This window comes from Nocardia sp. NPDC046763, assembly GCF_040645495.1.
Taxonomy (GTDB): Bacteria; Actinomycetota; Actinomycetes; order Mycobacteriales; family Mycobacteriaceae; genus Nocardia.
Genome location: NZ_JBEYYI010000029.1, coordinates 57,099 through 113,104, shown reverse-complemented (window position 1 = coordinate 113,104; position 56,006 = coordinate 57,099). Strand labels below are relative to the sequence as shown.

Sequence of the window (56,006 nt, the reverse complement as noted above, 5' to 3'; positions counted from 1 at the left end):
GGATCGGGTGCGGATCCTGGCCGAGGCAGAGGCCGATCGCACGCGCATCCAGGCCGAGGCGGCGGCGTCGAACAACCGGATCGCGCTGGATCAGCTGCTGATCGAGCAGTTGCCCGAGATCGTCAAGCAGGCTTCGGTGGGCTTGTCGAAGGCGAACCTGACCGTGCTCAATGGCCCCGATGGGGTCTCGGAGATCGTGAACGGCATGGTGGGCCAGGGGCTGACGGTCTTCAATTCGTTGCAAAAGGCACTTTCTTCCAACAACGATCGGCCCGCGGACTAGAGTGACCGCCAGAGGGACGCGGCGACGAGGAGCGGGTGTTTAGGTGTCCATCGGGAAATTGGTGTCGTTCGACAGTTCTCGGGGTTTCGGATTCATCCGTCCGGAAGACGGTGGTCCGGATGTGTTCGTGCACGTCAACGACATCGGGCTGGACGAGGACGAGTTGCGCCAGGGGCGGGTGTTCGAATTCGATGTGACCGAGGGCGATCGGGGCCCCAAGGCGATCAACCTGGCGGTGGTGCCGGGGCAGTCGGCCCCGGTGCGGCACACCAAGGGCAAGGATCATCGCGGGTCGGGGCAGTTGAGTGCGGCCGAGCATCGCCGGCTGATCACCGAGTTGCTGCTGGATGCCTCGCCGCAGCTGACCGCGGCGGAGATCATCACCATCCGGGACCGGCTCACCGCCTTCGCCGATCAGCACGGGTGGATCGAAAACTGAGCGGTTCGCATTACGATCGGTCTCGGGTCCACAGCGAACCGAGGAGGTCGTGTGCAACTGCCCGTCATGCCACCGGTCAAACCGATGCTGGCCAAATCGGTCTCGGAGCTTCCCCGTGACGCCGGGTTGCTGTTCGAGCCGAAATGGGACGGCTTCCGCTGCATCGTGTTCCGCGACGGCGACGAGATCGAACTCGGTTCCCGCAACGACCGGCCCCTGACCCGGTACTTCCCCGAACTGGTGGAACTACTGGGTCGGGCGCTGCCGGACAAGTGCGTGGTGGACGGGGAGATCGTGGTCGTCACCGAGAACGGCCTGGATTTCGACACGCTGCAGAACCGGCTGCATCCGGCGGCGTCGCGGGTGAACAAGCTGGCGGTGGAGACACCGGCCAGCTTCGTCGGCTTCGACCTGCTGGCGCTGGGTGAACAGGATCTGACCGATCGGCCCTTCGCCGAGCGGCGGCGGATGCTGGAGACCGTGCTCGACGGGCAGGCCCCGGGCACGCATCTGACGCCGATGACCGAGGACCCGCAGGTGGCGGCGGACTGGTTCACCCGGTTCGAGGGCGCGGGGTTCGACGGGGTGATGGCCAAGGCGGCGGATCTGCCGTACCTGCAGGACAAGCGGGTGATGCTCAAGATCAAGCATGAGCGGACCGCCGACTGCGTGGTGGCCGGGTTCCGCTGGCACAAGGACGGGCAGGGGGTGGGGTCGCTGCTGCTGGGGCTGTTCGACGACGAGGGGAACCTGCATCATGTCGGGGTGGCGTCGAGTTTCACCGCGGCGCGCCGCAAGGAGCTGGTCGGTGAGCTGGAACCGTTGCGCGAGAACGCGCTCGAGCAGCATCCGTGGCGGTCGTGGGCCGATGCGGCGGCGCAGGCCAAGGCGGACGGGAAGATGCCGGGCGGGGTGAGCCGCTGGACCGGCGGCAAGGATCTGTCGTGGGAGGCGCTGCGCCCGGAGCTGGTGGCCGAGGTGCGCTACGAGCACGTGATGGCGGGCCGGCTGCGGCACGGTGGACGGCTGGTGCGGTTCCGCACCGACCGCACCCCCGAATCGTGCACCTACGCCCAGCTCGACGAGGTGGCTCCCGCCGAGCTGGCCGATATCTTCGCCGACGCCAGGAACGCGAAAGGGACTGCGCGGTGAGCGATTCGGTGGAGCTGGAGGTGGCCAGGCATACGGTCGGCGTCTCCAATCCGGGGAAGGTGTACTTCTCCAAACGTGGGGAAACCAAGCTGGATCTGGTGAATTACTATCTGGCCGTTGCCGATCCGATCATGCGGACCATCGGTGGGCGACCGGTGCTGCTGGAACGCTATCCGGACGGAGCGTCCGGTAAGTCCTGGTTCCAGAAGCGGGTACCGAAGTCGGTGCCGGACTGGCTGCAGACCACGGTGGTGTCGACTCCGAACGGGACCACCAGCGACGCGCTGGTCGCTGTCGATATGGCGCACATCGTGTGGGCGGTGAATTTGGGCTGCTTGGGTTTCCACGTCTGGCCGACCCATGCCGGCGCCGAGGCCGCCTCCACGTTTCCGCCGGTCATGGACGCGGCCGGCACCGTCCTGCCGCCGACCGGTGTCACCGATGAGTTGCGCATCGATCTGGACCCCTCCCCCGGCATCGGTTTCGACGATCTGCGTGCGGCCGCTTTCGCCACTCGCGAGCTGTGCACCGAGCTGGGTATCGATGTGCGCGTGAAGACGTCCGGCTCGCGCGGCCTACATCTGTACGCGCTGCTGCAACCGAAGTGGGACGGCTATCAGGTTCGTGCCGCCGCGGTCGCGCTGGCCCGCGAGCTCGAACGCCGCCACCCCGACCGCATCACGGCCGCCTGGTGGAAGGAAGAGCGCGGTTCGCGGGTGTTCGTCGATTTCAACCAGAATGCCCCGCACAAAACGGTTTTCGGCGCCTGGTGTGTCCGCCCGAAGGTCGGCGCGCAGGTGTCCACCCCGATTTCGTGGGATGCGCTGGAGGCGATCGTCCCCGACGAGCTGACCATCGCGACGGTCCCGGCCCGAGTCGCCGAACTCGGTGACCCGTGGGCCGATCGTGCCCCCCAGTCGCTGGAACCGCTGCTGGAGATGTCGGAGAAGGACATGGCCGCGGGCCTGATGGACGCGCCCTGGCCGCCGGTCTACCCGAAGATGCCCAACGAGCCGCCGCGCGTGCAGCCGAGCAAGGCCCGCAAGGACACCGCCGAATAGCGGTGTGCTGGTAGAGCTCTCACCGCACAGCCCCCCGGCGAGCCGGGACAGCCCCCCCGCGAGCCGGACTCGCCGGGGGTTGTCCCGTTGTGCGATGTCTCTTGGTAGCGGACGACGGGTTGTGGAGTTACGGTCATCGGCGACACGGTCGGCGACTCGCGCTATATCTGGAATGTCGTGCTGTCCGAACAGTTTCCGACAAAACAGTGTCCGACACATCATCGACAGGCAGGGACATGCGATGGACAGCAGTATCGAGCGCGTGGCGTGGGACCGCCCGGCGGCCGCCGCGTATGTGAGTGCGGCAGGTGATGCCGCAGCCCTGCTGGGCACGGCCGAGGATCACGCGCACACCGTCGCCGGTATCGACCTGTCCGGGCTGGGGACCCTCGGCAACGGGTTCGCCGCGGCCTGGGCGGCGGCCTGGACCACCCACGGCGCCCACCTGCGGACCGCGTCGGCGCTCACCGGCGCCTACGGCCGGGCCATCGCCGGGTGGGGGAACACGCTCGGCGGGGTGGACACCGAGTCCGCGGCCGGGATCGCGGGCGCGGTCCCGGGCATCGACGAGATCCAGGCGTAGGCCCGCCCGAGGATCAGGGGGACAACCGAGATGCAGACCGGCATTCGGGGCGGAGACCTCACCGACCTCACCGCGGTGGAGGAACCCGCTCTGGTCACGGCCTTGGTCGCGCCGCTGGTGAAGCTGCGCGCGGCCCTGGGGGACGGGACCAGCCCCGACGGGACGGCCCTGGCGGCGCTGGCGGCGCTGGCGGGCACCGTGCGCGCTGCCGAGGACGCCCACCGCGGCGGGATCACGCAGCTGGCGTCCACCGAGACCGCCGCGGCGGCGGTGCCCGTCCTGAAGCGCACGGGCGATGAGGTCTGCGCCCTGGCCGACGTAGCGGAAACCCTTGCGCCGCTGTTGACCTCGGCCTACGCCACCCGCGACAAGGCCGCCGCCGACCTGGACGCCCTCATCTCCGATTTCCGGGCCCAGGCCACGCCGCTGGTGAAAGCCGCACGCTCGCAGGCGGATCTGGACTCGGTGGTGCGCCTGGCCGCGGACTACGTGCGCGACGGGGTGAGCGTGGCCAGGGTCGCCGACGGCCACCTGGACACCCTCACGACCCAGATCACCACCCTCGATCAGTCCGGGGTCACCGTGCCCATCGGCCTGCAGATCGACAACGACATCAGCACACAGCGTGACGGACAGGCGGGCACGACCTCATGAATTTGTTCGGCGACCTGCCCGGCTTCGCGGGCGGACCGATCGTCCCCCTGCCCGATACCCCGGACTCGGCGCCCACATCCGGCCCCGACCTCGACCCGGCGCCGCCCGAGACCGAGGAATTCGAGGTCACCGGCGATATCCGCGATCACAGCTGGGACGACCTGCCGACCGCGCGGCCCGGCCATCGGACCACACTGTGGGGCGATCCCGAGCAGGCCGAGGCCCTGCAGGGCCCACTGGCGGCCACCGATCCCGTGCTCGGGGCCGACACCACCACCGAGGCCGGCACCGCGGGCACCGACGAGCACACCACCTACCACGAGATCGAAAAGCATTCCGCCGCCGAGTATTCGGTGACTCTCACGATCCAGATCAAGGCCCACCCATGACCGACCCTGACGTTCCGGTGTTCACCACCACCAGCAGCAACCGCACCATCACCGTGACCGCCACCGACGCCGGCCAGATCATCGAACTCCGTTTCGAGGCCGGCGAATACGCCCACGGCGCCGCCGCCCTGGCCGCCGAGATCGTGCGCCTGGCCCGACGCTGCACCCTGCTGGCCCGCGCCCGCCGCCGCGCAGCCCTGGCCGACGTGGGCCTGGCCGACGTACTCCTGAACCGCCTCGGCCTGCCCGATCCCGAGACCGTCGCCGCCGAACTCGCCCGCCTGGACGCCCCCACCGCCGACACCGCCCCGCACAGCTGGGTCCGTGCCCTGTGAGCGCCGACATGCAGGCCCTCATCGCCCAGGTCGGCGACCAACTCGAAGCCCTCACCCTCGCCGCCGACGGCCTGACCCGCGTGACCGGCCACGCCACCGGCCTGGACGGCGCCGTCACCGCCCAGGTGGCCGGCGACGGCACCCTGACCGCCCTGACACTGGCCGAGTCCATCACCGCCCACCCACCCGACCAGGCCGCCGCCGCCATCCTGGCCACCATCACCGCAGCCACCACCGCCGCCGCCCGCCAGCGCGCCGAACTCCTGGCCCACCTCAGCGACACCCTCACCTAGCCGTCCTGGCTGCCGTCCCCGAACAGCGCGAGCTGACGCGACGAAACGACCGATCCCCCGATCTTGCGCAGACACCGGGCGCAGGTGACTGCCGCCCGGGTCGGTTCCAGCGCAGTCGGGGACCACCCGGCAACACCGGTGTGGCACAACAGTTCCGGAGCTTCCTCGCCTTGGACCCAGTGGCCGAGGCTGACCGCGTGCACGGTCCGCCCGGATCGTACGACGGCGTGCACACCCGGGTCGCCGAACACCGCGCGGGCGGCGGAGGCCAGAGGAGCGATGTCGGTCATACGCCCACACGATAGAGCCGGTCACCGACAAGCAGACGCCCGGCCAAGACTCGAACAAGCGACATCCCGGAGTCGGGTGACCGGCGAGTACTGCTGCAGCAGTGGCAGTTTCATGGCCCTAACCCCATCCCTCGGCCATCGTCCACCAGCCACCGCCCACGCCGTGGCCGCGATCCTCGAATCCGCCGATGGTGGTGTGTCGTAGTACTTTTCGCGTCGCGGCCGAGGACTTTTCGCGTCGCGGCCGACTCAGGCGGCGCCGGCGGTGGTGCGCTGCCGGATGTCGAGAGCGGGGTCGCGGGCTGCGCGCAGGATCAGGTGGAGCAGGGCCACGACGAGGGTTTGGTCGAGGGGGCTCCAGGTCAGGGACATGCGGTTGTGGACGAAGCCGACGGAGATGCCGGAGCGGGGGTCGGTCCAGCCGGTGGAGCCGAACGCGCCGACGTGGCCGTAGCCGCGGGGTGCGCGCGCGGCGGGCAGGCTGTGATAGCCCAGGTGCCAGAACGGGACCAGCAGGCTGTGGTCGATGCGGTAGGTGCGGATGCGTTCGAGTTCGCGGACGGTCGGAGTGGACAGGTAGGGGCGGCCGTCGACATACCCGTCGCAGGCCAGGGCGCTGTACATCTTCGCCAGGGCCGCGGCGGTGCAGACGGCGTTGCCGGCGGGCAGGGCGGTGTCGAGGATGGCGGGGTCGTCACCGCGGAAGATGGATTCCAGGCCGGGGACGTAGATCGACGACAGCGGGGCGCGCAGCAGGCGGGGCAGGCGCGGGACGGCGGCGGCGACGGGGGCCGGGATGCTGCGTTCGGCAAGGGTTTTCAGGGAGCCGACGAGGTGGGCGGGCCGGGTGCGGGACCCGGCGGGCGGGCGGCCCAGGTGGATGCCGTCGACGCCGAGGGGGTCGGCGACCTCGCTGCGGTAGAGCCGGGTCATGTCGCGGCCGGTGAGGGCGCGGGCCAGCCCGCTCATGAGCCAGCCGATGGTGAGGGCGTGGTAGATCGGCGCGCCCAGCAGGTCATCGGGTTTCGCGGCGGCCAGGCGCGCTTCCATGAGTTCGTGGTCGAGGACCTCGCCGGGGGTGGCGGCGGGCAGCGCTGACAGGCCGGCGCGGTGACTGAGCAGTTCGGTGACGGTGATGCGGGCCTTGCCGTTGGCGGCGAACTCGGGCCAGTATTCGGCGACGGGCGCGGAGTAGTCGAGCAGGCCGCGGTCGGCCAGCCGCGCCAGCACGGTCGCGGAGACACCCTTGGAGGCGGAGAAGACCATCGCGCCCGTGTCGGCGGTCCAGGGGGTGCCGTGCGCGTCGGCGGCGCCGGCCCAGACATCGACGACCGGTTCTCCGTGCCGATACACCGCCAATGCGCCGCCGTTGCCGCGGCGGCCGGCGAAGACGCGGGCGAAAGTCTTGATGGCGGAGTCGAATCGGGGATCGGCGGTGCCGTGCACCCCGGCGGGCAGTCCGGCAGCGGCGGCGGAGCTGGAGGTCGTCATCGATCCACGGTAGCGGCGCGGCGACCACCCCGACAAGGTGTGTCTGGGACAATTTTCCGGCGTGGTGCAGAGTTCGGATGTCGGTACCGTCTGCCACAGTGACGGTCATGGATCCGGTGACCTTCCCCGACGCCGCCGCCTTCGACGCCTGGCTCGAAGCCAATCACACACGCCCGGAAGGGGTTTGGATCCGCATGGCCAAGAAGGGCTCGGGTATCGCCACGCTCACCGAGGACGAGGCGGTCGATGTCGGGCTGTGCTGGGGCTGGATCTCCGGGCAGCGCAAGGCCTTCGACGCCGACTACTACCTGCAGAAGTATGTGCCACGTCGCCCGCGCAGCCACTGGTCGCAGGTCAATGTCGACAAGGTCGCGCAACTCACCGCCGCCGGGCGCATGCGCGCGCCGGGGCTCGCCGAGGTCGAGGCGGCCCGCGCGGACGGGCGGTGGGCCGCGGCCTATCCGTCGCAGGCGAACTTCACGGTGCCGCCGGATCTGGCTGCCGCGCTGGCCGATCGGCCCCGCGCCCGCAAAGCCTTCGACGCCTTGGATCGAACCCGCCAGTACACGATCGTGCTGGAGTTGCTGCGATCGAGAACCGCGAAAACCCGCGCTGCCCGCCTCGGCAAGGCGCTCGACGGCCTCGAATCACACTGAAACCGGCCGATTCCGGGTGCCCGGACCATATGGACACCCGGAATCGGTTCGTACCGGGGTCAGTTCAGTCGTTCGGCCAGCAGCGGCGCGAGGGTGCGCAGCACCTCCAGGTAATCCCCGCCGACGACCTGCGGCGCGACATGGTTCGCGCCGGCCTGCACGTGTTCGGCCAGCCGGTCGGCGACCTGGGCGGCGCTGCCGTGCGCGACGACCGCGTCCACGAACCGGTCGCTGCCGGGCTGGATCAGGTCGGTCTCGTCGAAACCGAAGCGGCGCAGGTTGTTCACGTAGTTGACCAGGCCCAGATAGAACCCGGCCTTCTCGCGGCCGCTGACCCGGGCCCGCGCGGCGTCCTCGTCGAGGACCACCTTGTGCTCGGCGACCAGCAGCTTGTCGGGGCCGAGGATGCCGCGCAGCTCGGCGGTGTGCTCGGGCACGGTCAGATACGGCAGGGCGCCGGCACTGCGGTCGCGCGCGAGTTTCGCCACCCGCGGGCCCAGCGCGGCCAGGGCGCGGCCCTGCTGCGGGACGCCGCGCGCGTCGAGGACGTCGAGGTAGTTCACCAGGGCGTCATAGGGTTTGGTGTAGGCGCCGGTGTGCTCGGGGTGGCCGACGCCGATGCCGAGCAGGAACCGGCCGGGGAACTTCTCCTCGAGCCGCAGGTAGGTGTCCGCGGCCGCCTCGGCGGTGGAGCCCCACACGTTGACGATGCTGGTGGCCACGACGATCGATTCGGATCCGGCGAGCAGTTCCTCGTAACCGTCCCAGTCGGCGGGCGGCGATCCGCCCAGCCAGACCGCGCCGTAGCCGAGGTCTTCGAGTTCACGCACCGCTTCGGGGGTGAACTGGGTGTAGAACTGCCACGCACCGAACTTGCCAAGGTGGTCGAATGCCATATCAGCGGCCAACACATCATGATCATGGTGCATTCCCGGCGGCGCTGCCGAATTCGGCGAGCACCTCGTCTACCAGCGAAGACAGGCATTACATCACGAAGTGATGCGGGAGCTGGGTCCGGTACTATGCATCGGTCGAGACTGTGACCGCACCCGAGCTGCAAGCTAGAGGAGGCCACCCATGACTACTTCACAACAGTTCGAATTTCCCCCGCACGACGGTTTCGTGGTCACCCATTTCCTCGTCGTCTCTGACCAGGACAGATCGCGCGACTACTACCGGACCGTGTTCGGCGCCCAGATTGTGCGCGACCGTGACCCCGTCATCCTGCAGTTGGCCAACACCTGGCTGATCCTCAACGACGGCGGCGGTCCGACAGCGGACAAACCGACCGTCACCCTCACCACGCCGCAAGACCCCGACACCGTCAGCGCCTTCCTCAACCTCCGCGTCGCCGACATATACCGGTCGCAACGCGAATGGGCCGCCCGAGGTGCGGATTTTCTGACCGAACCGGTCGACCACCCTCACGAAATCCGCGCCTACATCCGTGATCCCGACGGCCACCTCATTGAAGTCGGCCAATCGAAGGCGCCCTGACCTGATCACCCGGCTCATAGTCCGGCAGGATGCTCGTCTCGATCATGTCCGCGATCTGCTGGTGTTCCGCGCCTGAAATCTGACGCCGGTGAGGAACTTCTCGAACTCGGTGGCGCGGTGGCGGCGGTGCAGTTCGCGTCGCCGCCCGCGCACCCTTCACCAGGTCCTGCCGATGCGCCTCGGTCACCGTCGGCTCGGCCTTCTTCGGCCGACCCGACTCCCGAATCCTACAATTACACAACGGATTCCAGGTGCGGAACGCTAGGCGGCGTCGAGTCCGCCCTGGGCACGGAATTGTCCCGGCGCTACCCCGAATTCGCGTTTGAATGCTTTGGCGAACGCGTATTCGGAGGTGTAGCCGGACTTTTCCGCGACCACCCGCAGCAGTGCGTCGGACTCGCGCAGCAGCCGCGCCGCGCAGGTCATGCGCCACCAGGTCAGGTAGGTCAGGGGTCCGGTGCCGAGGGTGGCGGTGAAGCGTTGCGCGAACACCGAGCGCGACACCCCGGCGCGGGCCGCGAGGGATTGCACCGTCCACGGCGCACCCGGCTCGGCGTGAATGGCCTGCAGGGCGGTGTGCACGGCCGGATCACGCAGCGCCGCAACCCATCCGGTGCCGGTGGGGTGGGCGTCGTGCCAGGCGCGCAGCATGAACAGCAGCAGCACCTCCAGCAGCGGCGCGATGGCGCCGGACCCGTCCCGGGTGTCGAGTTCGTGGCCGAGCAGATCGATGGCGGCCCGCAACGGGCTGTGCTGGCCGACGCGGGCGGGCAGATGGATCACATCGGGCAGTTCCGCCAGCGCGGGGTGGGCGCGCGAATCGTCGAGATAGTAAGCGCCACACAGCAACACGGTCTGCGCGCCGATGTCGGTCGCCGTGCGTTCCCCGCCGGGGTGGTCGGTGATGGCGTGGCCGTGGCTGCGCGGCATGAACGCCACGTCCCCGACCTGCAGGTGCACCGGTTCCCCGCCGTCGGGCACCAGCCAGCACGAACCCTGCAGCACCACATGGAATCCGGCACTGTTGCCCTGCGCCGGGAAATGCGTGCGCCAGGGCGCGTGCTTGACGGTCCGGTTGGAGTGCGGGGTGCCCAGCCGCATCGCGGCGACCGCGTCGCTGAGAATGTCCACCACCCCACCGTACCGGCAGCGCCGGCCGTTCCGGACGATCGGATATCAGGGCCGGAGTTTCGAGCATGGATCGTCCGGACCGGACTCCATAGCGTGAATCGCGAGCCGATTCCCGGTTCGTGTCCCCTCACTCGATGGAGTTGTCTCCCATGCGTATTGCCGTGCACGGCGCCAGCGGTTTCACCGGTTCCCTCGTCGTGGCCGAGCTCGTCCGCCGCGACCTCACCCCGGTCCTGGTCGGCCGTGACCCGGACCGCCTGCGCCGCATCGCCGACCAGGCTGCCATTCCCGACGCCGAGATCCACCTCGCCCACCTCGACGACACCGCGGCCCTCACCGCCGCGTTCGCCGGAACCGACGCCGTGATCAATGCCGCCGGACCCTTCACGCTCTGGGGCGAACCGGTAGTGCGGGCCGCCATCGCCGCGCGCCGCCCCTACCTCGACACCACCGGTGAACCCGCCTACCTGCACAAGATCCTGAGCACCTACGACGAACCCGCGAAACAGGCCGGGATCGCGGTCGTTCCGGCCGTCACCGACGACGGCGTGCCCGGAGACCTCATCGCCGCACTGACCGCCGCCCGCCTCACGCGCCCGGTCAGCGAGGTCGTCATCGCCGACCTGCGCCGCCCGGGCGCCGCGTCCCGGGGCACCGCACGCTCGATGGCCGCCATCATGGTCGACGAGCAGATCGAATACCGCTCCGGCAGCTGGCAATCGGTGCAGGAACCGTCGTCGACGATGCTCGAGCCCGGCGAGACCGCACCGGTGCCCATGAGCCCCATCGCCCTGCCCGGCGTCTACACGATCCCCCGCCACGTCCAGACCCCACACGTGCGCGGCGTGATCCGCGGCGAGGTCGGGGACCTGTTCGCGGCCCTGAATTCCGAAGTCGCCGAAACCCTTCCGGAAGTCCCCGACCCGGCCGCGCTCGACGCCGCCCGCTGGTTCATGCTCGCCGAGGCCACCAGCGCGGACGGCCGCCGCGCCCGCGGCTGGGTGACCGGGTTCAACGCCTACGCCTCCACCGCGGTCATCGCCGTGGAGGCCGCGCGCCGGCTCGTCGCCGACGGCGCCCCGGCCGGAACCCTCGCGCCGGCACAGGCCTTCGACGCCGCGAGCTTCCTCGACCACCTCGCCACCACCGGGGTGACCTGGCAGGTCGAGGAGCTCGCCGCCGTCTGAACTCCGTGCCCCACACGGGGATCAGTGCCCGGCGTCGACCTTCGGGAAGGTATCGCTGACCAGCGTGAGCAGCGCATCCGCGAGCAGGTGGTGCACCTGCTCGCGGGTCAGGCTGCCGCGCACGATCCACTCGCGCCCGGCCGCCTTGACCAGCCCGCCGTAACAGCGCACCAGCGCCCGCAATTCGGCCGAGTGCAGCGACTCGCTCAGCCCCATCATCTGGACCATGCGGTCGGCCGCGGCATAATCGGCCTCGTCGAGGATGCGCTGCACCTCAGGGTCGTCGCCGACGCCCTCGTGCCCGGTCACCTTGACCCACGTGCTGCCGTGCTCGCCGATGGTGTCCAGCAGCCACGAGACGCTGGCGTCCACCCGGTCCCGGGTAGTCCCGGCGGGCACGCTCATCTTCTCCGGCCGCGGCAGCGTCACCATCCGCCGCACCACCGCGAGATACAGGTCCCGCTTGTTGCCGAAGTAGTGATTGATCAGCCCGCGCGCCACCCCGGCCCGCTGGGCCAGCTCGGCGGTGGACACGGCCGCGTACGGGCGTTCGCCGAACATGTCGATGGCGCAGGACAGGATCTGCGCCCGGCGTTCGTCGGGTTCGAGCCGGCGACGGCGCGACGGCGCATCTCCCGCGTCCTCGGACGCGGGCGGCTCGATGGTGGTGTCGATATCAGAGTGAGCGGGCAATGAGATCCTTCATCACCTCGTTGGCTCCCGCGAGGATTCGCAGGACCCGAGCGCCGGTGTACAGCTGGGAAATCGGGTATTCGGTCATGTATCCATAGCCGCCGAAGAACTGCAGGCAGCGATCCACCACATTACCGAGTTGGTCGGTCAACCAGTATTTCGACATGGCCGCGGTGGGGATATCCAGCTCACCACGCAGATGCTTGGCGATGCAGTCGTCGAGGAACACGCGCCCGACCTTGGCGATGGTCGCGCACTCCGCCAGCTCGAAACGGGTATTCTGCATGGCGAACAGCGGCTTGCCGAACGCCTCGCGGCCCTTGGTGTAGTCGACGGTCAGCTCGACCGCCTTCTCCGTCATCGCCACCGCCATGATCGCGGTGACCAGGCGTTCCTGGGCCAGCATCTGCATCATCTGATAGAAACCCTGGCCCTCGGCGCCGCCCAGCAGATTCGAGGCCGGCACGCGCAGGCCGTCGAAGAACAGCTCGGCGGTGTCCTGCGCCTTGCCGCCGATCTTGCTCAGGATGCGGCCGCGGGTGAAACCCGGAGTGCCGTCGCCCACTTCGGCGAAGATCAGCGAGACACCGGCCGCGCCCAGGGCGGGGTCGGTCTTGCAGGCGATGATGATGCCGTCGCACAGCCACCCGTTGGAGATGAAGATCTTCGAGCCGGTGATGACGTACTCGTCGCCCTCACGCACCGCGCGGGTCTTGATGTTCTGCAGATCCGAGCCGGTCCCCGGTTCGGTCATGCCGATCGAGAGCACCATCTCACCGCTGGCCGCCTTCGGCAGCACCCGCGTCTTGAGCTCCTCGGACCCGAACTCGTGGATATAGGGCGCGATGATCGAGGAGTGCACCGGCATGCCCAGTGAGCCGTCGCCGCAGTGCGTCTGGGCCTCGATGATCGCCGCCTCGTGGGCGAAAGTGCCACCGCCACCACCGTATTCGGACGGGATGGCCGCGCACAGCAGGCCCAGTTCACCGGCGCGGTTGTAGAGCGCGCGGTCGGGATGCCCCTGGGCGATGAACTTCTCCTCGTGCGGAATCACCTCCTTCTCGAAGAAGGTGGTCGCCAATCCTCGTACCGCCTCGACCTCGTCGTCGCTCCATGCGGGGCGTGCCATCGTCCGTTCCTCGCTTGCCTGAAAGGGTGCGCCTCAGCGCCTCGCCCCTCAGGGTGCACGGCTATTGGCGGTGTGTCAACAATGTGTCAACAATCGCCCGACCGGGACTGATTCACCTCGGCGAAGGTCGAGAAGATCGCCCTGTCCGCATCCGCCTCGATCCCCTGCCGCCGCAGAAACCCATCGATCAGCCCCCACACCAGCTCCGTCGCCCGATCCACGAACTCCGCGGTCTGCTCATCGGACGGCGCATCCGAATCCGACAACCACAGATCCGTCATCGACACCACCGCCCCCACCAGCGCCCGCGACAGATAATCCATCCCCGCGGTCTCCAAGGGCACCGCCTCGGCCACCGACCGCGCCAGCTTCTCCAACCGCCGCGCCGCATCGCGGCCCAGATCCAGCTGCAGCACACCGGCTCCCGACTGCTGCAACACCGGCGCCTGCCCCAGATATCGGAACACATTGGGATGCTCCAGAATCCCCCGCGCATACTCGGTGACGATGCGCCGCAACGCCACCCGCGGCGGCTGCAGCATCAACGTCATATCCGCACCCGCCGCCGAGAACGCCTGCCGCGACATGCGCGCCGCGATCTCGGTGAACAGATCCCCCTTGTCGGCGAACTGCCGATACAGCCGCGGCTTCGTGATCCGCGCTTCCCGCGCGATGTCATCCATACTCGGGCGCGGACCCGCCCGATCGATCACCCGGATCGCCGCATCCACGATGTCCGCACGGGTCACCAACCGGGTCCCGGCACTGCTACGAGCCACGGACGAAGTGTACACGTACCGCCGGTACGGGACCGGGTCAGTCACGCCTATCTAACAATCCGCCGTTCATCGGCCAGTCGCGTGACGCAAGCCACAACCAAGGTCGACAATCCCGCATTGATTTCACACAAACCGTACTGCCAGTATCGAACACCGTACCGGCAGTACGCACGACGGAAAGACGCCGATGTCCAACGCAGCACGCCAACTCAGCCACACCTTGCGGGCACCCCTGCCCGACGCCTTCGACCAGCTCACCGACACCGACCTGGCCGAACTCCACCGCTACCTCCAGGCCACCATGGCCCGCCGCCGCGAAACCCTCGACGCCGCCATCGGCTCCTCCCTCGACTTCGTCCCGCGCCTCATGCGCCCAGCCATCAAGAAGGCCCTCGGACTATGAGTGAACACCTCGTCGCCGTCGCCGAGATCACCAAACTCGCACGCCTGCTCGGAATCACCGACCCCACCGAACTCGACTTCCTCACCGACCTACCGCCCGCCGCCATTCGCGAATACCGCGAACGCGTCACCGACCGACTCTTCGATCGGGATGCCAAGCGCCTCAAAGGAATCGCCACCGCCAGCAAGATCGTCCCCGTCGGCATCAGCTCCAAAATCGCCGAACGCGCCTTCGGACCGCTACTCTGCGCCGCCGTCGCCAGCGCCGTCGAACCCCAGCGCGCCGTCGACATCGCCAAAGCACTCGGCTCCACATTCCTCGCCGAATGCGCCGTCCAACTCGACCCCCGCCGCACCGCCGCCATCATCGCCGCCGTGCCACCCAAAATGGTCACCGACGTTGCGCGCGAACTGCTTTCACACGGCGACCACATCACCATGGGCCGCTTCGTCCACGTCATCACCGAACCCGCCCTGCGCGCCGCCGCCCCCGCCATGAGCGATACCGACCTGCTGCGCATCGCGTTCTTCCTCGAGGACAAGACCGCCATCGACAACGTCCTGCACGTCGTCGCCGACCGCGTCCCCGGCGTCATCCGCGCCGCCCACGACCACCAGATGTGGGCCGAAGGCATCGACCTGCTCGACTCCATCGCACCCCACAACCACGCCTGGATCGGCGACATCATCGCCGCACTCGGCGGCGACGCCCTCGACGCCCTCATCACCGCCGTCGCCGAACTCGACACCTGGTCCACCCTGCTCCCCATCACCGGCGCCATGAGCCACGACAGCCTGCGACTGTTCGCCGAACGACCCACCATCCACACCGACACCGTCCTCGCCGCCATCATCACCGCCACCGCCGACAACGACCTCTGGTCCCAGGCACTACCACTCGTCGACGCCCTCCCCGACACCACCAAACCCACCCTCGCCGCCCGCTTCGGCGACCTCACCCGCGAGCAACTCCTCGCCGCCATCCTCACCGCCTCCCGCGGCGACAACATCCACACCCTCGTCGACCTCGCTCTCGCCGCGGACCAAGCGGGCCGCACCCGGGTCCTGGCCCTCATCGACGACATGGACGGCATCGAGGAATTCCTCACCGCCCTCACCGCTGACACCCCGGACACCGTGTGGCAGGCCCTCATTCAGGTCCGCGACGACATCCCCGCCCGCCTGCAAACACTGCTCGCCGAACGCGCCCTCGAACTCGGCCGCGACGACGACGCCGGCGAACTCGCACCCCTGGGCACCACAGCCAACTGACCGCACCCCACCCCGCCCGCCCGGCCCTGCAATGGCCGGGCGCCTCCCATATCCGGCCCTTTGAGAGAATGGCTCGTCCAACACCCCGCGCACGAAGGATCACCACAGCTTCCGATGGCCGAGCAGACCACCCCGGTACCACAGTCCGACGCACCGGCCATCGACCCCGGCGACCTGGCCATCTGCCTGCGCGTCCTCGAACAGGCCGGACAGCTCGACAAGGAGCACCCGGACTCCGTCACCGTGCAGCGGGCCGTCGCGCACATGTTCAAGAAGTTCAAGCAGAACAAGCGCATCGCCGCCCGCGACGCCGTCTCCGAAGCCGACCGCGAAGTCGTGGCCGCCACCGCCACCGGCTCACCCAACCGTATCGACGACGAAACCGCCGGCATCCCGATCAGCTCCACCACCACCGGAGCCAGTGCCGGAACCCTGCTACGACCGCGCCCCTGCTACATATGCAAACAGCGCTATACCCGCGTGGACGCCTTCTACCACCAGCTCTGCCCCGACTGCGCCACCAAGAGCCACGCCAAACGCGACGCACGCACCGACCTCACCGGCAAACGCGCCCTGCTCACCGGCGGCCGCGCCAAGATCGGCATGTACATCGCTCTGCGCCTGCTCCGCGACGGCGCACACACCACCATCACAACCCGCTTCCCCAACGACGCCATCCGCCGCTTCGCCGCTCAGCCCGACAGCGCCGACTGGCTGCACCGGCTCCGCATCGTCGGCATCGACCTCCGCGACCCCGCACAGGTCGTCGCACTCGCCGATGACATTGCCGCACAGGGCCCGCTCGACATCCTCATCAACAATGCGGCACAGACCGTGCGCCGCACCGCCGGCGCCTACAGCGCCCTGGTCGAAGCCGAGAACGGACCCCTGCCCGCAGGCGAACTGCCCGACGTGATCAGCTTCGGCAAGACCATGCAGGCGCACCCCACCGCACTCACCGCCTCCCTCACACCCGACCTCACCGCAGCCGACATCACCGACCTCGCCCTGGTCGCCGGTTCGGCCACGCCGGAACGCATTTCGCAGGGCGTCGCCATCGACGCGGGCGGACTCGTCCCCGACCTCGCCCACACCAACAGCTGGGTCCAGACCGTCGGCGAAGTCGACGCCACCGAACTGCTCGAAGTGCAGCTGTGCAACTCGGTCGCGCCGTTCATCCTCATCTCCCGGCTGCGCCCGTCCATGGCCGCGGCGGCGGCCCGGCGCAAGTACGTCGTGAATGTGTCCGCCATGGAGGGCGTTTTCGCCCGCGGCTACAAGGGCGCCGGCCACCCGCACACGAACATGGCCAAGGCCGCACTCAATATGCTGACCCGCACCAGCGCGCGCGAGATGTTCGAGGGCGACAAGATCCTGATGACCGCGGTCGACACCGGCTGGATCACTGACGAGCGGCCGCACTACACCAAGATCCGCCTGGCCGAGGAAGGTTTCCACGCACCCCTCGACCTGGTCGACGGCGCGGCCCGCGTGTACGACCCGATCGTCCGCGGCGAGGCCGGCGACGACCTCTACGGGTGCTTCCTCAAGGACTACGAACCCTCGAATTGGTAACTCACCCCGCCTCGGCCTGACCGGCCCCTCCGCTCCTGGCTGTTTTTGGGAGTGTTGGGGCTGGTACAGGACTCATTTGTCGAGGAGGTGATACATGTTTAGATGCGCATATGTCCGTAACAATATGTTTCATTTCCGATTCATCGTCTCCACGCCGATTCAGGCTTCCTTTCCGGCTGCAGGACACTCTCGATCGGTGCTCGGACCCCTTCGTACAGCACCCTGCCCTACCCCAACGTCCCAGCGCAGGACCATAATCGACGCACTCCCCCACTAGGAGAACGGACGATCTCATGAGTGGAAAATCCTTGACTACCACGCTGCGGGAACGACTGCCGTTCCTGCGCTGGTCGGTGATTCGATTCGCTTTGGGCGGGCCGACTTTCATGCGGACCGGGCAGGTGGGCGATGGTCGAGAGGCTGCCGCCCGGGACTACGTACTCACCCACTCCACTGCGGACGATCCGGACAGCGTGCTCGCGGCTTACGATGGCTTCGCCCGCATCCAGAGCATGCTGGTGAACGTCGGGGACGAGAAGGGGTTGATCCTCGACGCCGCGGTGCAGCGGGCCGCACCGAAACTGGCGCTCGAGCTGGGCGGTTACTGCGGGTACAGCGCGGTCCGGATCGGCCGGGCGCTCGCCCCGGGGGCGCGCCTGGTCTCGGTCGAGCTCAATCCCGACAATGCCGAGATCGCCCGGACCCTGCTCGCGCATGCCGGGCTCGCGGATCGAGTGAGCGTGGTGGTGGGCACGATCGGCGACGGCGGGGAGACGGTCGAGCGGCTCGCGAGCGAGCACGGATTCGGTTTCGGCGCACTCGATTTCGTCTTCATCGACCATGACAAGAGCGCGTACCTGTCCGATCTGAAGACCATCCTGGCGGCCGGCTGGCTGCATCCGGGGAGCATTGCGGTCGCCGACAATGTGCGTATCCCCGGTGCCCCGGAGTACCGCCGATACCTGCACAAGGCCGAGGGTACGAGCTGGCGGACCATCGAGCACAACACCCACGTCGAATACCAGTCGCTGCTCAAAGATCTTGTCCTGGAATCGGAGTACCTGGGCTGATCACTTCTATCCTGGGGTCATGGGTTACCGGCTGCTGGCCGATGCGACCGCGATCGTGCACTTCCTGTTCGTGGCCTATGTCGTGGTGGGCGGTTTCATCGCCTGGCGCTGGCCGCGCACCATCTGGCTGCACCTGCTCGCCTTCGGCTGGGGTTTCAGCACGGTGCTTTTCACCATCGAGTGCCCGCTGACGAATCTGGAGAACTGGGCGCGGCATCGGGCGGGCGAGGCAGGCCTGCCGTCGAGCGGGTTCATCGATCACTACATCACCGGCGTGCTCTATCCCCGTAGCGCCCTGGAGGAGGTGCGGGTGCTCGTGGTGATCTGTGTCGTCGTGTCGTGGGTGGGTCTGTATCTGCTTTCACGCCGCCGCGGCGCGAGAACCGCCGCGGCGAAATGACACGTTTACGCAGCTAGAGACATCATTCGGTCCCACTGGGGACTGAGGGCGCCAGCCCGATGGCCGGGTGATCCGGAGTTCCGGATCACCGCCGCAGGCCGCGTATTCGATATGCGGAGGCGTCACGGATCGGCGGCACACCGAAGGCGTTCCGTCCGTCCTGTACCGTCCAGTTCGGCCTGTTCAGCGCTGTCTTGGCAACTTCTTGGCAAGATGGAAACCGCATCTGAACTGGCCGAACAGAGACTCCATGGCGAGTCCGCTCGTCTGCCCCCACCACCGAATGGATGGGTCGAATCTGTCCAAGACCGACAGCCCACGGTCGGCAAGCCGAGCCGAGTGCCAAGCGAGCAGCACCGGGCGAGGAGCCGACGGTGGGGCACGTGGCGCCGCATCACATCCGAGTGGCCGGGGTAGGAGCCGAGCGAGGGCTGTTCGGGAGTTTCCGGTCTTCTGCCAGGAGCACCGAATCGTCATGCACGGCAACAACCTCATGGCCGGCGAGCAGGCGGATTCATCAGTCGCTCCCGGCCCGACCGACTATGGCGAGCCCGCACCAGTTTGTTCCCGCGCGGCCAACTTAGCCACTAGCCTCTGGTCCACACCTTCTGCGCCCAGATCCGGCAGGACCATCTCAGCAAACTCTGCCTGCCCTTCCTGACCAAACTCCAAGCCTGAGTCCCATTCACAGCGTGCCTGCAGGCGTGGCGCGCACTCCGAAGGCACAATACGGAGCCCGACTGGGAAGCAATCACGCCTGGGCGTCGACTTCCCGCCTGCTCCGCACGTGTTCAAGTCCCGCCTCGCGCACAAGATCGTGGCATGGGTGACACATCCCCGACGTGCGTGTTCGAGTGCGCTCGCACACGCGGAGGATGACCATGACGAATCCCTCTGACCTGCAGCGATATCTGGCAGGTGTGCCCCGAATCCCTACTGCCGGTGCGGCGCTCGCGTGCCTGCGCCCGGCCGGGGTCGCGCGATGATCCCGCTGCTGGTGCCGCCGCAGGCGCCGTTGCAGGAGCTGCTGCACGGCCCGATGATCGCCCCGCCGCCTCCCCCGCTTCGTCCGTCGGATCTGGCGGTGGGGCTCTCGACGGTCGGTCACGGGGGCCGGATTGTTGACCGGCAGCTGTTCGAGGGCTTGGGCTGGGCCGAAGGCGACCGCCTGAGCCTGCGCACTGAGGGCGCGGTACTGGTCGCCGAGCCCACGACGGACATACCGCCGGGCGCGGCGATGGTCGTCCGGGCCGGTTTCGTCCGGGTGCCGTATCGCTGGCGGCGGCGGGTGAATCTGTTCCTCGGTGACCGGGTTCTGTTGCTCGCCAACTCATCCCGCAACCGATTAGCTATCTGCACGCCGACGGCGATCGCCGAGGCGTTCGGTCCTCTCCTGGACGGACTGTCCCGATGAGCGCGCCCGGCACCGCCACGACGTCGGCAGGTGCGTCGGCGGAGACGGTGGCGGCGGCGCGGCTGTTGCTCTCGCAGATCGGCATCGCGCCCGCCGATCTGGTTGCGGAGTCTTCCGCGCCGACCTTCGCCGAGGTCGTGCCGAAGGTCCGCACGACACTGACTCCGGGCACGCTACGCACCTACGACACGCACCTGTCCTGGCTCAAAAAGCACTGGCACGATCGCCGACTCGACGAGATCTCCAAGCTCGACCTCGAACAGCGGGCGCGGGAGGTGCAGGCCGGCGCTCGTGCGAGCCGCGCGTCACGGGGCGGGGGTAGCGCGGTCGAGCATTTCGTCGGCGCGGTGCGGTGCGTGTACCGCTACGCCGAGGACAGCGGGTGGGTCCGGCGGGCGGACAATCCGGCCCGGCAGGTACCAAAACCTGCTCGTCAGCCCTCGCATCGGTACGCGATCCCGCCGCAACGGCTCGCTGAGATCTGCACGGCGGCGGCGACTTCCGGTGACGATCCGGAACTCGACTCGCTCGTGCTGCGGCTGCATATCGAGACTGCCTGCCGCCGTGGCGGCGCGCTGGCGCTGCGGCCCCATGATCTGGACGAGGACCAATGCCTGGTCCTGCTGCGCGAGAAGGGGCAGACCGAGCGCTGGCAGCCGGTCTCGCCGACCTTGATGCGTCATCTGCTCGCTCATGCCCGAGAGCGTGGTGCTCCACGATCAGGCCAGCTGCTGCGGTATCGCAACGGCAAGCCGATCGGTTCCCGTCGATACGACTACATCTGGACCCGGGTCGGGGAACTCCTGCCGTGGGTGGCGATCCAGGGCATCAGCATGCACTGGCTGCGGCACACCACCTTGACGTGGGTGGAACGCACCTTCGGTTTCGCCGTGGCCCGGGCCTACGCCGGACACGACGGCAAAACCGGCGGCACGACAGTGACGTACGTGAAGTCCGATGTTCTCGAAGTCGCCGCAGCCCTCTCCATCCTCACCGCAGAACCGCACCCGCTGGTGTCGAACGTGAACAAGCGCATTCGAGCCATCCACTCGATGTGAGCGAACGACCCGACACACGCAGAGATCCGATCCTGTCGTGATTGCCTCGGCCGAGTCGTTCCGGCTGAGGCAGCACCGCAGCGCCGAACACACGACTCGGCCGCGACGACGGCCGGTGAGAGGGGCTGTGTGACACAGCAACTCGCTGCACCGCGCACAGGCACACCCACTCCACCCCAGTAGGAAGGCCCGACAATGACTTCCGATCCCTCGACGACGAATCCCTCTCGACAAGCAGCGTTTCGCGGTGTTCGATGGGTCCAACCATCGCATCACCGGGAACCAGCACAGGCGCTGTTGCGCGGCCACCGTCCACGTCGCGGCGCAGCCGCACCAGGACGGGACGCCACCGTGGGAATCGACATCAACTGCCCCAGCTGTCGGCACGACGATCGAGTGCAGCGAGTTCCGGCTGTCCGAGCGGGCGGCACGACTACGGTCTACGGGCAGAACTACCACTCCGGCGTCGCCGTCAGCTCTGCAGGATTGATCCCCGTCGTCGGCTCGAGCCTGACCGAGCGGACCTACACGACCAGCCTGTCCAACTCACTGGCATTGGCACCCCTCAAACGTGGTTCGGGCAAGCTGGTCTTCTTCGGGCTGATCCTCGCGATTCCCGTCCCCATTTTTGTCTTGATCGCGATCGTCAATTTCTCGGATCCTAAAGCGACAACGCCGTTGGCAGTGTTTCTCATCGCCAACTTTCTCGTGATCTCCGCGATGGCTACCCCATCGCTGCTCTTATTCTGGATCGCGTCGTACAGAAGTCGCCGGAACAGCAGAATTTCCCGCGGAATTGCCGTGAGCAAACATATCTGGAGCGCTGGCTACTACTGCCATCGATGCGGCTACTGCTACTGGCCACATCCGATCGCACCCGGAATACCTGCACGCCAAGCCGTCACCCCGGAAAATTATCGCCGGATCGTATGGGGCGCGGGCGGCTACGCCAACCTATGAGGGGCTCGCAGTGGCCCGACTAGTCCGGCTCTCGCAAACGAACGCCTAGAGTCCCGGTGACGACCCAATGAGGTGGATGCCGACTCGTTCAGTTTTGCCTGATGCCATCGTCTCATCAGTACGAGGATCTTTACAACCGCGCTCAAGACCCCGCAGGGCACACATCGATTATCGACGCCGCCCTACTGAGCGCTGACCGCGTCGAATATCCGCGAGCCATCAGTAGTTCGCGCCCATAATCTCCTAATCCAAAGCCGCGACAGGAATCTCCTGTCGCGGCTTTCGTATTTTCGATCCGCTGGAAGGCGACTCCGATGCCTGTCCCTGCCTCTACCTCTGCTCATTCATGCGCGGTCTGCCAGCCCACTACTTCTCCACAGCAGACACGAACGCCTGGAAACGAACCAGCCGCCCCTTCGGCCTCAAGTGGTGCGGCACGGTGTAGTCGCTGCGGCGAACCCAGCCAGCATCTGGCCACGACCCTGGAATTCGGTCGAGTCTGCCGCACGTGTGCGCCCGGGTGGTCGGAATGCGCACGCTGCCGGTACACCACACCGACCACGTGGCGAACCGATACCGGCGACCGGGTCTGCCCCGCGTGTATCAACAGGTTTTTCGATCACTGCGGCGTATGCAGCCTCTACACGTCCGACAGCCGCTATGTATCAGGCGGTCTGCGTGTATGTTCCGGCTGCGCGCAGAACTACAACTCGTGTGGGCAGTGCGGCGCTTTACTGCTCGATCACAGCGATTGTGACAGCTGCGGATCGCGGGGCCGCGTCTGGAGCTACAACTACAAGCCCGATCCGCGGTTCTTCGGCCAGGGTCCCGTGTTCCTCGGGCTCGAGCTGGAAATCATTGTGCCCCGGCACAAGTACGAGGTGTGCGCGTCGACCGTCGGGGAGTCCATCGGGGATCTGGCGTATCTGAAGCATGATTCGTCGATCGAGCCGTCCGGGTTCGAACTGGTCACCCATCCCATGGAGTACCGGTACGCGATCGATCGGTTCCCGTGGGAATTGCTCGAACAGCTCCAAGAGCTTGACTGCCGCTCCGATCACAGTGTCGGTATCCATGTGCATGTCTCGCGCGACGGCTTCGACTCTGCGGCCCATATCTTCCGGTGGGCGAAATTGATCTACCGCAATGAATCCCAGACCGTCGCGTTGGCGCGACGGCGATCGAATTACGCGGCGTTCTCCCCCATCGCACGAGCACGGGTCAAGCACACTGCCAAGGACGATCTGCCACGGTTCGGGATGGACCGCTATCAGGCGATCAACCCGCACCCGCGCAAGAGCCTCGAGGTCCGGGTGTTCGCCGGATCCCTGGATCCCCAACAGGTTCAAGCGGCGTTGGCCTTCGTCGCGGCCACCGTCGAATACACCCGCGCCCTGACCTGCACCCAGGTCGTGCGACACGGCGGCTGGGAATGGGAGCAATTCACGACCTGGGTCGCTCAGCACGAGGACTACGCACCGTTGCGCGCGGAGATGGAGGCCCTGGAATGTGCTTGCTGACCTACTTTCCTCCCGGCGCCAGCCCGGATCTGAGCGCGTTGAGCAACGGCGCGCGCGTCAACAGAGACGGTCACGGGTTCGCCGTCGTCACCGAGACCAGCGTTCTGGTAGGGCGCGGCATGGACGCCGAACAGGTACTCGACGAGTTCATCGCCGTCCGTGACCGGCATCCCGATCGGCCGGCGCTGTTCCACAGCCGCTACGCCACCCACGGTGCGGTGAGCATCGACAACTGCCATCCCTTCCGGCTCGGCCGTGATCGACGCACCGTGCTCGCGCACAACGGGGTTCTGCCCCGGCGAGTCCGGCCCGCCCCCTACGACCCCCGCTCGGATACCCGCATCGCGGCCGCAACCTACCTCTCGCACATGCCATTCGGGCCGCTCGACACCACCCAGGGCCGCCGCGGGCTGGAGTCCTGGCTGGGCACAAGCAAACTCGTCCTCCTGACCATCGACCCCGGCTTCACCCACAACGCCTACATCTTCAACGAATCGGCAGGAATCTGGGATGCCGGGATCTGGTACTCCAATCCCGGCTACCGCCCCGAACCCGAACCCCCTCTGCTGCGCACACGCACATGGCACTACGTCTGCGAAAACTGCGGTGAACTCGACTTCAGTCGACGCGGCCGCTACTGCGGAGGCTGCGGTTGGTGTTTCCTGTGCGCCAATCCCTTCCCCTACTGCGACTGCGTACAACGCGTCACGCCGGGTGTGTCACTGCGCCGCAACGTTACTCGCTGACGCCTGACCTACCAGCTTGATGAGCTCGGGTCGTGCCGTAGCACGATGTCGTCTCCGCCGAGCAGGCACCGCAGACGAGTCTCGCGACTCCGGCCTTCTTCCACGGCACGCAAATATCAGGCGGAGAACAGGATTCGAGCGCCCTGCGCCTCCTCTACCACTTCTGTCTACCTTCCCTCGATTCACAGAGAGGTTCTGCACCCATGCCCGAAATACTGGACACGCACGTGCTGTGCCGCACATGTTCCGCACCGATCCCCGACGACCCGCTCCTCGATGGTCCGGCTGCCGAATGCCAGGACTGCGATGAGCGTCCCTTCTGCCAGGACTGCGAAGAACGGGTCGACGACATCCACGAAACCGTCGATCACGGTGTTGTCTGCACCACCTGCGCGCGGCGCTGGTCGCAGTGCGAATACTGCGAGCGCTACACCACTGCCGGTGAGGCGACTGTCAGTGGCGACATCGTCTGCGACACCTGCCACGTCGACCACTACTGGCCGTGCTCGGACTGTCGTCTGCTCTCGCGCTATCTGCGCAGCGTCGACACCGGCGACGAGGTGTGCCGCGACTGTGAGAACCAGTACCGGGTCTGCGACGACTGCGACTACCTGACCACCAACGACGACTATTGCACCTCGTGCTCGCGCGACCGCCGCGACGACCACATCCACGACTACTCCTACAAACCCGACCCCTACTTCCACGGCCAGGGCCCGGTCTTTCTCGGGCTGGAACTCGAGATCAAGACCCGCGGCAAGTCGTTGCAAGCCTGTGCCGAGATCGCTGCGGACAATCTCGGCGAGCTGGGCTACCTCAAGGAGGACGGATCGATCGGCTACAACGCCGGATTCGAGATCGTCACCCACCCCATGAGCTACGAGTGGTCCATCGAAGAATTCCCATGGAAGATGTTGCGCGAGTTACGCATTCGTGGCGCGTATGTCGATGACAACGTCGGCATTCACGTCCACGTGTCCCGGAAGGGGTTCGATTCGCCTGCGCACGTGTACAGGTGGATGAAGTTCTTCTATCGCAACGAATCTCATGCTGTACGTCTGGCTCGCCGTCGCAGTGACGATTGGGCGAGCTTCACCCCCGAAACCCGCGCCGGGATAGCCAAATTCGCCAAGGGTGAACGGTTCGGTTACGGCCGTTATCAGGCTATCAACGTCTACCCCGAAGAGACGTTCGAAGTCCGGATCTTCGCTAGTTCCCTTCGTCGCCAACAGGTTCAGGCGGCGTTGGCGTTCATCGCCGCCTCGGTCGAGTACACCCGCACCCTCACCTCCGGTGATGTCACGCGTCGGCGCGGCTGGGAGTGGACCGCGTTCGTCACCTGGGTACGAGCCCACCCGATCTATCTGCCCTTGCTGGCGGAAATGGAGGCGCTTCAGTGTGTATCTTGAGCTTCTATAAGCCCGGCGTCACACCGGATCTCGCCGCACTGCGCGATGGTGCGCTGGCCAATCCGCACGGGCACGGTTACGCGGTTGTGGCCGACGACCGCATCCTCGTCGGGCGCGGCCTGGACGCCGCTGCGGTGATCGAGGAATTCGCTTCCGTGCGTGCTCGTTTCCCGGACACGCCAGCGTTGTTTCACTCCCGCTTCGCCACCCACGGCTACATCAGCGAACAGAACTGCCACCCCTTCACGGTCGGCGGTGATTCCCGAACGGTGCTGGCTCACAACGGGATTCTCCCTGCGATTGTGCATCCCGCGACAGGCGATCCGCGCTCGGACACTCGTGTCGCGGCCGAGGACTTCTTTCCGCTGCGCCCGTTCGGGTCGCTCGATTCGTGGACTGGTCGTGCCGAGCTCGAGGAATGGCTCGACGGCGACAAGATGATCCTGCTGACCGTCGACCCCCACTACAAGCACACCGCGTACCTGTTCAACGAACACCATGGCCATTGGAGCCACGACGGGATCTGGTACTCCAACCACTCCTACATATGGCGCCAACCGGCCGCCAGCACCGACGACAAGGCTGAACACCGCTTCTACGACTACTGCGACTACTGCGGCAACTACGGACCCGAGTCCACCGGCCCGCACTGCCCGGCGTGCGGCTACTGCGACCAATGCTGGCACGAGTTCCCACACTGTCAATGCGAGTTCCTCAGCGGCACAGAACGATACGCCGACTTGACCTTCGTCGACAGCGCCTAGACCGGCAACGACCGGCCAGGGTCTTGGCGGCTGGTGTCATGCCGCTGCGTCGACCATCTCGCCAGCCTCGACTCCTTGAGCGTCATCGCGGCCTTTGACGGCCCTCTGGGCGCGTTTATACCGGCCCGGTGATCGTCCGGGCGGGTCCCACCGGTTCCGGCTGTCACTGGCCGCTATCCGAACCGCTTCGCGGCACTCACCGAAGTTGCCAGCACCGACTAACCAACCACTCACGCACACCGCAGGCCGTCCCGCCGCCGCGGCGACCGAGAAATGGAAGTCACCGATGAACCACAAACGCTCCGTCTCACCCCCGAACAGACCGACGCCGGCCCTGTTGTCCGTCCGATCGGCCGTGTCCCCGTGAATAATGATCCGAGCCGCTATCTCGCCCGCTTGCGCGTTATGCCCGGCTACGAGACTGCTATGCCTGAGCCACCGTCGACCGAAGTGCTGGTCGTCGGCTACCGCGCGTGCTTCGCCGCCGCCCCCGAGCCCGGCACACCCATCTCCCGCTTCGATGCCCTCACGCGACGCTCGGGAGCTCAGACTGCGACGCCGATGGCGTTGGTCTCGGTCGAACACGCCACCCAACGGCTGCGGATCCGCACCGGCGGTGGTACCGAAATCAGCTGGGAAGAGAACTATTTCACCGCTTTCGGCGATTCGGGTTCCCGATGGCATCTGCTGCCCGTGACGACCTCGTCCACCGGCGGATTCATCGTCGCGCACGGTGCCTGGTCGGCCAGTGGATATGAGGCTGTGCTCACCCGCTCCACCCTCACCCAGGCTCCGTTCGCGCCGCCGGTGGTGGCGGTGCACAACGCGGACCCGCACACCGGCGCACACCGGTGGTGATCTCGAGCGCCGCCGCGCTGATGCGGTGGATTGAGGCCGCACTCCCCGAGATCGACTCCACCACCTTCGGCCCCTGGCTCGCCCAACCTCCCGCCCATGATGCGATCACCGCCGTCATCCACGTGCGAGTCGAATCCGTCTCTCGGCCACCGCAATCGATCACCGTCGCCCTCTCCGCGCATCCCACGGCCGACGATCACCCCTCGCGCAAGCCCACTAGTCCAAACACCCCTCTGCCGATAGTCAGGAGTGATCCGTGAATACCGCAGCGCCGTCACCGAATTCATCACGGCCACCGATTCCCGCTCGTCTGCACGACGCGCCGACCGCGCAGGGCTTGGCCATCCCGTTCCTGACGCTGTGCCACCGCGGCCGGACCTCCCCGGTCTGGGGCGCTATCGACCCCGAACGCTACGCCCTGGTGCTGAGCCTGCGCCTGTGTCAGGTCTGTGGTGGGGAACTCGGCAGCGGGCACGGGCCCAGCCAGCAAGTCGTGGTCTTCGTACGCCCACAGGATTGGGTACGTGGTGTCGGCCCGGAAGCCGGGCTTCACCCCGAATGCGCCGCTTACTCCACCCGAGGCTGTCCGATGCTGGCCGGACGCATGCCCACCTACCGATCCAACGGGATCGCCGCCCGCGTCACCCCCTGCGAAGATCCCGAATGTGACTGCCCCCAATGGATTCAGCCCGGTCCGGACTCTGAGGAGGCCGCTAGGGCCGGTCACCCCGCCGAGGCGTGGTACTCGATTCTTCTCGATGCCCGCGACTATCGGATCGTCCCGTTCCAAGACACCGAATCCGATCCTGTCACCTACGGCGTCGAACTGCGTGGACTGCGTATCCGGCGACTCAGGAAAGTGCGAGCCACCCCGGGTAGTGGACCGACGATTCTGGACCGGTTCGCCGCGATGCTCGACCTCGACCGCCTCACACCGTGAACACACGCCTCAACAGCGATAGCCACCGGTGAACGCTGATCCCCACACCGGCACCGAGAAAGGAGGCTTCGGGATGGGGTCACCCCTGCGAGTGCTCTCGCTCGGTGCGGGCGTGCAGTCGACGACGTTGCTGCTGCTCATCGCGCACGGCGAGTTACCGATGATCGATGCAGCGATCTTCGCCGACACCGGCTGGGAACCCGAGGCGGTGTACCGGCATCTCGAAAGGCTAGAGCGCGAGATCGCCGAGCCCGCAGGCATTCCGCTGTATCGGGTCAGCAACGGCGATATCCGGCGTGATGCTCTCGATCCGCAGACCCGCTTCGCGCAGATGCCGCTGTATGTCCTCGGCCACGATGGCGCACACGGGATGTTGCGCCGCCAATGTACTGACGTCTACAAGATCGCCCCTATTCGGCGCGAGCAATGATCAAAACCTGTGGATGACCGGGAGGGAGTACCTTCCCGGATGATCTGAATATCAACGGGTTTCGATCTGCTCAGCGCGCCAACGCCGGGCGGGAAGGTACGTCCCATGCTCAAGGTAATCGACGGTGGCGCCGAGTCCAACCAGGACGGTGTGGCGCGTTCGCCGATCGACGAGATCGTCCGCGAGGGTGCCCGCAAGATGCTGGCGGCGGCGTTGCAGGCGGAGGTGGCCGACTACGTCGCGCGTTTCTCCGATCAGCTCGACGCCGAGGGCCGACGGTTGGTGGTGCGCAACGGATATCACGCCGAGCGGGAGGTATTGACTTCGGCGGGTGCGGTGGCGGTGAAAGCGCCGCGGGTCAACGACAAGCGTGTGGATGCCGAAACTGGTGAGCGGCAACGGTTTTCCTCGGCGATCCTTCCGGCGTGGTGTCGCCGTTCACCCCAGATCAGTGAGGTGTTGCCGCTGCTGTATCTGCACGGACTGTCCACCGGCGACTTCGCGCCCGCACTCGAGCAGTTCCTCGGCACCGGGGCGGGGCTGTCGCCGGCCTCGATCACCCGGCTGACCGGTCAGTGGCAGGACGAGGCGAAGGCCTTCGCTGCCCGTGACCTCGCCGGCGTTGATTACGTGTATCTGTGGGTCGACGGCATCCATCTGAAAGTCCGCCTCGAGCAGGAAAAGCTCTGCCTGCTGGTGATGATCGGGGTCCGCACCGACGGCCGCAAGGAGCTGGTCGCGCTCACCGACGGGTTCCGCGAATCGCACGAGTCGTGGGCCGATCTGCTGCGCGATGCCCGCCGCCGCGGCATGCGGGCACCGGTGCTGGCCGTCGGTGACGGCGCGCTCGGGTTCTGGAAAGCGGTCCGGGAGGTGTTCCCCGAGACCCACGAACAGCGCTGCTGGTTCCATAAACAGGCCAATGTTCTTGCCGCGCTACCGAAGTCGGCGCATCCGGGGGCGATCGCGGCGATGAAGGAGATCTACAACGCCGAGGACATCGACCACGCGCAGGTCGCGATCAAAGCCTTCGGCATCGACTACGGCAAGAAATACCCTAAAGCGGTCGCGAAAATCGTCGACGACGCCGACGTGCTGCTGGAGTTCTACCGCTACCCGGCCGAGCACTGGATCCACCTGCGCACGACGAATCCGATCGAATCCACCTTCGCCACAGTGCGTTTGCGCACCAAGGTCACCAAGGGGCCCGGCTCGCACGCGGCGGGACTGGCGATGGCCTACAAGCTGATCGAGGCCGCGCAAACCCGCTGGCGCGCGGTCAACGCCCCGCACCTGGTCGCGCTCGTCCGCAACGGCGCCTTGTTCCACAAGGGCAAACTGCTCGAACGACCCATCGACATCACCCCGACAAACGAAGAACGTTCAGCTGCAACAGAAGTCGCCTGAAACAACCTCATCCACAGAATTTGACAATATCTCTGAGTTGGAACAGCCTGGCCAAGTGGATGTACGGCCGCATGGCGGTAGCGGCGAGTTCGAGGCGTTCCAGCTCGGCGAAGAAGCCCGGCTCGTCCTTGCGGGCATCGGCAACGTAGTCGCAGAACGTTCGAATGCCGTAGTAGCTGATGTCCCGGCAGCCGAGACCGGTCAGAACATCGGCGACTTCTTCGGCGGTGTGCAGAGTCATCTGCGAGTCGAACATCTGCGTGCGGGTCTGACCCGCGGTCAACGCAGCGTGTGCGGCAGCAGGATCTGCCTGTCGAACAGCGATTCTCAGCGCCTCGGAGTGGCGGTTGACCGCCATCACCGACAGCACCCCGCCCGGCGCCAGCGCGGTCAGCGCCACCTCCAACAGACCACGAACATTGTCGACATACTGCAGCAAGTTATGACAGATCACGACATCGAACGACGCCGCTGCCAGAGTGACGGGCAGGTCAGTGACATCAGCCTCCACACACGTGATCAAGCCGTTGAGGTTGTGCGCTGTGGCACGTTCGGCGGCCGCGGCGAGCATCTCTGCGGAGAAGTCGACGATCGTGACCCGATGGCCCCGTGCGGCCAAGCGCACCGCGTCGCCGCCGTCGCCTCCGCCGAGATCGAGCACCCTCAGTGAGACCTGTTCCGTCCTGTCGAGGTGACGGGCCACGTTGGCCTCTGCGATGGAATAGCGCAGTCGCCCCCACGGTGCTTGCTGCCATTCCTGCCACGTGCTCATCGCGGAGCCGAACCTCTCGGCAGCCTCAGCCATGAGCAGAGACTACCGCCGGACCGATCGAGCAACGTCGGTTTCCGCACCGCTCCGCGCGAGTGTGCGAGATGTCGGTGGGTGCCGGTAAAGTCCGCCGCTATGCGGCCTGCCACTGCGGTCGTCGCCGAGCTCCTTTCCCAGATCGCGCCATATGACGAGCTCGAACGACACCACATCGCAACAACTTTGGATTGGCTCCACAGCACCGACGACATCTTTCGACGACAACGCCCCGGAATCCCGTCCCCGCATCTAGCCGTCTACGTCGTGATGATCGATGCGGAGGCGCGGGGAGTATATCTCGGGTGCCATCGCCTCGCTGGACTCGAAATTCCCACCGGCGGACACGTCGAACCCGGCGAGCACCCCACGGCGGCCGCCCACCGTGAAGCCTGCGAAGAGCTCGGCATCACACCGAGATTCGATGTGGTCGGCGAGGAACCGGTCTTCGTCACCGTCGGCACCGTCGCGACCACACCGCCTCATATCGATGTCTCGCTGTGGTATGTGATCCGTGGGGATCGCCGCCGGCAGTACGCACTCGACCCAGCGGAGTTCAACGGCGGGCGATGGTGGGATCTGGATCCCTACGGGCTGCCCGACACCGATCCGCACCTGCCCCGGTTCCTGCGCAAACTCGACACGATCCTGCTGCCGCAGGAGCCACAGTGAGCGTGCTGGTGGTGTTGCGCGGCAACTCCGGGTCCGGCAAAACCACCATCGCACGCGCCGTCCAGCAACGCTTCGATCGTGCGGAATGCCTTGTCGTATCGCAAGATATGGTGCGCCGGATCATGATCTCCACGAACGCGACGAACCCGCCGCGATCAACATCGACCTCATCGAACACATCGCGATGTTCGGACGACAGCTACCGGACCACCAGCCACCTGTTCGACACCAGTGGGAACGCAGAATCGCCACTACCAGGAGTGAGAGCCTGTGGAAGCTGCTCGATTCTCGGCCAGTGTCACCGCCCGACGCATAGAATCCAACGGCGCATTGAGGCCGTCATAGTGCCGAGCGGTTGCCTCGAACCACCGCACACTCATTGCGGCATTCAGTGCCCGGCGACGAGCCGTGAACAGGTACCTGCTGAGCCAATGCAATTGGGCCGCACGTGTTCTCACGACTAGTTCCTCGGCCAGCGAGTCCATCTCCCATGTGGTGGACGCGTAGGCCCATGCGAAGTCGTGACCGTAGCGATCGTCATCGAGATTCCGAAGCATCTTGATCAGCCCGCGCGGATCCGTAGTAGCCAGCTGAACCGCCTCATTCATGCGGACGGCATCAAGGCGTCCATCGAGTTCGGCGAGGATTAGGGCCATGAGCGGATACAGGGGTGCTCACGCCGCGGTCAAGTCCCGGGGCGTGGTGTAACTCGGGTGGTCACCGCATGATCCGAAATGTCGGTCAGGCGGTGAGTTCTGCCGGGGTGGTTTCCTCCTGTTCGCCGGTGGGTGTGAGCCCTCGGGAGCGGGCCAGGACATCCAGGCCGAGATAGCGGCGACCTTCGATCCATTCGTCGTGCTGCTCGGCCAGCACCGCGCCGACCAGGCGGATGATCGAGCCGCGGTCGGGGAATATCCCGACGACGTCGGTGCGGCGGCGGATCTCTTTGTTCAACCGTTCCTGCGGATTGTTCGACCAGATCTGACGCCAGATCTGCTTGGGAAACGCGGTGAACGCCAGCAGATCCGCCCGCGCAGCATCGAGGTGATCGGCGACCTTCGGCAGCTTTTCGGCCAGGGCGTCGAGCATCCGATCATATTGAGCGGCAACTGATTCGGTGTCTGCTTGATCGAATACTGAATGCAACAGTGTGCGAACCCAGGGCCAGGAGGACTTCGGACAGACGGACATCAGGTTGACCGTGTAGTGGGTGCGGCAACGTTGCCAGGACGCGCCGGGCAGGGTCGCGCCGATGGCCGCGACGAGACCGGCGTGGGCGTCGGAGGTCACCAACTTCACCCCGGTCAGCCCGCGGGCGACCAGGTCGCGAAAGAACGCCAGCCAACCCGCGCCGTCCTCACCCGAAGTCACTTGCAGCCCAAGGATTTCCCGGTATCCGTCGTTGTTGACGCCGGTGGCGATCAGGGCGTGGACGTTGACCACGCGCCCGTTCTCGCGGACCTTCAACACCAGCGCGTCCGCGGCGACGAACGTGTAGGGGCCTTGGTCGAGGGGCCGGGTGCGGAACGCTTCGACCTGGGCGTCGAGGTCGCGGGCCATGATCGACACCTGGGACTTGGACAGTGTTGTGATGCCCAATGATTCGACGAGTTTCTCCATCCGACGGGTCGAGACGCCGAGCAGGTAGCAGGTGGCGACCACGCTGGTCAGGGCGCGTTCGGCGCGTTTGCGGCGCTCGAGCAGCCAGTCGGGGAAATAGCTGCCCGACCGTAGTTTCGGGATAGCGAGGTCGATGGTGCCGACGCGGGTGTCGAAGTCGCGGTGGCGGTAGCCGTTGCGGTGGTTGACGCGGTCGTCGCTGCGTTCGCCGTAGCCGGCGCCGCAGGCGGCGTCGGCCTCGGCGCTCATCAAGGTCTGGACGAACGTCGAGAGCAGGTTCCGCAGCAGATCGGGGCTGGCGGCGGCCAATTGGTCGCCCAGCAGCTGGCTCGGGTCGATAGGCTGGATAGCGGTCATCGCGTGATATCTCCTACGAGAGACTGTGAGAGGTCCTTCGAGGATCACGCGGTGACCACCCTGCTGTCCGGGGATTGCGACAAGCTCAGCATCGAATGCTGCTGCTACACCACGCTATTGGACGCAACCCACGCCGCCGATTGGTTCGTGTATGAGTTGACGGGTGAAAGCAGACATCGATGGGGCAGTCCAGATCGCCCGCATCGCAAGCGGATTCGGCTGGCCGTGGGACGCGCCGGATGTGACGCGCTTCTGCCAAGCCACAGGGTGGACCATTCTGCACGAAGATCGAGGTTACGGTCCCAGCTTGCGGACCAACCTCGATGTTCACCTGCCGCAATGCAGGGTTGAGTTCAGCGGTCGAATCATCGATCGGCAGCCTGGAGGTGGCGGGGTTATCGACAGGGTGGCCGTCTACGTCGCAGATTCTGAACAGTCGGAACCCGCAGAACCGCAGTCCACCGCAGCTCATCACCAAATCCGGGATCGCCTGATCGAAGAGCTGGGGCCGGTGTCCGAGTACGTCTTCGGTGAGGACCTCGACGCCGACTATTGGCGACGGCCCGATGTAGTCATCTCGGTTGTTCCCCACGACGCCTTCATCCTGATGGAGCTCGTGAATCCCAGATACCAGCGGTGGCGAGATGAAAATGGCGCCTACGACTTCATGTACGACGAGGACGACGACTAAGTTTCCGTGTCCTGGGAGGTTGGCGAGAGCGAGCCTGGTCGATGCGCGCCATTCGGCAATAGCGGACGTTCCGCCGGCCTCGGATCGCCACGGCCAGTTGATCTTCCGATGCCCCGCGCTGGCCGGTTCTGTCAGCGCGGTATGTGGCTACTTACAGGGCACTGCTTGTTCGGGACGCTGAGCAGAGGAACGCGCACCGGAAGCCGCAGAAGGCCCTCGACGGTATCGTGGCCGGAATGTTCGGCTTCGATCTTCGCCGTCGACGTGACCGCGCGGAGCGTAGTCGTCTCGACCGCTTCGACACCGCTACCGCTCATCTCGGCGCTGACGACGCGTCCGATCGCATCGCGGGCGTCCGTGCGATGGCCGACCTGGCAGATGAATGGGATTGGCGAGGCCGCCAGGATTGCATCGACAGTCTGTGCGGGTACCTCCGGGCATACCGCCAGGATGACCAGGACGTCCGCCGCACGATCACCCGGGTGATCTCCGCGCGTTTGCAGGCAGACGGTGGAGTTCACTGGTCTGCGCACGACTTCCAGTTCCGCGGAGCAACTCTCGAAGATGTCGACTTCCGCGGTGCAGTGTTCGGCAGCGCCGACTTCGAGGGTGTGAAGTTCTGCGGGACAGCCAACTTCGCACGCACGACCTTCTACGAGACACCCAGTTTCGTGCTCGCGGAGTTCGACGGCAACGCCGACTTCAGTGACGCAACCTTCGATTGGGTCAGCTTCCAGCACGTGCTCGATCGACCTGTGGGTGCTGAGCAATGCCCCGTTCGTCGCGGACTGCGACGAGTCACTCGGCGAGGCTGTCGACCGGATGGCGCTCACGCATCTCAACGCCATTGCCGTCCTGGCCTCCGAGCGCGATGAGGAAGTCGTACATGCCGCCTGGGAAGCGCTGAGCCTGCACGCGATCGAATGGACGAACCTGCTCAGCGAGGTGGTCCACGGGCAGCCTCGTGTACCCGGCCGCGCACTGCAGCGCCGCGGCGATCTTTGATTCTGTTGCAGCCCAACTGATATAGGCGAACTGGAGGGCTCGGTTACCGACATCGTGCGAAGAGATTCCCAAGCGACGCCGGTGCGGTCCCGGTGCCCTGCATGAGCTGGCCGATCATCGTCAACGCCCGCAAGGGCTACCAGGTTGCATGGAACCTCGAGCAGCTGCTCAGCGCGGTCGAACCTCTGCTGTCACACTGTGAGCAGCATGACTACACCACGGTCGTGAAAGACTCGACCAAGATGTCGGAACGCTTCTTGCAGGGCCTCATACGCGGTGAGTATTCGCCGAGCTCGGAGGAAAACCAACACTTCCACCCGGGATGGAACCGCCCACCCGGCACCGTCGCGACGTTCCGCGACTGGGACATGCCGAAGCCGAGGAATGAAACGTCAGACTAGTGTCGTCGCCGTGAAACGCTGTCGATCACCACGGCGAACGACCAGACGACCAGACCGGGCACCTGGAACTACACAGCGGCGGATTTTCGGGCGATGAGCTGAAACAGCCTGGCCAGGTGGATGTACGGCGGCACGGCGGTGGCCGCGAGTTCGAGGCGTTTCAGCTCGGCGTAGAAGTCCGGCTCTTGCTTGCGCGCGTCGGCGATGTAGTCGCAGAAGGTACGGATGCCGTAGTGGCCGATGTCCTCGCAGCCGAGATCGGTCAGGACATCAGCGATCTCCTCGGCCGTGTGCAGAGTCATCTGCGAGTCGAACATCTCCGTGCGCGCCTGGCCGGTGGTCAACGCAGCACGCGCGGCAGCGGGATCTGCTTCACGGACAGCGATTCTCAACGCCTCCGAGTGGCGGTTGACCGCCATCACCGACAGCAACCCGCCTGGCGTCAGCGCGGCGAGCGCCGCCGTCAGCAGCCCACGAACATCGTCGACGTATTGCAGAAGGTTGTGACAGATCACGACATCGAACTGCGTTGCTGCCGCAGCAGCGGGCAGATCGGTCGCGTCGGCCTCCACACACGTGATCAAGTCGCCGAGGCCAAGCGCCGCAGCACGTTCGGCGGAAGCACGCCGAGTTGTTGGCGCACTGCACGGAGTTGGAGAACACAATTCAGCTCTATGCCTCGGTGATCAACCTGCTGGCGATGGAAAACGACAGTGCCGCAGGCACATCAGCCGCCTCCAGCCTGGAGCGGGCTCGACATCGGCGCAGCACGCCGGGCGTGATCGGCCCCTGCTGAGCCGCCCGTGCTGCCGTCAGGCGATCGCCCGCCAGACGGTGGTGCGGTCGCCGACGCGCAAAGAATGGACACGGCGGTCGAGCTCGGCGGCAGCGGCGGGAGTCGTTGCCGCGAGTCGGATGTAGGAGCCGAGGGAATGGTATTCGGTGAGGTCGCGCAGCAACGTCCAGCCCGGCCAGTCGAGCAGGTCCAGGCCGTAGGCGGTGACGAATTCGGCGCGTTCGTCCGGCGGGGTGTGGAAGTGGTCGGGCAGGCAGCCGACCAGGTCGAGTTCGCGGGGGCCCAGACACGCGTTGTCCCAATCGATGAGGACCCACCCGCGCCGGTCGTGTACCGCGTTCTCGGTGTGAGCGTCAGCATGGACGAGGCCGCGCCCGAGCGGAAACACAGTTGATTCGTAGGCGGCGATCAACTCGTTGGCCCGCTCGCGCAACCAGTTCCGGTCCTCACGATGCAGCACCGGTTCCGATCGTGCGGCATCGAGGTCGAGCGCTTCACCCAGCCGCCGCAACGGCCGATATTCCGGGATCTGGAACGACGGTTGCTGTTTGACCGCGTGCAGACTGCGGATTAGGTGTGCGATATCGGCCGTGCGGGGCTGATGGGGATAGGGGCGGTAGGGCCAGAAAGTGGCCACCGCGTCGGTGATCAGCACCGGCTGCGGTCCGGGCATCGGGGTCAGCGCGATGGGTTCGTCGGTGACGGCGTCCAACCATCGGGTGATGTCGATGCTGGTGGTCGCGCGGGCACGACGGGCGGGTGTGTCGGGTGCCAGGCGGACCACCACATCGCCGACAAGCCACACAGCGTTGGATCGGCGGTGCAGCAGCTGGGCATTTCCGGGGGTGAGACCGTAAGCCCGGCAGGCGTTGTCGAGTGCATCGCGGCCGGGTAGCGCGCTGTCGCTGCTCACCGGGACGCGGCCAGGGCCGTGGCGATGTCCGCGCGCAACTCGACGACGCCAGCTGCTCGCTGATGGCGGGCGGCGACAGCATCCAGGTCACGCAGACGGGCGTAGCAGCGTTCCGAGGACAGGGTGGTGACGGCGGTGACGGCGTCGTGTCCCGTGCGGACTGCGGAGTCGGTGTCGTCGGCTTGGAAGTAGGAGACCGCGAGGGTGGGAAGGACGACGGCGCGGCTGCGGGCGTGTTCGTCGGGGTGAGCCCCCACCGCGGCCGACAACTGTGCGATCGCGGGCCCGGCGTATTCCGGCCGGGTCAAAGACAGCAGGTGCAGTGAATGGCCTTGCTGGGCGGCGATTTCCGCGTCGGTGACGAACCACGCCCACGGTGGGGTGGTGTCGAGGGTTGCTTTGCTGTACTGGTCCCGGGCTGCGGTGAGGGCGCGTCGGGTGGGGTCTGGTTCGCCGAGCATGGCCCAGCACCAGGCGGTGACCGCGCTGATGTACCCGGCGGTGATGGTGGACACCGGGTAGCGGCGGCTGGTCGCGGTCGCGGTGGCCAGTTGAGCGAAAGCGAGCGCGTCCTTGGGCTTGTGCAGATGCAGCGCTTGATGGGCCATGTCGAGCAGGATGACGACCATGAGGTCGCTACTGCGGGGATGGTCGTCGGCACGTTGGGCTGTGCCCAAGCCGTAGGTCCACAGCCGCCGCGCGGTGTCGTGGTCTTCCACGTCGTAGGCGAGCCAGCCGGCCATGCTGGCCAATTCGGCGGTGGCGACCTGCAATCGGCCGCGGACCTGCGGCGCGCACACGGCGTCGTCGAGGGCGACGACCTGGTGTAGCTGGCTCAGAGCGGCGGTGCGACACAGGCCGCCGCCGTGAGCCAGATCCCAGCGCCGGAACCCGTCACTGATGGCCTCGATCGCATCGACGTCGGCAGCACCGATGCGTGGTCGGGTGATCGGATCGGTATGGGCGGGCAGGAAACTCAAGAGGCGATCAAGCTCCGGGTGCAGTCGCGAGCCGAGTGCGGCTGCGGTCGCCAGGGTGATGAAATCTCTGCGGTCCACCCAGTCCACCTCCTCGGTGGCCAGGTTACCGGGCTGATCGACGGTGGTCTCGACGTAGAAGCCGAGAAGTTGCGCGGGAATGGCGAACACGCCCGAGATCCGGGCGGCCAGTTTCGCGCCGGTCAACCGACGGGCTCCGGATTCGACCTCCGACACTCGGGCCTGGGTCAGATCCAGCAGCGAGGCCAGCTGCATCTGCGACAGGCCGGTGTGCTCGCGGATCGCGGTGAACACGACACCGAAATCATGATCGGACAACGCGTTCCGCATCGCGACGGTGGTGAAGAAGGCGGGTGGCAGCGGTTGCCGGAACCCGGCGGCGCGGGCGCAGCCTGCGCACAGTCCGGCGGCAGCGTCGAGCGCCGGGGATGTGCCGCACGAGCGGCAGGAATGTGCCCTCATGGTTCCCGCTTTCGGCGGTGCTGGGTGGCTGGTGCACCCACGGTACCCGCGTCGTCACGGGCATCAGACCCATTGCGTCAGGTTCGCTGCAACTAGCAATCCCCAATGGGGATATCCCGCATCGGGATTGGAGCGCAATGCCGCCAGCGCGACTCTAGGACTCGGCATCCGGCGTCGTGCCCGTCAGCTCGGATACGTGAGCCACCGGCAGCCCCTCGAACCACCAGCCCGGTGCGACCGACGCCGGATGCCCCGACCCCGCGCCAGGAAAGGCGGCAATGACAATGCTGACTTCGCTCGACAGACGCGACCTGCTCGACACCGCGCACCGAGAGTGCGCTCTTGCTCCCATCGACTTGGACCGCGACACGGCCGGGCTGGTCCTGAGCCTGCACGCCGGACACGGCCCGGACTGCCTGCAATACCTGGCAGCGCTGCGAGCGCTCTCGACAGTCGTGGACTGATCACGACACCCCAATCCGCTCTCGACCCGAACGCAACGAACAACGTTGCCGTTCAACACTATTGAAAGGATCAGTCGCGATGACACTGCTGCCGACCGATGCCCAATTCGTCACGACCTGCGCCAGCGAGGGCCTGGACCCGCACGACGCAGCCGCAGCCGTCGCCACCGGGCAACTGGTGTTCCTTCGAAGCGAGGCCAGCCGCACCCAGGACGGCTTCACGCCGCTGCTGGTCGGTGCCGGAACCCGCCGCAAGATCGCGGCCCTGATCGGTTTGGGCCCCCGCGACACCGACCGCGACAAGATCGTGAAGACCATGAGCGTCATCCTCGCCGCACGCCCGGACGCGGTGATGGACCTGACCACCAACCCCGAAGGCATCGCGTTGCGCCGCGACCTCAAAGAAGTCATGGGCGTGCCCCTGGGCGCATGCGTCACCTACGACCTGTTCACCGACCCACGAAAGAAGCTGGGCCGCAACGAATTCCTCGACCGCTTCGAACAAGGCTTGGCCGACGGGGTCGACTTCGTCCTCGCCCATTTCGGGATGACCCCCGCGCTGGCGGACATGATGGCCCGCTCGAACCGGATCATGCCCACCACCTCCCGCGGCGGCGGCTTGATCGACCGCTACATGCGCATCCACGGCTGCGAGAACCCGCTGCTCGAGTATCTGGACGGGGTCATCGAGATCTGCCGCCGCCGCGAGGTCGTACTCGACCTGGGCGACATCTTCCGGCCCGGAGCCACCGCCGACGCCGGGGACGAAATGAAATGGGCCGAAATCCAGCTCCTGGCGCAGGTGCGCACCGAGATCCTGGCCGGCGGCGTGCAGGTGCTGTGCGAGTCCGGCGGTCACATTCCCCTGCACCGCATTCCCGAACTCATCCCCGCCTACAAGCAAGCCCTCGGTGGGGCACCGCTGTGGCTGGCCGGACCGATGGTCATCGACAACGCCGTCTCCCTGGACTCGATCGTCAACACTCTCGGCATCGCCACCGCAGGCGCGTGTGGTGGCGACATGTTCGCCTCCATCACCCAGGCCGAGCACTACGCCATGCCGACCGCCGGAGACACCGCCGAAGCGGTCCGCAACGCCCATGTCGCCATCACCGCCCTGCAACTCGGACGCGGCGACACCGCCGAAATCGCCCGCCAAGAGGCCATGAGCCGGGCACGGCGAAAGAACGCGTGGTCGGCCCAGAGCGAGCAGGCGTTGTACCCCGACCTGGCCGGGCAGGTGTTCCTTGAGCATGACCTGGTCAAGGACGGCAAACCGTGCACCATCTGCGGCAGCTACTGCCCGCACGTAGTGACCGCGAAGGTGGGGCGCTAGACCATGGACACCTACGCGCTGACCCGGCGGATCACCGCCAGCCTGCCCGGCCCCGACAACGCCGTCACCGCCGCCGCTGGCCGGGTCGCCGACTCGTTGTGTGTGTTCGGGCGGCTGGTGCCCTTCGACGACTGGCTGATCGTCGGCGGCTCCCTGGCCCGCGGGGAACCCAGCTTCGCCCGCACCGCCGACGGGCAACTGGAACTGCTCAGCGACATCGACCTGCTCTACGTGCATTCCGGTGACCATCCCTCGACGTCGATCCCGGAGTTGCAGGCGATGGCCGAAAAGCTCTTCCCCGCAGTCGAATTGATGACCATGCCGATTCGCGACTACCGGGCTTTGGCCACCTCGCTCGGGCACGACTTCAAAAATATCGGCGTCGCGTTGACCGATCGCGGTCTACCCCCACACGAACCAGTACACCTCGACGCACGCGACGCCTACGAGATTCTGCTCTACTACGTGATGGCCTGGTTCTGGAGCGGACTGTGCGAGGACTGGTTCGACAGCCGCTCGACCCGGGAGTTCCACCTGATCGTCAATCGGTTGTGCATGAAAGTCCTACGGGCGACGGCCATGGTTGACGGCGCATATCGTCACCACGACATGGCGTTGATGCCCGAGCAGGTGGCCGAGCGGATGCGCGCCGAACTGGCCTGGCGCGCCAATCCACTTGGACCGCCCGCAGATCCCGGCCGGTTCTTCACCTACCTGCACGCGGCGTTCGACCGGTTCGACACCGCTTTCGGTCGTCCCCGCCCGGATGCGGTCGCGTTCAGCGCCTACTCCCAAACTCCCAGTGGCCATATCGTCGCCGACTATCAGCAAGCCGCCCAGCAGTTGGGGCGCGCGCTGGCACACACCTGGGTCACCACCGGCGACCGCACCGACGTGGCTAGCGTGGTACCCAGTATCTGGGCCCGGGTCACCGGCTGGACCGGCACCAACCCGCCACCCGGCCCCCAGCACTGGTTCTCCGAACACAAGAAGGCCATCCACGACCACCTCCTCGCCATGAAAGTGCAGGTCGCCTAACGTGAAGGTTCTGGTCACCGGCGGCGCCGGATACATCGGCGCCACCGTCACCCGCATGCTGCTCGACGCCGGACACCAGGTCGTCGTGGTCGACGACCTGTCCCGCAACGACGCCCGCCAAATCCCGACCGGAGCGACGTTCGTGCGCTGCCGCGTCCACGACATCGCCGAGATCCTCACCCCGACAGCCGGATTCGACGCTGTCCTGCACTTCGCCGGGCTCATCGCGGCTGGTGAGTCGATGCAGCACCCGCAATGGCACTGGGACAACAACACTCGAGCCTCCCTCGCCTTGCTCGATGCCATGCGCGAGGCCGGCGTCGCCCGGCTGGTGTTCTCCTCCACCGCTGCGGTCTACGGCGAACCCGCCGAACTGCCGCTCACCGAGGCCACCGCCACCAACCCCGTCAACACCTACGGCGACACCAAACTCGCCGTCGACCGCGCCATCGCCTCGCTGGCCCGTGCCGGGCAACTCGGTGCAATCAGCCTGCGCTACTTCAACGTTGCCGGAGCCCACGATTGCGGCGACGGCGTCATGATCGGCGAACGCCACGACCCCGAAACCCACCTCATCCCGCTCGCCCTCGACGCCGCCATGGGGCGTCGCGAGAAGTTCCAGCTGTTCGGCGACGACTACCCCACTCGCGACGGCAGCTGCATCCGCGACTACATCCACATCAGCGACCTCGCCGAAGCCCACCTGCTCGCCCTGGGCGTCATCACCCCCGGCGAGCACCGCATCTACAACCTCGGCAACGGCCTGGGCTTCACCAACTTCGAAGTCGTCCAAGCCATCCGAGACGTCACCGGCCGCGCATTCGACGTCGAGATCGCACCCCGCCGCCCCGGAGACCCCGCCGCGCTCTACACCTCCTCCCAGCTGGCCCAGCACGAACTCGGCTGGACGCCGAGGCGCACCAACATCACCGACATCGTCACCGACGCCTGGGCATTCCACCGAACCTTCATCCAGGAGAAACCGTGACCACCCCGTCCTTGGCATCCGAGTACACCAGCCTGGACCCTTTGCAGGTCCGTATCGACACCCATCGGCGATTCTCCGAGATCACCGACGACGTCAACCAGGTTGTCGCTGAGGCCCTGCGCCTGGGCGGCGGCGAATATCTTGTCGATATAGGATGTGGCACAGGCGAATTCCTCGCCCACCTAATGCATCACGGACATCAGGGACCGCTGGCCGGCATCGACACCTCACCCGCGGCCGTCGCCGCTGCGGCCCAGGTGCCCGGAGTCGATGGCTTCCGCGGTGCGGCCGAGGATCTCCCGCTGGCCGACAGTGTGTGCGACGTGCTCACCGCACGGCACATGCTCTACCACCTCACTGATCCCATGCGCGCCCTTCGAGAATTCCGTCGCGTCACCAAGCCGGGCGGCACCGTCTGCGTTGTGGTCAATCACCCCCGGACCTGCCAGCGGACCCACGACCTCGTCGCCGGGATCGCCGAACAATACGAGCTCACCGCCCCCGCGGGGATGATCAACGAGGACGTCAACTCCGACACCGTGCCCGACATGATGACCGAAGTGTTCGGCAATGCCGCCGTCCACCGCATGGACAACGCCCTGATCTTCCCGACCCCCGAGCCGGCCATCCGATTCGCCGAGTCGCTGTTCTCCTTCTGCGGCATCGCATCCGACCACCCGCAGTACACGCGAATCCGAGCCGACGTCGAGGCCAAGCTGGGTGGCTGGTTCCACGATAACCCCGGCCAGACCTGGCGAGATCCGAAGGGCTACACGGTCACCACCGCCATCCGCCCAGCGCCCAGCGAGACACTGCCATGAGGCCGGAAGGTCGATGATCGGACTGTTGCAATCCGGTGCTCCGCAAGGCATGATCTGACCAGCGTATTTGTGCGCCAACAAGATTGGACTGCAACAGATCTAACTGGCGATAGAAGGACCGGTGCCAGAGTTAAGGCACTGCGGCAGGCCTACGACGGGATGGGCCAGGAAGAGTTCGCGCACCGCGCCGGAGTGGGCCCTCGTAGCGTCGGCTACTGGGAACAGCGCCCCTCCGCAGTATTGAGCCCGCGAACCGCGAGCCTGATGGAGGCGATGCTGCGCAGGCTCGACGACAATCGCCGCCTGGTGTTCCACCAATCGCTGGCCCTCCATGATGCCTTCGGCGGCGATCACGCCGTGTCGGGTTGCGCAGCGGAGTCGATGGCCTTCGCCGAATGGGTCGCCAGCACCGATACCGGGCAGCTCACCATCGAGGCCTTGGCCACCCAGCTGTCGAGCATCGCGCGTCGTTTCGTGTATTCCCCGCCAGGACCGCTGTTGCTCGAGCTGCAAGCCGTCCGCAATCGGGTCGAGTCGCATTTGCGGGCCGGACCTGCACTGCGGCGCACCCGCGAACTACTTCTCCTGGGCGGCATCGCGGTCGAGTTACTGGCGCAGATCACCGACAACCTCGGCGACAGCGCCTCCGCGCTGCAACACGCCATGGCCGCCGAGCTGCTCGCCCGCGAAGCCGGCCACGATGGGCTGCGTGCGTGGGCGATCGGCACCAAGGCATTGATCGCCGAGTGGCACAACGATCCTGCCGCTGCACTGAAATGGACAAGCCAGGCTTCAGAGTGGGCACCGCAAGGTCACCCGCGGGTGCGCCTGGCCGCGCTGCAGGCCAGATGTGCGGCAAGGCTGGGACGAACCAGCGACACCCACGCCGCAATCCGGGCCGCTGTCCACGCCGCCGAGACCGCCGACACCGCCGACGAACTGACGCCCTTCGGCGGATCGTTGCGCTTTCCCGCCTCGAAACTCGCGTACTACATCGGCAGTAGCTACCGATTCATCCAGGAGTATTCCAGCGCTGAGCGGTGGGCATCCGAAGCCATCGCGGGGTACCTCGGCGGGCCTACCGAAGAGCGCTCCTACGGCGATGAAGCCATCGCCCGCACCGATGTCGCTGTCGCCCGCATAGCCTGCGGTGCTATCGACGGCGCGACCGAGATCCTGCAACCGGTATTCACGCTCGAGCCCGAGACACGCATCTACCCGATCGTCGACGGTCTGGCCCATGTTGGCACGATGTTGAAGGCCACCCACGACGTGACCGACAAACCCGCCCGCGCTCTGAGCCAGAAGATCGAAGTGTTCACCAAGACCAGACTCCCAGCACCGCAATGACCGGGACTATCAGCCTGCAGCCCATCCTCGACGACGCATGCCGACAGCTGGGCCTCAGCTCGACCGGCGCGCGGCTGCTGCATGCCCACTCCAATACCGTCTATCTGCTTCCTCGCGAGCAGGCGATCGCCCGGATCAGCGGCAACGACCACGCCGGCCTGGCTCCGCGCGCTTCACTCGCGATCACCAGATGGCTTGCACAACAGGGTGTTCCGGTGACCGAGCCGCTCATCGACAGGGCCGCCGACGTCGACGGCATGACGGTCACCATCTGGCACTACTATCCGCAATGCGGGCGTGATGCCCCGCCGGCTGGTGAGCTCGCGCGCATTCTTCGTACCTTGCACGCGCTGCCCGGCGAGATTCCATTCGCGTTGCGCGACTACATTCCGCTGCAAGGCCTGACCAACACCCTGCGCGACCCCCATGCGTCCAGCGCTCTCACCGACGACGAGCGAGGGTGGCTCGACCAGCAAACACGAGACCACATCACGGCCTACCATCGACTCCGCTCTCATCTCGGGCGTGGCTTGGTCCACGGCGACGCCTACCTCGGCAACACCCTTTGGGGACCAGACCGGCTGTTACTCGGCGACTGGGACGAAATCAGCATCGCGCCACGCGAACTCGACCTCGTCAATACATACCAGAGCGTCCGCTTCGGCGCCCTCGAAGAAGATGACCTCGACCAATTCTGCAACGCTTACGGGTGGGACGTACGAGGGTGGGAGGGTTTTGAAGCACTACGGAGCATGCGCGACCTACACACCCTCAACGGCTATGTGCGACGCGCAAGCCGCGGCGATCAGCGCGCAGCCCAGGAACTGAGGACCCGGATTCGCAGTCTCCGCGAACCCACCTCCAAGGACACACCGTGGCATGCCGTCGACTAAAGCGGCTGCCCTAGGCATCCACGGCGCACCCAAGCGGCACCGCGCGAGGCCGTCCACTATGTCCTCGCCGGGCCTCGGTCCGCGACCGTAAGTCGCAGTCAAACCGGGAGGTAGCTGCCCTATTCCGGGTCTGGAATCGATCCTGAAGCACGGAGAAGTCGGAAGTCCGGTCCGAATCCGAGCTCGTCGACTGCTGTGTGGCTACCGACGGTTCCGAACCATCCAGTCGGCACCTGAGCGGAGCTGAGTCCCGGCTGAGGGACGTGCCGGTCTGGAGTGCAGCGGTGCAGTGGTCCTTGCGCTGCGTCGAGGATGACCCGCATGTGGGGGTCGATGTGCGAGACGAACAGCGTGCTCATGGCCGTGCGGTCTTCTGTGACTCGGGCTGCTTCGAACACGGCGTGCAAGGCGGCGAATCGTACGGCAACGCCGTGGTGTGCCCACCATTGTCGGCACCAGGTGTATTGGCCTTCACGGTGATTCGCCGCCACCCGCACGGCGGTCACCGGTAGTAGCCATCGGTCGACGAAGGTGGAGTAGTGGGCGAAGCGCGGCGGTTTGGTCTTGCGCTCTTGGCCGTCGTCATTAGCGGACCGCGGACATCGTGGTGGTCCGAACCATCCGAGTGGGACCGGTTCCGCGGATAGTGATGGCAGTGCGGTGTGTTTGGTTCTGGTGCAGCGGTGCAGTGGGCCGTTGGCGGCGTCGAGGATGACGCGCATGTGTGCGTCGATGTGGCTGAGCAGGAAGGTGGAGATGGCGCCGCCGGATTGGCTTCGTCGTGAGGCTTCGAATGCGTTGTGTATGTGTGCGATTCGGACGGCGACGGGACGGTGCCGCCACCATTGCGCACACCAGGTGTAGGTCTGTTCACGGTTGGCTTCGGCCAGGCGGACGGTGACGAACGGGAACAGCCATTTCTCCCCGAAGGTGGCGAAGTCGGGATACGCGGGGGGCTTGGGAGCCTTCTTGCCGGATCCGCCCTGAGATGGAGCCGGACCGGACGATGTCGTGGTCACTGCTGAGTACCGCCTTCTCGTCCGTTCCCGCTGGGTGTTCGCGGCTGCTTCACCAGCGAAACGGTGGGCTCGAATTCGGCAAGGGAGGCGTTGACGATCGGCGCGAATTCTGGGTGGTCCCACCAGAAGATCTTGCGCACGAGTATCGGCTCGTGATTCGGCAGACGGACCAGGGCGCGATTCTTGGGCAGTGCACCGAGTTTGGCGACGTTGAGGATGGGTTCCGCGCGCCAGGAAACGGTGCGGTTGACTCCGCCGGGGCCGATGGAGCGAGAGCGGTCCGCGACGTCGTGCTCGTCGATCAACTTCGACCATTCGTCGAGGTAGCTGACCGAGGCGATGTTGCCGCCGTAGAGTTCGATCGATTGGGCACGCATCGTTTTCACCCCGTTCACACCCCACAGATCTTCACCTTGTTCGAGGACCTGGATGATCGTGACCAGGATGATCCCGCAGCCGCCGCAGTAGGTGTAATAGCTGGGCAGCTCACCGATACGGGCACAGTTGGCCGCCTCGTCGAGAACCGCAAGCAGCGGCACCGCCAACCGGCCGTCCAACCGCGAACGTGCCACGGCCAGAGCGGATTCGAGAATCTGCCCCACCAACGCGGCGGTCAACGGGCCCGCGGAGTCCGGGCCGGTCATCGACAGCGCGTAGAGCGTGTCGTTGCCGAGGACGAACTGGGCGGGTTTGAATTGCGGCAGTGCGTGGGTGGCCGGTTCGTGGGCGACGTCGATGATGATCTTGTCTTCGCCTTCGTACACGCTGAAGCGTTTACGTGAGGGTGGGGTGATCATGCGGGCGTAGTCGGCGTCGGACAGGACGTTGAGGAATCGTCTTCCCATGTCGTACAACCCATCTCGTTGTCGTGCGTAGAGGCTTTGCGCGTCGAGGATTCGTTGCGCGGGCCGGTGGTGGCCGTGGTGGCGCAGGATCAGCGCGGGTGTCTGGTCCTGGTCGCCGGAGAGCCATTCGGCGACGTGCAGCAGGTCGCCGTCGACGCAGGCTGCGGCGAAGGCGTACAGGGCGAGGAGTTCTTGCGCGCCGCCGTCGAAATAGCTGTCGACTTTCGCATTGGCTTGCTGTGCCGCAGACCCTGAGGAGCCGCTGACGAAGAAGGCCGCCAGCTTCCGCGCGGCGGGCAGATTGTTGACCTGGGCGAGCAGGTCGACCCAGAACTCGCATTCCGCGCGGCCGGTGACTGCTTGCAGATCGCACAGCCACACGCGGCCACGCTGCGCGCGCCCGAACCTGGTGTGCCGGTATAGATCCGGCTTGTTACTCGTAGCCAAAGCGGGCCCCCAGGCCGAAAGTAGTCCGGGGATGGCCCAGGCCATCGTCTTTCCCGTACGTTGACCGGCGGCGATGAACACACCCAATTCAGCGGGGACGAACAGGTCGATGTCGCCGAGTACGGTGCGTCCCAGCGGTGGGCCCGGGCGTAGCCGGATGTCGGCGGGTGCGTCCTTGAGGAGACGAGTCGCGGCGGCGCGGTTGTCTTGCGCCCGCGCGAGAGCGATATTGCGGGGTCGGGCCATTGTTTTCGCAGCCGAGTCGAGGCTGGCACGTGCGGGGAGCCGCTTGCGAATCGCAAGCGGACCGGCCGCCACACCACCGGCGAAAATGACAGCGATGCAGGTGGATTGCCACGGCCACGGCCGTCGTCCGAGAGCCAGCCCGAGCAGCGCGGCGACTGGATTGGCCGTCACAGGCAGTCCTGCCAGCCAGCTCCCGGCGCACAACGCGGCCCAGCCGAGCAGAGCGACGAGGACGGCAGCGAGGAACAGCAGCAGCAGCCATGCCTCTTCGCCGAGGCCACCGATATTGCGGCGACGAGTTTCCCTCACCGGCACGACACCACCGCCTTCTCACCTGCTGGCTGACCTGGAACTGTTTGGTGTGCAGTAGATTTCACGACTGAACTCCCAGATCGATCTGCGCATTCGCCGAAGCGGGCTGGTCTGGAGTGGACCCGGTTTCGGTCCAGATATCGGCGTCCGCGTCGGCAAGGACTGCGTCGATCGCTTCGACGATCCGAGCACCGCTTTCACTCGTCGGCTGGACGTGCGTATCGACGGAAGTTCTTCTGTCACTGGCTATTTCGATGCTCGACCGCGGTGAGGCGTCGACATCGGGTTGTGCGGGCTGGGTGGCGTATCGGCTGCGCAGGGTGGCGGCCTCGGCGCGGGCGCGGTCGCGTTCGTCGGACAGTTGCGCTATGCGGCCCAGACGCGGGTGGGACGGCTCGGTGCTCCAGTAGATGCCGTCTCGACCGAGGATGTAGGCGCGGTCGATATCAGGGGCGGGCACGCCGGCGCGCAGCGCGTCGCGGCGAGCTGAGGCCAGCCCGTCGCGCAAGGCTTCGAGTTTGGTGATGCGGGCTTGGTCGTCGTGTCCGTCGAAGGCGTCGGCCACCGTCGTGTGCTCGCACGCGAGATCCTGCACTTCACGCAGGAGCTCGGCTTGCCGTAGCTCCCACACCTCTGATTGCGCGTAGTTGTAGCTGATCGGTGCTTCGCGTACGTCGCGAGGCAACAGCATTCGGCGGGCGTCGCGGCCGGTATCGAGATCTCCAGCATTTTCTTCTGTTTCGAGCGCGGCGTCGGTGGCGGCGATGATGTCTCGGATGTGATCGAGACTGGTTACCGTCGAGGCAGCTGCGTTGTCCCGGGGCGCGCCGAGGGTGCGTTCCACGGCAGTGCGCGAATCAGCTTCGGTTCGGTCGCGGTGCGGCTGGTTCGCGAGGGTGCGGCCGGGCTCCAGGTTCGGGAATCGGTGGGCCGCGTCGAGGATCGAGTCAGAGGAGGCCATGTCGGTGCCGTGGCCAGTGATCGCGCGTGCTTGTTGCAGGCTGCGCCAGAGGGTGTCGTCGACGGTGAGGTCTCCGGCGTGGCGTGCGCGGGCGAGTTGGTCGAAATTGCGGCGTGCGAGGTCGGGTCGGACTTCCCATCCCATGACGGCGGCTTGCAGGGTCTCCCACATCCGCCGGTGTTCGGCTGATTGGTGATGTCCCCATCGCATGGCGAGTTCGTCTGCGCGCTGGGTCATTTCCGCGGTGTCGGCAGGCGTGTCGCCGAAGGGCGCGATTTCGCGCAACTGGTAGTACTTGGCGAAATCCGCGCGTAGTAGTCGTTCGCTGTGGTCTGCCGAGTCGGAATAGTAGGCGGGGTTGGCGTACCCGACCGGTTCGGTGATCCAGGTCATGGCTCGAGCTCGCCTTCTGGTGTGGCGGGGGGATGCTCTGTGAGCGGGGTGATGGGCGGGGATGGATCCTCGGCTATGGGTGGGTCGGCACCGGTCATGGCGACCTCGACCGCGGTGCCGATGTCGGCGCCTGTCTGCGGGCGGCCCTCGGCACGGTCAGATGCGTCGAGGGCGTCGACCACGGTGGCGGTAGCGAGCACGGTGTTGGCGTGACGCAACTTCGCCAGAGATTCCAGTTCGTGCACAGCCTCGGCGCGGCTGGTGATCCAGTGGTGGTCATCGACTTCGCCCAGTAGTTCGCGCAGTGAAACTTCCTGCTGGGAGACCGTGGCGCCGAGGGCATCGATGGCGGCCTCGGCGGTTTCCAGTCGCTGGGTGAGGTTTGCGATCAGTTCGGCTTGTTCTGCGTTGTGGTTGCCGAGGTGGTACAGCTCGTGGCTGAGGTCTTCGAGGCGGCCGAGCAGGCGGTGGGCGGGCTGTTGATCCCAGGCCAGGCCACTGCTGCCGATCTTGTCGGCGTTGTCGATGTCGGCGGAGTCGACGCCTGCCTGTGCGGCGTCGATGCGCGCGGCATGCAAATCCTCGGCGATCCCGTTGACGTACATCGCCCACCGAGGCCGTGGATCGCTGATGTCGAGATCGTTGGCGACGGCGTTGGCCATCCACGCCGCACGCAGGAACGCCGCGTTCTGGACGGCTTTGAGCTTCGAGGCCTGGATGGCGTCTATGTCGCCTGGCCCGAATCGGTGAGCGATCGCGCCGTCGCGCAAGGCTTGGGGCACATCGAATTTCGCGCCGTACAGGCGACGTATGGTCGGCCACAGGTCCTCTGGCGACATATTGCCGGAACCTGCGGCGTGTGCACGTGGCAGCGGGCTCGATCCGGACGAGTCAGGGCGTCTTTCCTGACCTGTCTCGGGATCGGGTGCTGAGTTGTCGAAGTATTTGTCGGACACCATGTTTCCGCCTTCGCGGTTGCGTGATGTCCCTCGCGGAATGGTTTCTGGTTGTTCTCACGATGGTCGGCGCCAGCGCCACCGTGAGCGGGATCTCCGGCGGTGACCCCTCATGCCGAGTTCAAGGTCACCAGGGTTCAGCGGCCGGTCAGGGCTCGGGTCCGGGGCTGGGTGATGGCTGGGTTACGGTGGTGTCGGAGGGGGGCGGTTCGGGTCCCCACTGCCACTCGGTGTCGGCCGGTGTCGCCACGTCGACGGCAATTTCAATGTCCCACTGCGCTGTCGGCGGGTCGAAGGGGTATACGCGCAGCGTCTGCGCGGCCTCGGTGATGAGCTGTTCAGGGGTGGGTGGACTGATAGCACCGTGTGCGTGTGGATGTTCGCCGTGGTAGTCCGCGTCCAGGTAGGGCGGGACGGTGTTGGCGGGGTTGGGTTGCGTGTATTGCCGCCACGCGAATTCGAGAGTGAGGTTGTCCCAGCTATTGACCGCCACGGCTGTCACCTGCTGCAGGTCCGCGTTTTCTGCTGCGCCCCAAAGCTTCTCGGCGTCAGCATGGGTGAGCTGCGCGGCGTCGGCGAGTGCGCGGACCCGTAGGTGCAGTAGTTGCATGTTGTGCTGGTATTCGGCTCTGGCGAACGGGGCTGTGCCGAACTCGTAGGAGCCTTCGGTTTCGCGGAGTTCTCGCGCGGCGGCTACGTAGGCCATGCGTTGCAGGTTCCACACGTCGACGCTGAGCATGTCGAGGTAGAACTGTTTGGCTTCACTCGCCGGTTGCTCGGACAGATCCGGTGGCGGCGTCGGGGAGTACTCAGCGCCGACGGTGCGGGCACGCTCGATCCAGGGTTGCGGGATCCCTGCCGACAACGCGATGCGTTCGGTCGCTTCACGCACAGCCGATAAGGCGTCGACATGATCGAGCCAATCCTTCGTGCCGTCGCCGTCGGTGCCGTCGTAGCCGGCGGCCCCGAGATCGTCGATACGTCGGAACTCTGCCGCGAGGTCATGCACGCGCTGCAGCAGATCGATCTTCCACCGCTCGATCGACTCTGTCGGCGGTTCAGGGTCGGGGGCGGTCATCGCGCCCTCCTCAACTCTCCGCGTGTGTTATGCACCAGGGCAATTCGACTCGCTGTGCTCATGGCTCCAGCTCACTGTCGGCGCGATGCTCGTTCTGCGGACCTGACGTTGCAGGGAACGGATGGCTGTCAGCCGACCAGTCGACCGAGAGTTCCTCGGGCAGAGCGGCTTCGACCGCCGCGCTGATCGCGGCGCTCTCAGCGCCGTCCGAGAAGTCGGGGTTGGCGACGGCGGTGTGGGCTTCGCTCAGCATTTGGCGTGGTGGCATCGGCATGTCCGGTAGCGGGATGTCGGGGCCGTGTTCACCGGCGCGGGCCAGCCGACTCAGCGACTTGCGTGCCGCGGTCGCGATGGCCGGATCGCCGTGTCCGCGCCAGCGGGTGTGTAGTTCTCCGAGGTCCTTGTCGGTGAGGTAGTGCCCGACGCGCTGCTGCCAGTCCTGCGGTGTCACAGCCCACAAGACGGTCCGTTCCCTGGCGCTCATGCCGATCGACTCGGCAGTGCGTCCGGCGCGCATCCACAGCGCAGCCATGTTGCGGTGAAGCTGTTGCGTCACCGCCTGTTCCATGGCCGAGACCAGTTCATCGACAGGTTTGCTGTGCAAGTAGGCGGCGTGGACAGCGGCCATGTCCTTGAGCTGTTCGACATCCTCGGCAACTCGTCGAATGGTGCGACGCTGTGCACGGGGGGCTGGATCGGGCAACGACTGATCATCGCGCCAGGGGTATCCGCGCTGGCCCAGGGTTCGGACTCGATCGATCCATTCCGCAGGGACGCCTGCGGCGCGAGCCTTGATCTCGGTCAGGTCCCTGTCACGATCGATAGCGTTGATCTCGGTGATCGCCTCTACCGATGTTCGTGCGTCGCCGCTGGTTTCGTACATCTGCTGCAGCAATTGACCGCTCTGCAACGCCAACCCTTGGATGCGTTGAAGGAGCGCGACCTGATCCGGTGGGATGTTTCGTGCGCCTGCCGCGCGGTGTGGCTCGGTCACTACGACCCGCTCCTTTCGCCCACGCGCCGAGGGGCACAGCCGTTCACGGCTCGACCTCGGCAGACGGATCTGTGTGCGCCAGCGAATTGCTCGATACGTCAGGGGATTCGGTGGACCACGCCAGTTGGACCGCGGTGGGCAGCGCCGCGTCGACGGCGGTGTCGATCGTGTGCGCGAGGGCGGCATCGTCGGTGACGTCGAGCGCGGTGGAGATCTGCTCGTACATCGCCCGTGGTGAGGGGATGGGTTCAGGGGCGAAGGCGTCGGCGGGATGGATGCCGAGTGCGCGCAGGTCTCGGTGCGCTTCGTCGGCGAGCCCGGGCCAGGCGTAGACACGCCAGCGTTCTTCGAGTCCCTGCGTGTCGTAGGTGTCCACGGTGGCGGCCAGGACCCGCTGCCATGCGGTGGTGTCGGTGGCCCACATGCCCGCGTATTCCTCGGCGGTCAGCGAGATCGCGTGCGAGACCGCGGTGGCGCGCATCCACACTGCGGCCATGTTGCGTTCGAATTGGGCGGCTGCTTCGGAATCCGTTCCCGCGCCGATGGTGCTGGGATGCAGCGCCCCGACCATGTGGAGGGCGGCCATGTGCTGCAGTTGCCAGGTATCGGCCACGACACCGTCGATCATCTTCTCGCGGACAGGGTTTCCGAATCGCGCATCGGAATGCACGCGAAATCCCCTATTCCCCAGCAGCCGGGCGTCATCGATGTGTTCTTGGGCGATCCCGATCGCCTTGGCGTGGGTTTCGACTTCCTCGCGGGCATCAGCCAGCAGGTGTAGCTGGGTGCGCCAGGCCAGCAATGGGGCGTCCTCTCCCCCGGTACCGATCTGACATCCCTGCTGGAGAACACGGGCGCGATCGGCGGCCAGGTTCTGTATTCGCTCGAGTAGGCGTAGCCGCCAGGCAGGCTCACCTGCCATCGCGGTCGGCGGATTCGGTTCGGTCATTCACTGCTCTCCTGCTCGTATCGGCTTGCTGTGCAATGGCTTTGTTCGCCCTGCGGTCGCGGGCAGTTCCCGGATTCAGGGTTCGGGACCTGCTGTGTCGAGTAGCGCGGGCGAATACTCGCCCGGCTGTTTGGCGATGTCGTCGAGTCCGGAGGCTGTGGGTTCCTGGCCGATGAGCGAGGCCGCGGCAACCGCCTCGGCAATCGCTTCCCCGTTCCCTGCGTCGATTTGGACCGCTGATGCGGGCGTGTCGTCCGCGAGGCGCTCGGTGGGATGCTCCAGGCTGCGGTGGGCGGCCCCGACGAGGTCGACAAGAGTGGAATAGGGCGGCACGATCGGGTGCTGCTCGGCGACCGGCAGCTCGGCCAGCAGCCGTACGCGTTCTGCCTCGAACGGTCCGGACAGGTTGAGGTCTCGGTCACGCCAGTCGGCGAGTTCGCGGTGATCCCAGGCCCGTACCGTCGCGACGGAGGTGTAGGCCCATTTGGCGCTCGTCGGCCAGATCTGTTCTCGCTCGGCTGCGGTGGGATTGAGCAGCGACCCGATCCCGGAGATGCGTTTCCAGAACGCGTCCATGAAGTCGTTCAATGCTCCGACGGGCCAGAGCCGCTGCCCGTTCGCGTCGAAGATCTTGCCCGTAGCGGAGACTGCGAGCGCGAGACGTAGAGTTTGGGCCTCGGCACTCACGTTCTCGATCAGTGCACGGCGGTCGACGGGTTCGGCGTTCGGCCAATATTTCTGTACGTCGTGCCAGGTAATGGATTGTTCGCCTTTGCTGCGGACGTGGGTGATCCAGTTCTCGGGCACTCCACCAGCTCGCGCGATAGCCTCCAGTTCCCGGCCCCGCTCGTTGTGGCGCTGGTAGACGGCGTAGAAGGAGTCAGGCGCGATGGTGCCGGTGATCTCGCCGACTCTCCGGTGTGCTTCGAGCATGTCCGTGCACTGTTTTGCGGTGTTCTGAATTTCGCGCAGCATCACCTTGTGCGCAGCGCTCGGCGCAGTGAGTTGCATTGGCTCGGTGGGGATCTGGTCTAAGGTCTCACTCATGGCTCGATCCCTGGCGTTGTCTCGGTCGCAGGGGCATGCGTCGCGATGGTGTCGACATCGAGCGGCGTGTCCACCTCGATGGGAATTCCGGCGACCTCGATCGCTTCTCCGATCTGCGTGCCGGATGGCGAGTCGACGCCCGGCTCACGTGGGGTCGCTGACAGCCGAGTCCTGACCTCTTCGATCATGTGGGCCGGAGTCATGCGCTCCCACACACCGCTCTCCGGAGGCAGGCCGACGTCACCGAGCGCCTTGGCTTGCAGCGCAAGATCAGTCGTGTAGATCCCGGCGTACCCTCGCCACCGCTTCCCCAGTGCAGACGCATCGAGGTCGCGCACGGTCGCGGTTGCCACGTCCCAGGTGTGTTCGCCCCACAATCGATCGGCTTCCTCGGCCGAGATCGTCAGGACGCTGGCGATGGCACGGGCATGCTGGGCCAAGACCCGCAGCTTGCGGTCGAACAGTTGCGCGGTGCCGACCTCGGCGCGTGCCCCGATCTCGCCATAGGTCGCTGCTACAGCGGCCATGCCCTGCAGGTGCCGAACCTGCCCTTCGAGTTCGGCCAAGAATTGGTTTCGAGGGATCAGCACGGGCTCGCGCCAGTGCAGGTCGGCTCGCCATCGCATCCCGAGATCGCCGCGCTCTCGACATTGTTCGATCCATGCGTGCGGGATCGCCGCTGCGGCAGCGGCGTTTTCGAGTTGTTGACGCAGCAACGCGTGCCCGTGGAAGTCCTCGTACCAGGAATTGGGCCGCGCCTGGCCGGTCGTCTGCTCCTGGACGTTGGCTCGGTCCTGCATCAGCCGCGCCATCGCCGCCTGATTGTGGACGGCTTTGAGGACCTTCATCTGCATCCGGGTCGGTTTGCTCGGCCTGCTCATC

64 protein-coding genes (1 of these 64 only partly in view) are annotated in these 56,006 nt (G+C 66.3%); 43 read left to right on the top strand and 21 right to left on the bottom strand.

Going from position 1 to position 56,006, the window contains the following annotated elements:
- From ABZ909_RS35005 to ABZ909_RS34965, 9 genes are all read left to right on the top strand, one after another.
- Positions 1-283: the 3' end of an SPFH domain-containing protein gene (locus ABZ909_RS35005; protein WP_357008538.1), read on the top strand. 821 nt of this gene lie to the left of the window's left edge; 283 of the gene's 1,104 nt are visible here — the last part of the coding sequence; the start codon falls outside the window, past its left edge; the stop codon is at positions 281-283.
- Positions 284-326: 43 nt separating this feature from the next.
- Positions 327-722: a cold shock domain-containing protein gene (locus tag ABZ909_RS35000; protein WP_357008536.1), complete on the top strand. Its 396-nt coding sequence runs from the start codon at positions 327-329 to the stop codon at positions 720-722.
- A 51-nt stretch (positions 723-773) separates the two neighbouring features.
- Positions 774-1,874, top strand: coding sequence for an ATP-dependent DNA ligase (locus ABZ909_RS34995; protein ID WP_357008533.1), 1,101 nt, complete (start codon positions 774-776; stop codon positions 1,872-1,874).
- The gene (locus ABZ909_RS34990; RefSeq protein ID WP_357008530.1) at positions 1,871-2,935 is read left to right on the top strand and encodes an ATP-dependent DNA ligase; all 1,065 of its coding nucleotides are present in this window, start codon (positions 1,871-1,873) and stop codon (positions 2,933-2,935) included. Before ABZ909_RS34995 ends, ABZ909_RS34990 begins: the two co-directional genes overlap by 4 nt.
- Positions 2,936-3,176: 241 nt before the next feature.
- Positions 3,177-3,518: a hypothetical protein gene (locus ABZ909_RS34985; protein ID WP_357008528.1), complete on the top strand. Its 342-nt coding sequence runs from the start codon at positions 3,177-3,179 to the stop codon at positions 3,516-3,518.
- A 30-nt stretch (positions 3,519-3,548) separates the two neighbouring features.
- Positions 3,549-4,172 carry a hypothetical protein gene (locus ABZ909_RS34980; protein WP_357008525.1) on the top strand — a complete coding sequence of 208 codons (624 nt, stop codon included), beginning with the start codon at positions 3,549-3,551 and terminating at the stop codon, positions 4,170-4,172.
- Positions 4,169-4,561 carry a hypothetical protein gene (locus ABZ909_RS34975; protein WP_357008522.1) on the top strand — a complete coding sequence of 131 codons (393 nt, stop codon included), beginning with the start codon at positions 4,169-4,171 and terminating at the stop codon, positions 4,559-4,561. Before ABZ909_RS34980 ends, ABZ909_RS34975 begins: the two co-directional genes overlap by 4 nt.
- A complete protein-coding gene (locus tag ABZ909_RS34970) occupies positions 4,558-4,896 on the top strand; it encodes a hypothetical protein (protein WP_357008519.1) in 339 nt (112 codons plus the stop codon). Before ABZ909_RS34975 ends, ABZ909_RS34970 begins: the two co-directional genes overlap by 4 nt.
- Positions 4,893-5,189 carry a YbaB/EbfC family nucleoid-associated protein gene (locus ABZ909_RS34965; RefSeq protein ID WP_357008516.1) on the top strand — a complete coding sequence of 99 codons (297 nt, stop codon included), beginning with the start codon at positions 4,893-4,895 and terminating at the stop codon, positions 5,187-5,189. Before ABZ909_RS34970 ends, ABZ909_RS34965 begins: the two co-directional genes overlap by 4 nt.
- Here the strand turns inward: ABZ909_RS34965 and ABZ909_RS34960 are convergent.
- Together ABZ909_RS34960 and ABZ909_RS34955 are read right to left on the bottom strand one after the other, a co-directional pair.
- Positions 5,186-5,479, bottom strand: coding sequence for a hypothetical protein (locus tag ABZ909_RS34960; protein WP_357008513.1), 294 nt, complete (start codon positions 5,477-5,479; stop codon positions 5,186-5,188). The genes ABZ909_RS34965 and ABZ909_RS34960 overlap by 4 nt on opposite strands.
- 249 nt (positions 5,480-5,728) lie before the next feature.
- The gene (locus tag ABZ909_RS34955; protein ID WP_357008511.1) at positions 5,729-6,970 is read right to left on the bottom strand and encodes a serine hydrolase domain-containing protein; all 1,242 of its coding nucleotides are present in this window, start codon (positions 6,968-6,970) and stop codon (positions 5,729-5,731) included.
- Between the two features lie 107 nt (positions 6,971-7,077).
- Here ABZ909_RS34955 and ABZ909_RS34950 point away from each other — a divergent pair, with 107 nt between their 5' ends.
- Positions 7,078-7,626 carry a YdeI/OmpD-associated family protein gene (locus tag ABZ909_RS34950; protein ID WP_357008508.1) on the top strand — a complete coding sequence of 183 codons (549 nt, stop codon included), beginning with the start codon at positions 7,078-7,080 and terminating at the stop codon, positions 7,624-7,626.
- 59 nt (positions 7,627-7,685) lie between these two features.
- On the opposite strand, the gene ABZ909_RS34945 is transcribed toward ABZ909_RS34950, so the two are convergent.
- Entirely contained in the window at positions 7,686-8,522 is an 837-nt protein-coding gene (locus tag ABZ909_RS34945; protein ID WP_357008600.1) for an LLM class F420-dependent oxidoreductase, read from the bottom strand.
- A 226-nt stretch (positions 8,523-8,748) separates the two neighbouring features.
- Here ABZ909_RS34945 and ABZ909_RS34940 point away from each other — a divergent pair, with 226 nt between their 5' ends.
- Positions 8,749-9,123: a VOC family protein gene (locus ABZ909_RS34940; protein ID WP_357008505.1), complete on the top strand. Its 375-nt coding sequence runs from the start codon at positions 8,749-8,751 to the stop codon at positions 9,121-9,123.
- 261 nt (positions 9,124-9,384) lie between these two features.
- Here ABZ909_RS34940 and ABZ909_RS34935 read toward each other — a convergent pair whose 3' ends face one another.
- Entirely contained in the window at positions 9,385-10,254 is an 870-nt protein-coding gene (locus ABZ909_RS34935) for an AraC family transcriptional regulator (RefSeq protein ID WP_357008503.1), read from the bottom strand.
- Between the two features lie 134 nt (positions 10,255-10,388).
- On the opposite strand from ABZ909_RS34935, the gene ABZ909_RS34930 reads away from it, so the two are divergent.
- Positions 10,389-11,441 (top strand): saccharopine dehydrogenase NADP-binding domain-containing protein, encoded by a 1,053-nt coding sequence (locus ABZ909_RS34930; RefSeq protein ID WP_357008500.1) that lies wholly within the window; start codon positions 10,389-10,391, stop codon positions 11,439-11,441.
- Between the two features lie 21 nt (positions 11,442-11,462).
- On the opposite strand, the gene ABZ909_RS34925 is transcribed toward ABZ909_RS34930, so the two are convergent.
- The 3 genes from ABZ909_RS34925 to ABZ909_RS34915 form a co-directional block, all read right to left on the bottom strand.
- Positions 11,463-12,104 carry a TetR/AcrR family transcriptional regulator gene (locus ABZ909_RS34925; protein ID WP_357008598.1) on the bottom strand — a complete coding sequence of 214 codons (642 nt, stop codon included), beginning with the start codon at positions 12,102-12,104 and terminating at the stop codon, positions 11,463-11,465.
- 13 nt (positions 12,105-12,117) lie between these two features.
- Positions 12,118-13,263, bottom strand: coding sequence for an acyl-CoA dehydrogenase family protein (locus ABZ909_RS34920; RefSeq protein ID WP_357008497.1), 1,146 nt, complete (start codon positions 13,261-13,263; stop codon positions 12,118-12,120).
- Positions 13,264-13,349: 86 nt separating this feature from the next.
- Entirely contained in the window at positions 13,350-14,042 is a 693-nt protein-coding gene (locus tag ABZ909_RS34915; RefSeq protein WP_357008494.1) for a TetR/AcrR family transcriptional regulator, read from the bottom strand.
- 187 nt (positions 14,043-14,229) lie between these two features.
- Between ABZ909_RS34915 and ABZ909_RS34910 the strand changes: the two genes are divergently transcribed.
- The 16 genes from ABZ909_RS34910 (at position 14,230) to ABZ909_RS34835 (ending at position 30,267) form a co-directional block, all read left to right on the top strand.
- Positions 14,230-14,445 carry a hypothetical protein gene (locus tag ABZ909_RS34910; RefSeq protein WP_357008491.1) on the top strand — a complete coding sequence of 72 codons (216 nt, stop codon included), beginning with the start codon at positions 14,230-14,232 and terminating at the stop codon, positions 14,443-14,445.
- On the top strand, positions 14,442-15,716 hold the full coding sequence (locus ABZ909_RS34905) for a hypothetical protein (protein WP_357008488.1): 1,275 nt from the start codon (positions 14,442-14,444) through the stop codon (positions 15,714-15,716). Before ABZ909_RS34910 ends, ABZ909_RS34905 begins: the two co-directional genes overlap by 4 nt.
- A gap of 114 nt (positions 15,717-15,830) precedes the next feature.
- Entirely contained in the window at positions 15,831-17,291 is a 1,461-nt protein-coding gene (locus ABZ909_RS34900; RefSeq protein WP_357008485.1) for an SDR family NAD(P)-dependent oxidoreductase, read from the top strand.
- Positions 17,292-17,584: 293 nt separating this feature from the next.
- Positions 17,585-18,361: an O-methyltransferase gene (locus ABZ909_RS34895; RefSeq protein WP_357008482.1), complete on the top strand. Its 777-nt coding sequence runs from the start codon at positions 17,585-17,587 to the stop codon at positions 18,359-18,361.
- Between the two features lie 19 nt (positions 18,362-18,380).
- Positions 18,381-18,761 carry a DUF2784 domain-containing protein gene (locus ABZ909_RS34890; RefSeq protein WP_357008479.1) on the top strand — a complete coding sequence of 127 codons (381 nt, stop codon included), beginning with the start codon at positions 18,381-18,383 and terminating at the stop codon, positions 18,759-18,761.
- A gap of 982 nt (positions 18,762-19,743) precedes the next feature.
- Complete coding sequence (locus ABZ909_RS34885; RefSeq protein ID WP_357008477.1) at positions 19,744-20,175, top strand: hypothetical protein; 432 nt, start codon at positions 19,744-19,746, stop codon at positions 20,173-20,175.
- Positions 20,172-21,233 (top strand): site-specific integrase, encoded by a 1,062-nt coding sequence (locus ABZ909_RS34880; protein WP_357008474.1) that lies wholly within the window; start codon positions 20,172-20,174, stop codon positions 21,231-21,233. The genes ABZ909_RS34885 and ABZ909_RS34880 overlap by 4 nt, the downstream gene beginning before the upstream one ends.
- Positions 21,234-21,584: 351 nt before the next feature.
- Positions 21,585-22,193 carry a hypothetical protein gene (locus ABZ909_RS34875; protein WP_357008471.1) on the top strand — a complete coding sequence of 203 codons (609 nt, stop codon included), beginning with the start codon at positions 21,585-21,587 and terminating at the stop codon, positions 22,191-22,193.
- An 830-nt stretch (positions 22,194-23,023) separates the two neighbouring features.
- Entirely contained in the window at positions 23,024-23,713 is a 690-nt protein-coding gene (locus ABZ909_RS34870; RefSeq protein ID WP_357008469.1) for an amidoligase family protein, read from the top strand.
- Positions 23,701-24,459, top strand: a complete 759-nt coding sequence (locus tag ABZ909_RS34865; RefSeq protein ID WP_357008466.1) for a class II glutamine amidotransferase — start codon at positions 23,701-23,703, stop codon at positions 24,457-24,459. The genes ABZ909_RS34870 and ABZ909_RS34865 overlap by 13 nt, the downstream gene beginning before the upstream one ends.
- A gap of 203 nt (positions 24,460-24,662) precedes the next feature.
- Positions 24,663-25,868 (top strand): amidoligase family protein, encoded by a 1,206-nt coding sequence (locus ABZ909_RS34860; RefSeq protein WP_357008464.1) that lies wholly within the window; start codon positions 24,663-24,665, stop codon positions 25,866-25,868.
- Positions 25,856-26,632 carry a hypothetical protein gene (locus ABZ909_RS34855; RefSeq protein WP_357008461.1) on the top strand — a complete coding sequence of 259 codons (777 nt, stop codon included), beginning with the start codon at positions 25,856-25,858 and terminating at the stop codon, positions 26,630-26,632. Before ABZ909_RS34860 ends, ABZ909_RS34855 begins: the two co-directional genes overlap by 13 nt.
- 426 nt (positions 26,633-27,058) lie before the next feature.
- On the top strand, positions 27,059-27,490 hold the full coding sequence (locus ABZ909_RS34850; protein WP_357008458.1) for a hypothetical protein: 432 nt from the start codon (positions 27,059-27,061) through the stop codon (positions 27,488-27,490).
- 256 nt (positions 27,491-27,746) lie between these two features.
- A complete protein-coding gene (locus ABZ909_RS34845) occupies positions 27,747-28,430 on the top strand; it encodes a hypothetical protein (RefSeq protein ID WP_357008455.1) in 684 nt (227 codons plus the stop codon).
- Between the two features lie 112 nt (positions 28,431-28,542).
- Positions 28,543-28,860, top strand: a complete 318-nt coding sequence (locus ABZ909_RS34840) for a hypothetical protein (RefSeq protein WP_357008453.1) — start codon at positions 28,543-28,545, stop codon at positions 28,858-28,860.
- Positions 28,861-28,965: 105 nt separating this feature from the next.
- Entirely contained in the window at positions 28,966-30,267 is a 1,302-nt protein-coding gene (locus tag ABZ909_RS34835; protein WP_357008450.1) for an IS256 family transposase, read from the top strand.
- 7 nt (positions 30,268-30,274) lie between these two features.
- Here the strand turns inward: ABZ909_RS34835 and ABZ909_RS34830 are convergent, their stop codons facing one another.
- Entirely contained in the window at positions 30,275-31,072 is a 798-nt protein-coding gene (locus ABZ909_RS34830; protein ID WP_357008448.1) for a methyltransferase domain-containing protein, read from the bottom strand.
- A 99-nt stretch (positions 31,073-31,171) separates the two neighbouring features.
- On the opposite strand from ABZ909_RS34830, the gene ABZ909_RS34825 reads away from it, so the two are divergent.
- From ABZ909_RS34825 to ABZ909_RS34815, 3 genes are read left to right on the top strand one after another with little or no spacing between them, the layout of a single operon-like run.
- Positions 31,172-31,744, top strand: a complete 573-nt coding sequence (locus ABZ909_RS34825) for an NUDIX domain-containing protein (protein ID WP_357008446.1) — start codon at positions 31,172-31,174, stop codon at positions 31,742-31,744.
- Entirely contained in the window at positions 31,642-32,208 is a 567-nt protein-coding gene (locus ABZ909_RS34820; protein WP_357008443.1) for an AAA family ATPase, read from the top strand. Before ABZ909_RS34825 ends, ABZ909_RS34820 begins: the two co-directional genes overlap by 103 nt.
- 57 nt (positions 32,209-32,265) lie before the next feature.
- Positions 32,266-32,394 carry a hypothetical protein gene (locus ABZ909_RS34815; RefSeq protein WP_357008440.1) on the top strand — a complete coding sequence of 43 codons (129 nt, stop codon included), beginning with the start codon at positions 32,266-32,268 and terminating at the stop codon, positions 32,392-32,394.
- A 91-nt stretch (positions 32,395-32,485) separates the two neighbouring features.
- Here the strand turns inward: ABZ909_RS34815 and ABZ909_RS34810 are convergent, their stop codons facing one another.
- Positions 32,486-33,721 (bottom strand): IS256 family transposase, encoded by a 1,236-nt coding sequence (locus tag ABZ909_RS34810; protein ID WP_357008438.1) that lies wholly within the window; start codon positions 33,719-33,721, stop codon positions 32,486-32,488.
- Between the two features lie 163 nt (positions 33,722-33,884).
- Between ABZ909_RS34810 and ABZ909_RS34805 the strand changes: the two genes are divergently transcribed.
- The 4 genes from ABZ909_RS34805 (at position 33,885) to ABZ909_RS34790 (ending at position 35,818) form a co-directional block, all read left to right on the top strand.
- The gene (locus tag ABZ909_RS34805) at positions 33,885-34,412 is read left to right on the top strand and encodes a DUF6301 family protein (protein ID WP_357008435.1); all 528 of its coding nucleotides are present in this window, start codon (positions 33,885-33,887) and stop codon (positions 34,410-34,412) included.
- Positions 34,413-34,648: 236 nt separating this feature from the next.
- Complete coding sequence (locus ABZ909_RS34800) at positions 34,649-35,287, top strand: pentapeptide repeat-containing protein (protein WP_357008432.1); 639 nt, start codon at positions 34,649-34,651, stop codon at positions 35,285-35,287.
- Positions 35,172-35,417: a hypothetical protein gene (locus ABZ909_RS34795; protein WP_357008605.1), complete on the top strand. Its 246-nt coding sequence runs from the start codon at positions 35,172-35,174 to the stop codon at positions 35,415-35,417. Before ABZ909_RS34800 ends, ABZ909_RS34795 begins: the two co-directional genes overlap by 116 nt.
- Before the next feature lie 101 nt (positions 35,418-35,518).
- Entirely contained in the window at positions 35,519-35,818 is a 300-nt protein-coding gene (locus tag ABZ909_RS34790; RefSeq protein ID WP_357008429.1) for a hypothetical protein, read from the top strand.
- Positions 35,819-35,886: 68 nt separating this feature from the next.
- On the opposite strand, the gene ABZ909_RS34785 is transcribed toward ABZ909_RS34790, so the two are convergent.
- Positions 35,887-36,483 carry a methyltransferase domain-containing protein gene (locus ABZ909_RS34785; protein ID WP_357008426.1) on the bottom strand — a complete coding sequence of 199 codons (597 nt, stop codon included), beginning with the start codon at positions 36,481-36,483 and terminating at the stop codon, positions 35,887-35,889.
- Here ABZ909_RS34785 and ABZ909_RS34780 point away from each other — a divergent pair.
- Complete coding sequence (locus tag ABZ909_RS34780) at positions 36,471-36,614, top strand: hypothetical protein (protein ID WP_357008602.1); 144 nt, start codon at positions 36,471-36,473, stop codon at positions 36,612-36,614. The two genes, ABZ909_RS34785 and ABZ909_RS34780, sit on opposite strands and share 13 nt — an antisense overlap.
- Positions 36,615-36,630: 16 nt before the next feature.
- Here the strand turns inward: ABZ909_RS34780 and ABZ909_RS34775 are convergent, their stop codons facing one another.
- A complete protein-coding gene (locus ABZ909_RS34775) occupies positions 36,631-37,527 on the bottom strand; it encodes an aminoglycoside phosphotransferase family protein (protein WP_357008423.1) in 897 nt (298 codons plus the stop codon).
- On the bottom strand, positions 37,524-38,987 hold the full coding sequence (locus ABZ909_RS34770; protein WP_357008420.1) for a helix-turn-helix domain-containing protein: 1,464 nt from the start codon (positions 38,985-38,987) through the stop codon (positions 37,524-37,526). Before ABZ909_RS34770 ends, ABZ909_RS34775 begins: the two co-directional genes overlap by 4 nt.
- Before the next feature lie 278 nt (positions 38,988-39,265).
- Between ABZ909_RS34770 and ABZ909_RS34765 the strand changes: the two genes are divergently transcribed.
- From ABZ909_RS34765 to ABZ909_RS34735, 7 genes are all read left to right on the top strand, one after another.
- Positions 39,266-39,451: a hypothetical protein gene (locus tag ABZ909_RS34765; protein WP_357008417.1), complete on the top strand. Its 186-nt coding sequence runs from the start codon at positions 39,266-39,268 to the stop codon at positions 39,449-39,451.
- A 79-nt stretch (positions 39,452-39,530) separates the two neighbouring features.
- Positions 39,531-40,787: a phosphomethylpyrimidine synthase ThiC gene (locus tag ABZ909_RS34760; protein ID WP_357008414.1), complete on the top strand. Its 1,257-nt coding sequence runs from the start codon at positions 39,531-39,533 to the stop codon at positions 40,785-40,787.
- 3 nt (positions 40,788-40,790) lie between these two features.
- Positions 40,791-41,825, top strand: a complete 1,035-nt coding sequence (locus ABZ909_RS34755) for a hypothetical protein (RefSeq protein ID WP_357008411.1) — start codon at positions 40,791-40,793, stop codon at positions 41,823-41,825.
- A 1-nt stretch (position 41,826) separates the two neighbouring features.
- Positions 41,827-42,813, top strand: coding sequence for a UDP-glucose 4-epimerase GalE (galE, locus tag ABZ909_RS34750; RefSeq protein ID WP_357008408.1), 987 nt, complete (start codon positions 41,827-41,829; stop codon positions 42,811-42,813).
- Positions 42,810-43,634, top strand: coding sequence for a class I SAM-dependent methyltransferase (locus ABZ909_RS34745; protein ID WP_357008406.1), 825 nt, complete (start codon positions 42,810-42,812; stop codon positions 43,632-43,634). Before galE ends, ABZ909_RS34745 begins: the two co-directional genes overlap by 4 nt.
- A 69-nt stretch (positions 43,635-43,703) precedes the next feature.
- Positions 43,704-44,984, top strand: coding sequence for a hypothetical protein (locus tag ABZ909_RS34740; protein WP_357008404.1), 1,281 nt, complete (start codon positions 43,704-43,706; stop codon positions 44,982-44,984).
- Entirely contained in the window at positions 44,981-45,877 is an 897-nt protein-coding gene (locus ABZ909_RS34735) for an aminoglycoside phosphotransferase family protein (RefSeq protein ID WP_357008401.1), read from the top strand. Before ABZ909_RS34740 ends, ABZ909_RS34735 begins: the two co-directional genes overlap by 4 nt.
- A gap of 119 nt (positions 45,878-45,996) precedes the next feature.
- Here the strand turns inward: ABZ909_RS34735 and ABZ909_RS34730 are convergent, their stop codons facing one another.
- From ABZ909_RS34730 to ABZ909_RS34690, 9 genes are all read right to left on the bottom strand, one after another.
- On the bottom strand, positions 45,997-46,896 hold the full coding sequence (locus tag ABZ909_RS34730) for a DUF4913 domain-containing protein (RefSeq protein WP_357008398.1): 900 nt from the start codon (positions 46,894-46,896) through the stop codon (positions 45,997-45,999).
- Entirely contained in the window at positions 46,893-48,743 is a 1,851-nt protein-coding gene (locus ABZ909_RS34725) for a TraM recognition domain-containing protein (protein ID WP_357008395.1), read from the bottom strand. The genes ABZ909_RS34730 and ABZ909_RS34725 overlap by 4 nt, the downstream gene beginning before the upstream one ends.
- A 64-nt stretch (positions 48,744-48,807) precedes the next feature.
- Positions 48,808-50,100, bottom strand: coding sequence for a hypothetical protein (locus tag ABZ909_RS34720; protein ID WP_357008392.1), 1,293 nt, complete (start codon positions 50,098-50,100; stop codon positions 48,808-48,810).
- On the bottom strand, positions 50,097-50,939 hold the full coding sequence (locus tag ABZ909_RS34715; RefSeq protein WP_357008389.1) for a hypothetical protein: 843 nt from the start codon (positions 50,937-50,939) through the stop codon (positions 50,097-50,099). Before ABZ909_RS34715 ends, ABZ909_RS34720 begins: the two co-directional genes overlap by 4 nt.
- Positions 50,940-51,204: 265 nt before the next feature.
- Positions 51,205-52,134: a hypothetical protein gene (locus ABZ909_RS34710; RefSeq protein ID WP_357008388.1), complete on the bottom strand. Its 930-nt coding sequence runs from the start codon at positions 52,132-52,134 to the stop codon at positions 51,205-51,207.
- Positions 52,135-52,192: 58 nt separating this feature from the next.
- Positions 52,193-53,128: a hypothetical protein gene (locus ABZ909_RS34705; RefSeq protein ID WP_357008385.1), complete on the bottom strand. Its 936-nt coding sequence runs from the start codon at positions 53,126-53,128 to the stop codon at positions 52,193-52,195.
- Positions 53,129-53,171: 43 nt separating this feature from the next.
- Entirely contained in the window at positions 53,172-54,077 is a 906-nt protein-coding gene (locus tag ABZ909_RS34700; RefSeq protein WP_357008382.1) for a hypothetical protein, read from the bottom strand.
- 75 nt (positions 54,078-54,152) lie between these two features.
- Positions 54,153-55,124: a hypothetical protein gene (locus ABZ909_RS34695; protein ID WP_357008379.1), complete on the bottom strand. Its 972-nt coding sequence runs from the start codon at positions 55,122-55,124 to the stop codon at positions 54,153-54,155.
- Positions 55,121-56,005 carry a hypothetical protein gene (locus ABZ909_RS34690; RefSeq protein WP_357008377.1) on the bottom strand — a complete coding sequence of 295 codons (885 nt, stop codon included), beginning with the start codon at positions 56,003-56,005 and terminating at the stop codon, positions 55,121-55,123. The genes ABZ909_RS34695 and ABZ909_RS34690 overlap by 4 nt, the downstream gene beginning before the upstream one ends.
- Position 56,006: the final 1 nt, after the last annotated feature.

Coding starts and splice junctions, on each gene's coding strand:
- ABZ909_RS34865 (WP_357008466.1), top strand. CDS start 23,701: ATGTGCTTGCTGACCTACTTTCCTCCCGGCGCCAGCCCGGATCTGAGC.
- ABZ909_RS34885 (WP_357008477.1), top strand. CDS start 19,744: ATGATCCCGCTGCTGGTGCCGCCGCAGGCGCCGTTGCAGGAGCTGCTG.
- ABZ909_RS34880 (WP_357008474.1), top strand. CDS start 20,172: ATGAGCGCGCCCGGCACCGCCACGACGTCGGCAGGTGCGTCGGCGGAG.
- ABZ909_RS34720 (WP_357008392.1), bottom strand. CDS start 50,100: ATGACCTGGATCACCGAACCGGTCGGGTACGCCAACCCCGCCTACTAT.
- ABZ909_RS34905 (WP_357008488.1), top strand. CDS start 14,442: ATGAGTGAACACCTCGTCGCCGTCGCCGAGATCACCAAACTCGCACGC.
- ABZ909_RS34860 (WP_357008464.1), top strand. CDS start 24,663: ATGCCCGAAATACTGGACACGCACGTGCTGTGCCGCACATGTTCCGCA.
- ABZ909_RS34910 (WP_357008491.1), top strand. CDS start 14,230: ATGTCCAACGCAGCACGCCAACTCAGCCACACCTTGCGGGCACCCCTG.
- ABZ909_RS34970 (WP_357008519.1), top strand. CDS start 4,558: ATGACCGACCCTGACGTTCCGGTGTTCACCACCACCAGCAGCAACCGC.
- ABZ909_RS34695 (WP_357008379.1), bottom strand. CDS start 55,124: ATGAGTGAGACCTTAGACCAGATCCCCACCGAGCCAATGCAACTCACT.
- ABZ909_RS34735 (WP_357008401.1), top strand. CDS start 44,981: ATGACCGGGACTATCAGCCTGCAGCCCATCCTCGACGACGCATGCCGA.
- ABZ909_RS34960 (WP_357008513.1), bottom strand. CDS start 5,479: ATGACCGACATCGCTCCTCTGGCCTCCGCCGCCCGCGCGGTGTTCGGC.
- ABZ909_RS34760 (WP_357008414.1), top strand. CDS start 39,531: ATGACACTGCTGCCGACCGATGCCCAATTCGTCACGACCTGCGCCAGC.
- ABZ909_RS34770 (WP_357008420.1), bottom strand. CDS start 38,987: ATGAGGGCACATTCCTGCCGCTCGTGCGGCACATCCCCGGCGCTCGAC.
- ABZ909_RS34825 (WP_357008446.1), top strand. CDS start 31,172: ATGCGGCCTGCCACTGCGGTCGTCGCCGAGCTCCTTTCCCAGATCGCG.
- ABZ909_RS34945 (WP_357008600.1), bottom strand. CDS start 8,522: ATGGCATTCGACCACCTTGGCAAGTTCGGTGCGTGGCAGTTCTACACC.
- ABZ909_RS34900 (WP_357008485.1), top strand. CDS start 15,831: ATGGCCGAGCAGACCACCCCGGTACCACAGTCCGACGCACCGGCCATC.
- ABZ909_RS34975 (WP_357008522.1), top strand. CDS start 4,169: ATGAATTTGTTCGGCGACCTGCCCGGCTTCGCGGGCGGACCGATCGTC.
- ABZ909_RS34690 (WP_357008377.1), bottom strand. CDS start 56,005: ATGAGCAGGCCGAGCAAACCGACCCGGATGCAGATGAAGGTCCTCAAA.
- ABZ909_RS34955 (WP_357008511.1), bottom strand. CDS start 6,970: ATGACGACCTCCAGCTCCGCCGCCGCTGCCGGACTGCCCGCCGGGGTG.
- ABZ909_RS34950 (WP_357008508.1), top strand. CDS start 7,078: ATGGATCCGGTGACCTTCCCCGACGCCGCCGCCTTCGACGCCTGGCTC.
- ABZ909_RS34710 (WP_357008388.1), bottom strand. CDS start 52,134: ATGACCGCCCCCGACCCTGAACCGCCGACAGAGTCGATCGAGCGGTGG.
- ABZ909_RS34755 (WP_357008411.1), top strand. CDS start 40,791: ATGGACACCTACGCGCTGACCCGGCGGATCACCGCCAGCCTGCCCGGC.
- ABZ909_RS34700 (WP_357008382.1), bottom strand. CDS start 54,077: ATGACCGAACCGAATCCGCCGACCGCGATGGCAGGTGAGCCTGCCTGG.
- ABZ909_RS34835 (WP_357008450.1), top strand. CDS start 28,966: ATGCTCAAGGTAATCGACGGTGGCGCCGAGTCCAACCAGGACGGTGTG.
- ABZ909_RS34800 (WP_357008432.1), top strand. CDS start 34,649: ATGTTCGGCTTCGATCTTCGCCGTCGACGTGACCGCGCGGAGCGTAGT.
- ABZ909_RS34810 (WP_357008438.1), bottom strand. CDS start 33,721: ATGACCGCTATCCAGCCTATCGACCCGAGCCAGCTGCTGGGCGACCAA.
- ABZ909_RS34980 (WP_357008525.1), top strand. CDS start 3,549: ATGCAGACCGGCATTCGGGGCGGAGACCTCACCGACCTCACCGCGGTG.
- ABZ909_RS34890 (WP_357008479.1), top strand. CDS start 18,381: ATGGGTTACCGGCTGCTGGCCGATGCGACCGCGATCGTGCACTTCCTG.
- ABZ909_RS34985 (WP_357008528.1), top strand. CDS start 3,177: ATGGACAGCAGTATCGAGCGCGTGGCGTGGGACCGCCCGGCGGCCGCC.
- ABZ909_RS34920 (WP_357008497.1), bottom strand. CDS start 13,263: ATGGCACGCCCCGCATGGAGCGACGACGAGGTCGAGGCGGTACGAGGA.
- ABZ909_RS34930 (WP_357008500.1), top strand. CDS start 10,389: ATGGAGTTGTCTCCCATGCGTATTGCCGTGCACGGCGCCAGCGGTTTC.
- ABZ909_RS34895 (WP_357008482.1), top strand. CDS start 17,585: ATGAGTGGAAAATCCTTGACTACCACGCTGCGGGAACGACTGCCGTTC.
- ABZ909_RS34790 (WP_357008429.1), top strand. CDS start 35,519: ATGAGCTGGCCGATCATCGTCAACGCCCGCAAGGGCTACCAGGTTGCA.
- ABZ909_RS34830 (WP_357008448.1), bottom strand. CDS start 31,072: ATGGCTGAGGCTGCCGAGAGGTTCGGCTCCGCGATGAGCACGTGGCAG.
- ABZ909_RS34715 (WP_357008389.1), bottom strand. CDS start 50,939: ATGTCGCCAGAGGACCTGTGGCCGACCATACGTCGCCTGTACGGCGCG.
- ABZ909_RS34765 (WP_357008417.1), top strand. CDS start 39,266: ATGACAATGCTGACTTCGCTCGACAGACGCGACCTGCTCGACACCGCG.
- ABZ909_RS34850 (WP_357008458.1), top strand. CDS start 27,059: ATGCCTGAGCCACCGTCGACCGAAGTGCTGGTCGTCGGCTACCGCGCG.
- ABZ909_RS34820 (WP_357008443.1), top strand. CDS start 31,642: ATGGTGGGATCTGGATCCCTACGGGCTGCCCGACACCGATCCGCACCT.